The sequence below is a fragment of the Pseudomonas sp. GW821-FHT02A08 genome, assembly GCF_059422045.1.
In genome coordinates, this window is the sequence record NZ_JBWKWD010000030.1 from 1 (window position 1) to 55,705 (window position 55,705).

Consider the following 55,705-nt stretch of genomic DNA (forward strand, 5'->3'; position numbering starts at 1 on the left):
GCGCACGATCTGCCTGACACACCGCACAATCTGATTTTACGACGGCTGCGCCGCCGAACGCAGCCTCGCGGTGCTCGTCAGCTGCTACAAGGGTTGCGCACGCCAGAAGCAGAAACCCCGGCACTAGGCCGGGGCTTCTTTGCATCCTTACAACCTTAAACCAGCGCAGCAACTGCCGCGTTGAAGGTTGCGCTTGGGCGCATGGCCTTGCTGATCAGCTCGGCGTCGGCATGGTAGTAGCCGCCGATGTCCACTGGCTTGCCCTGGACGGCGTTGAGCTCGGCAACGATGGTCGCCTCGTTCTCGGTCAGGGTCTTGGCCAGGGTTGCGAACTGCGCTTGCAGTGCAGTGTCTTCGGTCTGGGCAGCCAGGGCCTGGGCCCAGTACAGCGCCAGGTAGAAGTGGCTGCCGCGGTTGTCGATGTTGCCGACTTTGCGCGATGGCGACTTGTTGTTGTCCAGGAACTGGCCGGTGGCCTGGTCCAGGGTCTTGGCCAGAACCAGCGCCTTGGGGTTGTTGTAGGTCACGCCCAGGTGTTCCAGGGACGCGGCCAAGGCCAGGAATTCACCCAGGGAATCCCAGCGCAGGAAGTTTTCTTCCAGCAGTTGCTGTACGTGCTTCGGTGCCGAACCGCCGGCGCCGGTTTCGAACAGGCCACCGCCGTTCATCAGCGGCACGATCGACAGCATCTTGGCGCTGGTGCCCAGTTCCATGATCGGGAACAGGTCGGTGAGGTAGTCGCGCAGTACGTTGCCGGTTACCGAGATGGTGTCTTTGCCTGCGCGGGTGCGCTGCAGGGTGTACTTCATCGCGTCGACCGGTGCCATGATCTGGATGTCCAGGCCGGCAGTGTCGTGATCCTTCAGGTAAGCCTGAACTTTCTCGATCACCACACCATCGTGGGCGCGCATCGGGTCCAGCCAGAAGATCGCCGGGGTCGCGCTTGCGCGAGCACGGTTGACGGCCAGTTTGACCCAGTCCTGGATCGGCGCGTCTTTGGTCTGGCACATGCGGAAGATGTCGCCGGCCTCGACAGCCTGTTCCATCAGCAGGTTGCCCTTGCTGTCGGTGACGCGAACAACGCCGTCAGCCTTGATCTGGAAAGTCTTGTCGTGGGAGCCGTACTCTTCGGCTTTCTTCGCCATCAGGCCAACGTTCGGCACGCTGCCCATGGTGGTCGGATCGAACGCACCGTTGGCTTTGCAATCTTCGATCACAGCCTGGTAGATGGTGGCGTAGCAGCGATCCGGGATCACGGCCTTGGTGTCGTGCAACTGGCCGTCGGTGCCCCACATCTTGCCGGAGTCACGGATCATCGCCGGCATCGAGGCGTCGACGATCACGTCGCTCGGCACGTGCAGGTTGGTGATGCCTTTGTCGGAGTTGACCATCGCCAGGGAAGGGCGAGCGGCGTAGACCGCCTGGATGTCGGCTTCGATGGCCGCTTGCTGTTCAGCAGGCAGGGCCTTGATGCGAGCGTACAGGTCGCCGATGCCGTTGTTCAGGTTGAAGCCGATCTGTGCCAGCACGTCAGCGTGCCTGGTCAGTGCGTCTTTATAGAACTCGGCAACGATCTGACCGAACATGATCGGGTCGGAGACCTTCATCATGGTGGCTTTCAAGTGAACCGACAGCAGCACGCCTTGTGCCTTGGCGTCTTCGATTTCGGCGGCGATGAAGCTGCGCAGGGCGTTTTTGCTCATGACCGCGCAATCGAGGATCTCACCGGCTTGTACGCTGGTCTTTTCTTTCAGGACGGTGGAGGTGCCGTCTTGAGCGATCAGTTCGATTTTCACGGCGTCAGCGGCGTCGATCAGGGCGGCTTTTTCGCTGCCGTAGAAATCGCCGGTGCTCATGTGCGCGACGTGGGACTTGGAGTCCTTGGCCCAGGCGCCCATTTTGTGCGGGTGCTTGCGCGCGTAGTTCTTGACCGACAGCGGAGCGCGACGGTCGGAGTTGCCTTCACGCAGAACCGGGTTCACGGCGCTGCCCTTGACCTTGTCGTAGCGGGCCTTGGCTTCTTTGTCGGCGTCGCTGGTAACGGTCTCAGGGTAGTCCGGCAGTGCGTAGCCTTGAGCTTGCAGCTCTTTGATCGCGGCTTGCAGTTGCGGAACCGAGGCGCTGATGTTCGGCAATTTGATGATGTTGGCTTCAGGCGTAACGGCCAGGGCGCCCAGTTCGGCGAGGTGGTCGGCTACGGCTTTGTCACCCAGTTGCTCGGGGAAGCTGGCCAGGATGCGCCCTGCAAGAGAGATATCGCGGGTTTCAACGGCGATATCAGCCGAGGCGGTGAACGCCTCTACGATAGGCAACAGTGAATAGGTGGCGAGGGCAGGAGCTTCGTCGGTGAAGGTATAGATGATCTTCGAGCGGGTGGGCATATTCGGATTAACTCTCTCTTCTTTGCTAAAGCGTGCGCAGAAACTCGAGGGCGCCGGGTAAGCGCGTTCGTTCAAAGTCATCCATGAGCCGAATATCGAGGTTTCGTTGCTGTGATGTTGGGTGCATCAGTAGGGCGTCAAGCAGTCGGGCTGCGGTAACAGACCGGCTTATCGGGCGTAAACACTCATCGTAGAGCTGTTTCGCCCGTCGTGACCCTTTAGTCAGCGGCGGCATTATACATAGGTAGCTGGCAATCTGCCGATGGTTCATACGCAACGAATGTCGTCCATTGGTCTAAAGGTCGCAGGGGCGAGCTGGGCGTAAGGTCATTCGTCGTGCTTGAGTTTGGCGCTTTTCCCTTTGCTTTCAGGCTTGTAGCTCGCGAGTTGCAAGGCTTTGCGGCAGATGGATGGAACATAGGGTTTGCGCGCCGATTCAACTGGGTTACGCTCGAACCAAGCCAGATGTTCAATCCAATCAATGGAGTTCAGCATGGGTTACAAGAAGATTCAGGTTCCAGCCGTCGGCGACAAAATCACCGTCAATGCAGACCATTCTCTCAATGTTCCTAATAACCCGATCATCCCCTTCATCGAAGGTGACGGCATTGGTGTCGACATCAGCCCGGTCATGATCAAGGTTGTCGATGCTGCTGTTAAGAAGGCTTATGGTGGCGAGCGCAAGATTTCCTGGATGGAAGTGTACGCCGGGGAGAAAGCGACTCAGGTTTACGATCAGGACACCTGGCTGCCTCAGGAAACCCTGGACGCGGTCAAGGATTACGTGGTTTCCATCAAGGGCCCGCTGACCACCCCGGTCGGTGGCGGCATCCGCTCCCTGAACGTGGCCCTGCGTCAGCAACTCGACCTGTACGTCTGCCTGCGTCCGGTGCGCTGGTTCGAAGGCGTGCCCAGCCCGGTCAAGAAGCCAGGCGATGTCGACATGACCATCTTCCGCGAGAACTCCGAAGACATCTACGCGGGCATCGAGTGGAAGGCCGGCACGCCGGAAGCCACCAAGGTCATCAAGTTCCTGAAAGAAGAAATGGGCGTCACCAAGATCCGTTTCGACGAGAACTGCGGTATCGGCGTCAAGCCGGTGTCCCTGCAAGGCACCAAACGTCTGGCGCGCAAGGCCCTGCAGTATGTGGTCGACAACGATCGCGATTCGCTGACCATCGTGCACAAAGGCAACATCATGAAGTTCACCGAAGGTGCCTTCAAGGAATGGGCCTACGAAGTGGCGGCTGAAGAGTTCGGCGCAACCCTGCTCGACGGCGGTCCGTGGATGCAGTTCAAGAACCCTAAAACCGGCAAGAACGTCATCGTCAAGGATGCCATCGCCGACGCCATGCTCCAGCAGATCCTGCTGCGCCCGGCCGAGTACGATGTGATCGCCACCCTGAACCTGAACGGCGACTACCTCTCCGATGCCCTCGCGGCGGAAGTGGGCGGTATCGGTATTGCGCCAGGCGCCAACCTGTCCGACACCGTGGCCATGTTCGAAGCCACCCACGGTACGGCACCGAAGTACGCCGGCAAGGACCAGGTCAACCCGGGGTCGCTGATCCTGTCCGCTGAAATGATGCTACGCCACATGGGCTGGACCGAAGCGGCCGACCTGATCATCAAGGGTACCAACGGCGCGATTTCCGCCAAGACCGTGACCTATGACTTCGAACGCCTGATGGAAGGCGCCAAACTGGTGTCGTCTTCCGGCTTCGGTGATGCGCTGATCTCGCACATGTAAGAAAACGCAGGTACACAAAAACCGCCTGATTCAAGTAGTTGAGTCAGGCGGTTTTTTTATGACTGGTTGATGCGGCAGTGTTAAACCGAAACAGTCTGCTCAGGTAACTGTGTCGCGGTTTTCGAGGCCTCCACCGGGTTGCCGATGTTGACCGCGTGAAGGCCTTTGGGGCCCTGGATGATGTCGAATACGACAGCTTGCCCGGCTTTCAGGGTTTTATAACCATCCATTTTAATGGCTGAGTAGTGGGCAAACAGATCTTCTGTCTTGCCTTCCTCGTTGATGAATCCGTAACCCTTGGCATTGTTGAACCACTTCACCTTGCCGACAGCCATACCCAACTCCCTCTGCAACAGACTCCATCACTGGAGTATCATCCAGTACATCCGCAGTCGAATCTGTAAATAAGATTGACTCCGCGGACCTTTTTTACCCACTGTGGGCTCTATTGGTTGTAACACCCTTTTGCCGATAGTCAAGCTGACCCGGCAGTCGGAGTTGAAAACGCTGATAGCCGCCCCCACCACTGTATTTGAACCACTGACGAACCTTTCTTTCCATGCATGCAATCAGCCAGATTCGACTAACATTCAATCAGGATCGCCCTGATTTACACGACGACGATTCCACAGGCATTGCTGTTCAGGAGGCAAAGCCTGCACTACAGGCGCCGCCGATGTACAAGGTGGTTTTGTTCAATGATGACTACACACCGATGGATTTCGTCGTCGAAGTGCTCGAGGTGTTTTTTAACCTGAATCGCGAGCTGGCGACCAAGGTCATGCTGGCCGTCCACACGGAAGGGCGGGCAGTATGTGGAGTGTTTACCCGCGACATCGCGGAGACCAAGGCCATGCAGGTCAACCAGTACGCCAGGGAAAGCCAGCATCCGCTACTCTGTGAAATCGAGAAGGACGGTTAATCGCCGACCACTTGGGTATGAGGTGAAGCTATGTTAAACCGCGAGCTCGAAGTCACCCTCAATCTTGCCTTCAAGGAGGCCCGTTCGAAGCGTCATGAGTTCATGACCGTCGAACACCTCTTGCTGGCCCTATTGGACAATGAGGCTGCCGCCACCGTTTTGCGTGCGTGCGGCGCAAACCTCGACAAACTCAAGCATGACCTGCAGGAGTTCATCGACTCCACCACGCCATTGATCCCGGTTCATGACGAGGATCGTGAAACCCAGCCAACCCTGGGCTTCCAGCGTGTACTGCAGCGTGCTGTGTTTCACGTACAGAGCTCGGGCAAACGCGAAGTGACTGGTGCCAACGTGCTGGTCGCGATCTTCAGTGAGCAAGAGAGTCAGGCGGTGTTCCTGCTGAAACAGCAGAGCGTTGCCCGTATAGATGTCGTCAACTACATCGCCCATGGCATTTCCAAGGTGCCGGGGCATGGCGATCACTCTGAAGGTGAGCAAGATATGCAGGACGACGAGGGTGGTGAGTCTTCTTCCTCGGGCAATCCCCTGGATGCGTATGCCAGCAACCTCAATGAACTGGCGCGCCAGGGTCGTATCGATCCGTTGGTGGGGCGTGAGCTGGAAGTCGAACGTGTCGCGCAGATCCTGGCGCGTCGGCGTAAAAACAATCCGCTGCTGGTGGGCGAGGCCGGCGTGGGTAAAACCGCGATTGCCGAAGGCCTGGCCAAGCGCATTGTCGACAACCAGGTGCCGGACCTGCTGGCCAACAGCGTGGTTTACTCACTCGACCTGGGTGCCTTGCTGGCCGGTACCAAATACCGTGGCGATTTCGAGAAGCGCTTCAAGGCGTTGCTCAATGAGCTGAAAAAGCGTCCGCAGGCGATCCTGTTCATCGACGAGATCCACACCATCATTGGTGCGGGTGCCGCGTCCGGTGGCGTCATGGATGCCTCGAACCTGCTCAAGCCGCTGCTGTCCTCGGGTGATATCCGTTGCATCGGTTCGACCACCTTCCAGGAATTCCGCGGCATCTTCGAGAAGGACCGTGCCTTGGCCCGGCGTTTCCAGAAGGTCGATGTGTCGGAGCCTTCGGTGGAAGACACCATCGGTATCCTGCGCGGTCTCAAAGGGCGCTTCGAACAGCATCACAATATCGAATACAGCGATGAAGCCTTGCGTGCCGCTGCCGAACTGGCTTCGCGCTATATCAATGACCGGCACATGCCGGACAAGGCGATCGATGTGATTGACGAGGCAGGTGCCTACCAGCGCCTGCAACCGATCGAAATGCGCGTTAAACGCATCGAAGTGCCTCAGGTCGAGGACATCGTCGCGAAAATCGCGCGGATTCCGCCTAAGCACGTCACCAGCTCCGACAAGGAATTGTTGCGTAACCTTGAGCGTGACCTGAAGTTGACCGTGTTCGGTCAGGACGCTGCGATAGATTCCCTGGCAACCGCGATCAAGTTGTCCCGTGCCGGCCTCAAGTCCCCTGACAAGCCTGTCGGTTCGTTCCTGTTCGCAGGGCCTACCGGTGTCGGTAAAACCGAAGCGGCGCGTCAGTTGGCCAAAGCGTTGGGTGTTGAGCTGATTCGTTTCGACATGTCCGAATACATGGAGCGCCACACCGTATCGCGTCTGATTGGTGCGCCTCCAGGCTATGTCGGATTCGATCAGGGTGGTCTGCTGACCGAAGCCATCACCAAGCAGCCACACTGCGTGCTGTTGCTCGATGAGATCGAGAAGGCGCATCCGGAAGTCTTCAACCTGCTGTTGCAGGTCATGGACCACGGTACGTTGACCGATAACAACGGGCGCAAGGCGGATTTCCGTAACGTGATCGTCATCATGACGACCAACGCCGGTGCCGAGACTGCAGCCCGTGCTTCGATCGGTTTCACCTATCAGGATCACTCGTCCGATGCGATGGAAGTGATCAAGAAGAGCTTCACGCCGGAATTCCGCAACCGTCTGGACACCATCATCCAGTTTGGTCGCCTCAGCCATGAGGTCATCAAGAGCGTGGTGGACAAGTTCCTTACCGAGCTTCAGGCGCAGCTGGAGGACAAACGCGTGTTGCTGGAGGTCACCGATGCGGCCCGCAACTGGCTGGCCGAAGGTGGCTACGACGCGGCGATGGGTGCTCGCCCGATGGCTCGCCTGATCCAGGACAAGATCAAGCGTCCGCTGGCGGAGGAGATTCTCTTTGGCGAACTGGCCGAGCATGGCGGTGTGGTACACATCGACATCAAGGACGGCGAGCTGACCTTCGAGTTCGAGACCACGGCCGAGATGGCCTGACGTTCTATCGCGATAAAGCAAAAAGGCGCCAAAAGGCGCCTTTTTGCTGTCTGTAGGTCATACACAAATCCAGTGTGGGAGCGGGCTTGCTCGCGAAGGCGTCGGCATATCCAGCATCCCTGTGTCAGACAGATCGCATTCGCGAGCAAGCCCGCTCCCACATTGTCTGAGTGCGGCAGCTAAATCGCGCACAAACAAAAACGCCCGGCATAAGCCGGGCGTCTTGTATTGACTTGATTAGCGAGCGCGGTAAGTGATGCGCCCTTTGCTCAAGTCATAGGGAGTCAGCTCTACGCGCACTTTGTCGCCGGTAAGAATACGGATGTAGTTCTTGCGCATCTTGCCGGAGATGTGCGCGGTTACGACGTGCCCATTTTCCAACTCCACGCGAAACATGGTGTTGGGCAGGGTGTCGACGACAGTGCCTTCCATTTCGAAGCTGTCTTCTTTCGACATGCAGTAAAGCCCTCGGTGTCCAATGAATGGCCCGGTGCAACTGCGCCAGGCAAAAGCGGCGTGCATTGTGCCCGAAAAGTGGGGTTTAAGCCAAGGGGTTTAGGGCCTGCTCTAGTTTAGAACCACCCAGCGCTGATTAATCAGCAACTCAATAGGGCGATATTGAGTCTTGTAGTTCATTTTTTTGCAGTTTTTGATCCAGTAGCCGAGGTAGACCGCTTCCAGTCCCAGTCGCCTGGCCTCGGCGATTTGCCAGAGGATCGCATAGCGCCCAAGGCTGCGGCGCTCTTCGGCCGGTTCGTAGAAGGTGTAGACCGCCGAAAGACCGTTCGGCAGTAAATCGGTCACGGCGACGGCCAGCAGTCGGCCGTTCAGGCGAAATTCATAAAATCTTGAAAACGGCAGGTCCCGCACCAGGAATGTCGAAAACTGGTCGCGACTCGGCGGATACATGTCCCCATCGGCGTGACGCTGTTCGATATAGCGCTGGTAAAGGTCGAAGTACTCTTCGTTGAAGCCGGGCCTGGCCGGGCGCACCTGCAAATCCATGTTGCGCTTGAAGATGCGTTTCTGTTGCCGGTTGGGCGTGAACTGCCCCACGGGAATGCGCGCCGGGACGCAGGCATTGCAATTCTGGCAATGCGGCCGATAGAGATGATCGCCACTGCGACGAAACCCCATCTCCGACAGGTCTGCGTAGACATGCACATCCATGGGCTGACTAGGGTCGAGAAACAGGGTTGTGGCCTGCTCCTCGGGCAGATAACTGCAAGAGTGCGGCTGAGTGGCATAGAACTTCAAACGCGCCAACTCGGTCATGATCAACCCTCGGGATAATGCTTTTGAATAAGTGTAAGCCACACGGGAGAAAGTCGCTCAGCAAACCCAGGTGGCGGTGTTGGGTTGGTCCAGGTGCCTGACCAGATAGCTCGCAAACTCGCGGCGGGGTATCGCTCGGGCGCCCAGGCTGTGCAGGTGGTCGGTGGGCATCTGGCAATCGATCAGCACGAAGCCTGAGTCTTTCAGATGGCGGACCAGTGTGGCAAAGCCGAATTTCGAGGCGTTGTCAGCGAGGCTGAACATGGACTCGCCGAAAAACAACTGGCCCATTGCCAGGCCATACAATCCGCCGACCAGTTCATCTGCGTCCCAGACTTCCACCGAGTGCGCATGCCCGCGCCTGTGCAACTCGATATAAGCGTCCTGCATGGCCTCGGTGATCCAGGTGCCGTCAGCGTATTCCCGGGGGGCTGCACAGGCGCGGATGACGGCGGCGAAGTCCTGGTCAAAGGTCACTTGGTAGCGTTGCTGGCGCAGCAGTTTGTTCAGGCTGCGCGAGACGTGCAATTCGTCGGGAAACAGAACCGTGCGTGGGTCCGGCGACCACCAGAGGATCGGCTGGCCTTCGGAAAACCACGGGAAGCAGCCGTGGCGATAAGCCGAGATCAGCCGATCGGCGGACAGGTCGCCACCGGCAGCCAGAAGCCCGTTGGGGTCGCGCATGGCCTTTTCCAGCGGTGGGAAATGCAAGGTGTTGCGTTGTAACCAAGTCAGCATGGCATCCGGGCTTGCAGAAGGGGAGGGCAGTGGCGGGCTTTGGCCCGCCATAAAGTTTGCCTTTAAACGGCAGGAATGTCGTCGAGGTATTTTTCAGCGTCCAGCGCCGCCATGCAACCAGCCCCGGCAGACGTAACCGCCTGGCGATAAACGTGGTCGGCCACGTCACCGGCGGCAAACACCCCGGCAATTGCGGTGGCGGTGGCATCGCCTTCGCTGCCACCCTTGACCAGCAGATACCCGTCGCGCATTTCCAGTTGGCCCGTGAACAGGTCGGTATTGGGTTTGTGGCCGATGGCGATAAATACCCCGGCCAGCGGCAGCTCCTTCGTTTCGCCGGTATGGCTGTCGCGCAGGCGGGCGCCGGTCACTCCGCTGGCATCGCCGAGCACTTCGTCCAGGTTCTGGTTCCAGTGCAGGCGGATATTGCCCTTGGCGGCTTTTTCGAAGAGTTTGTCCTGGAGGATCTTCTCCGAACGCAGCTTGTCGCGGCGGTGAATCAGGTGCACTTCCTTGGCGATGTTCGACAGGTACAAGGCTTCCTCGACCGCCGTATTACCGCCGCCGACCACCGCAACCACCTGATTGCGATAGAAAAACCCATCGCAGGTCGCGCATGCCGACACCCCTTTGCCGGCAAACGCTTCTTCCGACGGCAGGCCCAGATATTGCGCAGAGGCGCCGGTGGCAATGATCAAGGCGTCGCAGGTGTAGGTGCCGCCATCGCCAATCAGCTCGAACGGCCGTTGTTGCAACTTGGCGGTGTGGATGTGGTCGTAAACGATCTCGGTGGCAAAGCGTTCGGCGTGTTTTTGCATGCGATCCATCAGCACCGGCCCGGTCAGGCCTTCAACGTCCCCTGGCCAGTTGTCCACTTCGACGGTGGTGGTGAGTTGGCCGCCTGCCTGGATGCCGGTAATGACAACGGGCTTGAGGTTGGCGCGGGCGGCATAAACGGCCGCGCTGTAACCAGCGGGGCCCGAGCCCAGGATAATCAGGCGTGAATGCTTCGCTTCGCTCATAAAAACACCTCATAAGCCTTTGTCACAAAAGAGAATGCATGCTCAAATTGAACAGCATGTCATGTGCTGTTGACTATGCTACACCCAAGGGTCTCAAGCATGGCGTCGTGCGTACAAACCCGTACAATGCCCTGCGTGTTACATATATTCAGTGCGCACCATGTTTATAAAAGCCGGGGCGCAGTGTTAAAAGTAGTCCCGGTAACGCGTGTTAACTTTTTTACCTGCCTGGATTGGGCAGTTTTTTCGCGGTTTTTTGGCAGCTTTTATAGACATTCACCAGATGGACGCGCCACTGGCGCAGGAAAAGAAGCGTTTTGAAGAAATCCACCGCAGCACCTAAACCAGCCGTCGTACCGCTCTGGCGCCAGCACTTGCACTACCGACTCAAGGAAGGTGCGCTGATCGCCATCGGTGCCTTGTGCCTGTTCCTGATGATGGCCTTGTTGACCTACGGCAAGGACGATCCGGGCTGGAGTCATAACAGCAAGATCGACGACGTGCAGAACTTCGGCGGGCCAGCGGGCTCCTATAGCGCCGATATCCTGTTCATGGTGCTGGGTTACTTCGCCTACATCTTCCCGTTGCTGCTGGCCGTCAAGGCGTACCAGATCTTCCGCCAGCGTCACGAACCGTGGCAGTGGAGCGGCTGGTTGTTCTCCTGGCGCCTGATCGGCCTTGTGTTCCTGGTGCTGTCGGGCGCCGCGCTGGCCCATATCCATTTCCATGCCGCGACCGGTCTGCCGGCCGGTGCGGGCGGTGCGCTGGGGGAAAGCCTCGGCGAACTGGCCAGGAACGCCCTGAATATCCAGGGCAGCACGCTGTTGTTCATTGCCTTGTTCCTGTTCGGCCTGACCGTGTTTACCGACCTGTCGTGGTTCAAGGTGATGGACATCACCGGCAAGATCACCCTCGACTTGTTCGAACTGTTCCAGGGCGCCGCCAATCGCTGGTGGGCGGCCCGTACCGAGCGCAAACAACTGGTTGCCCAGTTGCGTGAAGTCGACGACCGCATGGATGAAGTGGTCGCGCCGACCGTCACCGACAAGCGCGAGCAGGCCAAGGTCAAGGAGCGCCTGATCGAACGTGAGCAAGCCCTGAGCAAGCACATGTCCGAGCGCGAGAAGCAGGTGCCGCCGGTGATTGCGCCCGCGCCGCCAAAGCTTGCCGCACCGAGCAAACGCGTCGAAAAAGAGAAGCAGGCGCCGCTGTTCGTCGACAGCGCCGTGGAAGGCACCTTGCCGCCGATCTCGATTCTCGACCCTGCGGAAAAGAAACAGCTCAACTACTCCCCTGAATCCCTGGCTGCGGTTGGCCACTTGCTGGAAATCAAGCTCAAGGAATTCGGCGTTGAAGTCGCGGTGGATTCGATTCACCCGGGCCCGGTGATCACCCGTTACGAAATCCAGCCGGCCGCTGGCGTCAAGGTCAGCCGCATCTCCAACCTGGCCAAAGACCTGGCCCGTTCCCTGGCCGTGACCAGCGTGCGCGTGGTGGAAGTGATTCCGGGCAAGACCACGGTCGGTATCGAGATTCCCAACGAAGACCGGCAGATCGTGCGTTTCTCCGAGGTGCTGTCGACCCCCGAGTACGACAACTTCAAGTCGCCGGTCACCCTGGCCCTGGGGCACGACATCGGCGGCAAGCCGGTCATCACCGACCTTGCGAAAATGCCGCACTTGCTGGTGGCCGGTACCACCGGTTCCGGTAAGTCGGTGGGTGTGAACGCGATGATCCTGTCGATCCTGTTCAAGTCCGGCCCGGAAGACGCCAAGCTGATCATGATCGACCCGAAAATGCTCGAACTGTCGATCTACGAAGGCATTCCGCACCTGCTGTGCCCGGTGGTCACCGACATGAAGGACGCCGCCAACGCCCTGCGCTGGAGCGTTGCCGAGATGGAGCGACGCTACAAGCTGATGGCCAAGATGGGTGTGCGAAACCTGTCGGGCTTCAACGCCAAGGTCAAGGAAGCCCAGGACGCCGGCGAGCCGTTGAGCGATCCGCTGTACAAGCGCGAAAGCATCCACGACGAAGCGCCGCTCCTGCAAAAGCTGCCGACCATCGTGGTGGTGGTCGACGAATTCGCCGACATGATGATGATCGTCGGCAAGAAGGTCGAAGAACTGATCGCCCGTATTGCGCAGAAAGCTCGTGCGGCCGGTATCCACTTGATCCTCGCGACCCAGCGTCCGTCGGTGGACGTGATCACCGGTCTGATCAAGGCCAACATCCCGACTCGCATGGCGTTCCAGGTGTCGAGCAAGATCGACTCGCGAACCATCATCGACCAGGGCGGTGCAGAACAACTGCTGGGCCACGGTGACATGCTCTACATGCCGCCGGGTACCAGTCTGCCGATTCGTGTTCACGGTGCTTTCGTGTCCGACGATGAGGTTCACCGCGTGGTGGAAGCCTGGAAGCTGCGGGGCGCGCCGGAATACAACGACGACATTCTCAATGGCGTCGAAGAGGCGGGCAGCGGCTTCGAAGGCAGCAGCGGTGGCGGCGACGGTGACGATCCCGAGGCCGACGCGCTGTACGACGAAGCGGTCCAGTTCGTGCTGGAAAGCCGTCGCGCCTCCATTTCCGCGGTTCAGCGCAAGCTGAAGATCGGCTATAACCGCGCCGCGCGCATGATCGAAGCCATGGAAATGGCCGGGGTCGTGACGTCCATGAACACCAACGGTTCGCGTGAAGTCCTGGCCCCTGGCCCGGTGCGCGACTGACCCGAGTATGAAAGGGGTGGTGCCTTTGGCGCCGCCCGCACTCCCACGAATGTTATGAGGACTCCCATGCGTCTGATCCGCATGCTGTTGCTGCCGGTACTGGCCTTGACCACGCTCCAGGCTAACGCCGATGACAAGGACGTGGCACGCCTGACCCAACTGCTGGAAAAATCCAGGACCCTGACGGCCAACTTTTCGCAGCTGACCCTCGACGGCACCGGCACCCAGTTGCAGGAAACCACTGGCGACATGACGCTGCAACGTCCGGGCCTGTTCTACTGGCACACCAATGCGCCGGCCGAGCAGACCATGGTTTCCGACGGCAAGAAAGTCACCCTGTGGGACCCGGACCTGGAGCAGGCGACGATCAAGAAGCTCGATGAGCGTCTGACCCAGACCCCGGCTCTGCTGTTGTCCGGTGATGTGTCGAAGATCAGCCAGAGTTTCGACATCAGCGCGAAAGAGGCGGGTGGCGTGATCGACTTCACCTTGAAGCCGAAAACCAAGGACACCTTGTTCGACAATCTGCGTCTGTCGTTCCGCAACGGTCTGCTCAACGACATGCAGTTGATCGACAGCGTCGGCCAGCGCACCAATATCCTGTTCACCGGGGTGAAGGCCAACGAGCCGATCCCGGCGTCCAAATTCAAGTTCGACATCCCCAAGGGTGCCGATGTAATCCAAGAGTAAAACACCGAACCTGTGGGAGCGGGCTTGCTCGCGAAGGCAGTGTGTCATTCAATCAAACTGTCGACTGACACGGCCTCTTCGAGAGCAAGCCCGCTCCCACAGGGATCTTTGTCCAATCTCTGGACGGTGTGGCATATAAGCCCAGTGAGGTTTTCCAGGTAGTCATGGATCTGTTTCGCAGCACCCCCATCGCCCAGCCATTGGCCGCCCGACTGCGTGCGGCCAATCTGGACGAGTACGTCGGTCAGGAACACGTGCTCGCTCGCGGCAAGCCCTTGCGTGAAGCGCTGGAGCAGGGTGCCCTGCACTCGATGATTTTCTGGGGCCCGCCCGGTGTCGGCAAAACCACCCTGGCGCGATTGCTCGCGGAAGTCTCGGATGCGCATTTCGAAACGGTCTCGGCGGTGCTGGCCGGGGTCAAGGAGATCCGCCAGGCGGTGGAAATCGCCAAGCAGCAGGCCGCGCAGTACGGCCGCCGCACCATTCTGTTCGTCGACGAAGTGCATCGATTCAACAAGTCCCAGCAGGATGCGTTCCTGCCTTATGTCGAGGACGGCACGCTGATTTTCATCGGCGCGACCACGGAAAACCCCTCGTTCGAACTCAACAACGCCTTGCTGTCGCGGGCGCGTGTCTATGTACTGAAAAGTCTCGACGAAGCGGCCCTGCGCAAATTGGTGCAGCGCGCGCTGACCGAAGAGCGGGGCCTGGGCAAGCGCAACCTGACCCTCAGCGATGAAGGCTTCCAGATGCTGCTGTCCGCCGCCGATGGCGATGGCCGGCGCCTGCTCAACCTGCTGGAGAACGCCTCTGACCTGGCCGAAGACAACAGCGAAATCGGCACCGAGCTCCTGCAAAGCCTGCTCGGCGACACCCGTCGACGCTTCGACAAGGGTGGCGAAGCGTTCTACGACCAGATTTCCGCGCTGCACAAATCGGTGCGCGGCTCCAACCCCGACGGCGCGCTGTACTGGTTCGCGCGCATGATCGACGGCGGTTGCGATCCGCTGTACCTGGCCCGGCGCGTGGTGCGCATGGCCAGCGAAGACATCGGCAATGCCGACCCGCGAGCCCTGAGCCTGTGCCTGGCGGCCTGGGAAGTGCAGGAGCGCCTCGGCAGCCCAGAGGGCGAGTTGGCTGTGGCCCAGGCCATCACCTATCTGGCCTGCGCGCCGAAAAGCAACGCGGTGTACATTGGCTTCAAGACCGCGCTGCGCGCCGCCGCCGAACACGGCTCGCTGGAAGTGCCGCTGCACCTGCGCAATGCGCCGACCAAGCTTATGAAACAGTTGGGTTACGGCGATGAATACCGTTATGCCCACGATGAGCCGGACGCCTATGCCGCTGGCGAAGACTATTTCCCGGAAGAACTCGACCCGATCCCGTTCTATCAGCCCGTGCCCCGTGGCCTGGAGTTGAAGATCGGCGAAAAACTCAATCACCTGGCGAAACTCGACCGTTTAAGCCCAAGGCAGCGGAGAAAATAGTGCTTCCCTTGATCGTTGCGGTTTCCGTCGGCGGGATGGCCGGCACGTTGTTGCGCTTCGCCACGGGCAACTGGATCAACGCGAATTGGCCGCGGCACTTCTATACCGCGACGCTGGCCGTTAATATCGTGGGCTGTTTGCTGATCGGCGTTCTATACGGTCTGTTTTTGATACGCCCGGAGGTGCCCATCGAGGTGCGCGCCGGGTTGATGGTCGGCTTCCTCGGGGGGCTGACGACTTTTTCATCCTTTTCACTGGATACGGTGCGCCTGCTGGAAAGCGGGCAAGTGCCGCTGGCCCTGGGCTATGCGGCACTCAGCGTATTCGGCGGGCTGCTTGCCACCTGGGCCGGCCTGTCCTTGACCAAACTTTGATAAACGAGAAACCGACATGCTCGATTCCAAACTGTTACGTAGCAACCTTCAGGACGTAGCGGACCGCCTGGCATCCCGTGGCTATACCCTGGATGTTGCGCGCATCGAAGCGCTGGAAGAACAGCGCAAGACCGTCCAGACCCGCACCGAAGCACTGCAGGCTGAACGTAATGCGCGCTCCAAATCCATCGGTCAGGCCAAGCAGCGCGGCGAAGACATCGCGCCGCTGATGGCGGACGTCGAGCGCATGGCGGGCGAATTGAGCGCCGGTAAAGTCGAACTGGACGCGATCCAGACCGATCTGGACTCTATCCTGCTGGGTATCCCCAACTTGCCGCATGAGTCGGTACCGGTCGGCGAAGACGAAGACGGCAACGTCGAAGTGCGCCGCTGGGGCACCCCGAAGGCCTTCGATTTCCCGGTTCAGGACCACGTCGCCCTGGGCGAGAAATTCGGCTGGCTGGACTTCGAAACCGCCGCCAAGCTGTCCGGTGCCCGTTTCGCCCTGCTGCGTGGCCCGATTGCCCGTCTGCATCGCGCCCTGGCGCAGTTCATGATCAACCTGCACGTCACCGAGCATGGCTACGAAGAGGCCTACACGCCTTACCTGGTTCAGGCTCCCGCGCTGCAAGGCACCGGCCAGTTGCCGAAGTTCGAAGAAGACCTGTTCAAGATCGCACGCGAAGGCGAAGCCGACCTGTACCTGATCCCGACCGCCGAAGTGTCGCTGACCAACATCGTCGCCGGCGAAATCGTTGATTCGAAACTGTTGCCGATCAAGTTCGTCGCCCACACGCCGTGCTTTCGCAGTGAAGCCGGTGCATCGGGCCGCGACACCCGCGGCATGATCCGTCAGCACCAGTTCGACAAGGTCGAGATGGTGCAGATCGTCGAGCCGTCGAAATCCATGGAAGCGCTGGAAGGCCTGACCGCCAACGCCGAGAAAGTCCTGCAACTGCTGGAACTGCCTTACCGCACCCTGGCGCTGTGCACCGGCGACATGGGCTTCAGCGCGGTCAAGACCTACGACCTGGAAGTTTGGATCCCGAGCCAGGACAAGTACCGCGAAATCTCGTCGTGCTCCAACTGTGGCGACTTCCAGGCCCGCCGCATGCAGGCGCGTTTCCGCAACCCGGAAACCGGCAAGCCGGAATTGGTGCACACCCTGAACGGTTCCGGTCTTGCAGTGGGTCGCACCCTGGTGGCGGTGCTCGAGAACTATCAGCAGGCCGACGGTTCGATCCGCGTGCCTGAAGTCCTCAAGCCGTACATGGGTGGCCTTGAGGTCATCGGCTAAATGAAATATCTGCCGCTGTTTCACAACCTTCGCGGCAGTCGTGTGTTGGTCGTCGGCGGGGGGGAGATTGCCTTGCGCAAATCCCGCCTGCTGGCCGATGCCGGTGCGCTGCTGCGGGTGGTTGCACCTGAAATCGAAGCGCAACTGCGCGAACTGGTTGCCGGCAGCGGTGGCGAGTGCCTGTTACGTGGCTATGCCGAGGCGGATCTGGACGGTTGCGGGCTGATCATTGCCGCCACCGACGACGAAACGCTGAACGCACAAGTCTCCGCCGATGCCCATCGGCGTTGCGTGCCGGTCAACGTGGTGGACGCGCCAGCCCTGTGCAGCGTGATCTTCCCGGCCATCGTCGACCGTTCTCCGTTGATCATTGCCGTGTCCAGCGGCGGCGATGCGCCGGTGCTGGCGCGTTTGATCCGCGCCAGGATCGAAACCTGGATTCCTTCCACCTACGGTCACCTGGCCGGGCTGGCTGCGCGTTTTCGCCATCAGGTCAAAGGCCTGTTTCCGGATGTGCAGCAGCGTCGGGCGTTCTGGGAAGATGTTTTCCAGGGACCGATTGCCGACCGCCAACTGGCCGGGCAGGGCGGTGAAGCCGAGCGGTTGCTCCAGGCGAAAATCGACGGTGAAGCGCCGGTGGCGACCGGTGAGGTCTATCTGGTGGGCGCAGGGCCAGGTGATCCGGACCTGCTGACGTTCAAGGCATTGCGTCTGATGCAGCAAGCCGACGTGGTGCTTTACGACCGTTTGGTGGCACCGGCGATTCTCGAACTGTGCCGTCGTGACGCCGAGCGGGTCTACGTCGGCAAGCGCCGAGCCGATCACGCGGTGCCGCAGGATCAGATCAACCAGCAGTTGGTGGACCTGGCCAAGCAAGGCAAGCGCGTGGTGCGATTGAAGGGCGGCGATCCGTTCATCTTCGGTCGAGGGGGTGAGGAGATCGAAGAACTGGCGGCCCATGGCATCCCGTTCCAGGTCGTGCCGGGGATCACGGCGGCCAGCGGGTGCGCGGCCTATGCCGGGATTCCGCTGACCCACCGCGATTATGCGCAGTCGGTACGCTTTGTCACCGGGCACCTGAAGGACGGCTCAACCGATTTGCCATGGGCCGATCTGGTGGCCCCGGCGCAAACTCTGGTGTTCTACATGGGGCTGGTGGGCTTGCCGATCATCTGCGAGCAGTTGATCAAGCATGGCCGCGCCGCCGATACCCCGGCGGCACTGATCCAGCAGGGCACCACGGTCAACCAGCGCGTGTTTACCGGCACCCTGGCGGACCTGCCACGCCTGGTGGCGGAGCATGAAGTGCATGCGCCGACACTGGTGATCGTCGGTGAAGTGGTGCAACTGCGCGAGAAACTGGCGTGGTTTGAAGGGGCTCAGGGGCAGGTCTAGAGACCGAGTCGACCCCATTCGCGAGCAAGCCCGCTCCCACATTCGATTTGTGTCGTTCACAAATCCCCTGTGGGAGCGGGCTTGCTCGCGAAGAGGCCCTCTCATTCACCGCAAAACTCAGATCATACTCAGGCCTTGCGCCAAACCCCTTTCCCGCTCAACCGCTCCCGATCATGGGCCACGGTAAAGTCCTGCGCCGGGCCTTTCGGCACCACACCTGTCGGGTTGATGGTGCGATGACTGGCGTAGTAGTGGTTCTTGATGTGTTCAAAATCCACCGTCTCGGCGATCCCCGGCCACTGATAAATCTCCCGCAGCCAGTTCGACAGGTTCGGATAATCCGCGATCCGCCGCAGGTTGCACTTGAAGTGCCCGTAGTACACCGCATCGAAGCGAATCAGCGTGGTGAACAGGCGAATGTCCGCTTCGGTCAGGTACTCGCCAGCCAGATAGCGGTTGGCGCCCAGCAGCAGTTCCAGGCGGTCCAGTTCGGCAAACACCTCATCGAAGGCTTGTTCATAAGCCTGTTGCGAGGTGGCAAATCCGGCGCGGTACACGCCATTGTTCACCGCCGGATAAATCCGCTCGTTCAACGCATCGATCTCACCGCGCAGCGGCGCCGGGTAGAAGTCCAGGTCGTTACCGGTCAGATCGTCGAAGGCGCCATTGAACATGCGGATGATTTCCGATGATTCATTGTTGACGATGCGCTTGTGCTGTTTGTCCCACAGCACCGGTACGGTGACGCGGCCGGTGTAGTCGGTGGTGTCGGCGGTGTAGCGCTGGTGCATGTAGTCGAAGTGATCGAGCTTGTCGCCGGTCGAACCGAGGGGCTGGTCGAAGGTCCAGCCGTTTTCCAGCATCAACCAGCTGACCACCGAAACGTCGATCAGATTTTCCAGGCCTTTGAGTTTACGCAGGATCAGCGTGCGATGGGCCCACGGACAGGCCAGGGACACGTACAGGTGATAGCGCCCGGGCTCGGCCGCAAAACCGCCGACGCCGGTCGGTCCCGGCTTGCCGTCAGCGGTCAACCAGTTGCGACGCTGCGCCTGTTCACGCTGGAACGCGCCGTCCTTGCTGCTTTCGTACCACTTGTCCTGCCAGCGGCCATCCACTAACAAACCCATGTTCAAGACTCCCGAAACCCGTAATCGATGGAGTCGAGTCTATTCCGATGAGTTCGAACAAAAAGCGCAAAGTTCGGGCGCAAATGATCGATTAAATCGATTTGTCCCGCGCGGCCCAGTATTTTTCAGCGGTTTCGAAGGCCTGTTCGCGGCTCTGTCCCAGGCCGCGCAGGGCCAGGGCCATGGTCGAGATCAGGGCCATTTGCGGGTAGCTGTCGACCACATCGCCACGCCAGACCGCTTTCAAATGTTCAGGCTCAAGCGAGGCCGGTTTGACGTGACGCTGCGCCGACAACTGCGGCCATTCCTCGTCCCAGCTCTCGCCCCCGGTGGTGCCGTACAGGTGGCTGTCGGCGTCCGGGTTGATCTCGATCTCGCCGCCATCGCCTTTGACGACAATGGTGGTGTCACCCAGCAGGCCGCTGGCATCGCGATGCACCGCCTGATAGCCCGGGTGGAAAATGCTCTGCAGGCCGCAACGGGCGCCCAGCGGATTGAGAATCCGCGCCAGGGAGTGGATCGGCGAACGCAGGCCCAGGGTGTTGCGCAGGTCGATCATGCGTTGCAGCTGTGGTGCCCAGTCCATCAATGGCATGAAGGCCAGGCCGCCGTTATCCAGCGCCGAACCCACCTGTTGCCAGTTGCGGCACAGCGGGATGTTCAAATCGCCCAGCAGTTGCTCGCTGTACAAGCGACCGGCCGTGTGGGCGCCGCCACCGTGCATGAAAATCCGCACGCCGTTTTGCGCCAGGCACTTGGCCGCCAGTAAATACCAAGGCAAGTGCCGCTTCTTGCCGGCATAGGTCGGCCAGTCCAGATCCACCGCCAGTGCCGGAGGATTCAGGCGTTCGCGCAAGGCTTCGGTGAAGCCCGCCATCTCTTGCGCGCTTTCTTCCTTGTGCCGCAACAGCATCAGGAATGCGCCGAGCTGGGTTTGCTCGACCTTTTCATCGAGCACCATGCCCATGGCTTCGCGGGCTTCGACCCGGGTCAGGTCACGGGCGCCGCGCTTGCCTTTGCCGAGTATCCGCACGAACTGGGCGAACGGATGCTCGGCGGGCGTTTCGAGTGTCAGTGCTGGGTAGTCGGTCATAAGCAATTCGTCGGTTTGGGCAGGCCCGCCAGTTTCGCGGCGAGTTTGGCGGGAGTGCCTTTGAACAGGCGGTTCAGGTGCAGGCTGTTGCCTTTTTCCGGGCCGAGTTTCAGGGCGGTGTACTTGATCAACGGGCGGGTGGCCGGTGACAGCTGGAATTCGGCGTAGAAACTGCGCAGCAGTTCGAGGACTTCCCAGTGTTCAGGCGTCAACTCGATGTCTTCGGCAGCCGCCAGGGCACTGGCCACATCGGCTGACCAGTCATTCAGTTCGACCAGGAAACCGTCCTTGTCCAGTTCGATGGCGCGTGCGCCGACCGTCAATGCTTTCATAGCCAGCTGTTGACCTTGTCGTAGTGGATCGACAGTTCGACGAAGGCCGGGTAATCGATGGCTTTGGCCCAGTCTGGAACCGCAAGCGCGCGGGCCTGGGCATCTTCGGCCAGCACGAACAGTTTCAGGCCGCGTGCGCTGAGCGTCGTGAATGGCGCGGTGCCTGGCTGCAACGCATAGGCGGCATCACCGGATAGCAGCAAACCGTCGTTGGCGCCGATCACGCGCAGGCAACTGGTCAGGCGTTCGTCGCCGAACGGGGAATGAGACAACACATGCAAAGTCGACATCAGAGGGTGATCACCTGGTCGTAACGGTCAATGAGAGCGGTGATTTCGTGGGCGGCCAACACCTGTGCTTCTTGCAGCGACAGGCCGCTGGGGTCCAGGCCTCGCTGGGCGATACTGTCGCCACAGGCGAACAGCTCCTCGACACCGAACATCGGCAGGGCTTGCAGGTTGGCGCTCAGGTCTTTCTGTTGCAGGGCCTTGGCGTTCTGACCGGCGGCCAACTGGAACACGCCGTCATCGAGAAACAACAGGCCGATCGGCAGATCGAAGGCGCCCCCGGCCAGCACGATATCCAGCGCTTCCCGTGCGCCAGGGCCGGACCATGGCGACTGGCGGCTGATGATCAATATGGATTTGGCCATGTCATGCGCCTCCGAAACAGATCAGACGGTCGGCACCCTGCGCGGCGTCATGCAATTGGCCGAGGCCGGACAACTCCCACGGCGCACCGACGGCTACCGCCTCGCGCTGATAGCGCCTGGCTTCTTCTTCGTTCAACACGCCACGACGCAGGGCGGCGGCAATGCACACCACGCCATCAAGTTGATGGTCGCTGACAAAGGTGCGCCATTGTTTGGGCAAATCCAGTTCATCCTGGGGCGTGACCACGCTGGCGGACGCGTTGTAGACACCGTCCTGATAGAAAAACAGCCGGACAATCTCGTGCCCGTCGGCGAGCGCGGCCTGGGCGAACAGCAGGGCGCGGCGCGAGGAGGGCGCGTGGGCGGCGCAAAACACGGCGATGGCGAACTTCATGGTGCACTCGATCAGCGAAACTGCGGCCATGATAAAGCTTTATCGGCGGGGCGGCTAAATGGATGTTGTCTGCTCTGGCCTCTTCGCGAGCAAGCCCGCTCCCACATTGATCGTGTGAACACTGGAGATCACTGTGGGAGCGGGCTTGCTCGCGAAGAGGCCCGCACAGCCAACACAAGACTCAGCGCGGCATATACCCCAACTGCCAACGCCGCGGGATCTTCAACGACAATACCCCGAGCCCGGTCGCCAGCAGGCCACTGGCATACAACGCCTTGAGCCCCAGGTGATGTTCCAGCACGGCACCGAGTACCGCGCCGGCGAACATGCCGGTCCAGGGAATCAGTTGCACGCGCCAGCCGCTGCGGCGTTCGCCGAGCATCCAGCGGCCCAGCCCGCGGCCGAAACGCGACAGGGCACCGGTGACGTAGGTCAGGCCAACCGGCAGGCCGTTCACTTCTTCCACCGCGGCGTTGAGCATGCCCATTGCGATGATCGCCGCCAGCAGGGCCGACAGTTGCGCGTCATAGGGCCAGGCCGCGGCGGCGCACAGCAGGGCGGCAATGCACAGCAACAAGGGCAGGGTCCGGCGCCTGCCCAGGCGGCTGACGATAATGCCCAGCGCGTTGCCGGCGATGAAGGTGACGACGAGGATCACCAGGCGCAGGGTCAACCCAAGGTCGCCGGCACTGATGGCGACCGCCATCCGGGTGGTATTGCCGCTCATGAACGAGACGAAGTCGCCGCTGGCCATGAAGCCGATGGCGTCGGTCATGCCGGCGAGTACCGAGAGCATGGCCACCAGGCTCAGGCCTATGCGCCCGCGCCATTTCTGTGTGTGCAAGTGACCGGGGCTGGCGTGGGTCCTGGCGGTGTTGGGTAGCATCGGCGACGGCATCCTTGAACAGTGCTTAGGGTTTTATCCCATTCAACTCGCAATATTCCAGCCAGTCCATGCCGGCCATTTCCGCCACTTCCCGGTGCACTTCCAGGCGCTGCGCTTCGTAGTCCCGGGGCGTGGCGGTGGTTAACTGCAACGTCAGTTCCCAGGCGAACAACTGCTGGCGTTCTGCTTCAGCTTCAAACGCTTCGTGCAGTCGCTCCTCGCGATACTGAGCCGCCGTTTCACCCTTGGCCTGGGCCAACAGCGGGTTGAGGTGGTCGAGTTCTTCGCGCAACTCGGGGCGCTCATCGAGAAACCTCTTGAGTGCTTGCTCATGCTGCAGTTCGGTTGCCGCCATGGTCGCTCCTTGAGAACGGATTACGAGGATTGCTTCTTGCCGGCCTTGGCCGCTGCCGCCAGGCATTCGAGGGCAAACTGTTCGGTGTAGGTCATCTGGATCGGCGTGGTTTCGCCTTTGACGGTTCTTTCGCCGTCGAGGATGTAGCGAATCCGCTTGTCGGTGACGCCGATTCGCTTGGCAATCCAGGAAGGGGTCTGACCGATCTGGCTGATCAGCTTGTCGGCATATTCAGTGCTCGGTTTGTAGAACTCGGCATTAGGTGTCATCAGATTTCCAGTCAGGGGTGCGATGGGGCGTTATTGGCGCGACAGGGTGCGCGAATCGATGTGCGCTGTCGCGGTATAAATGCAGTAAAGCAGAACGATACGGGCTGCCGGGGTGATAAAGTCCGCTTTTTCCCGATGAGTGAATGCAATGCGAATTCTGATGGCGGCGCTGGCCGTGACGTTGCTGGCCGGATGCGCCGGCTCGGTGATGAACGACGCCCGCACCAAGGCCCCGTACAAGACCCTGAACTCGGAAAAACCGGGAAAAGACGTCGCCCAGTGCGTGCAGTTTTCCTGGCAGGACGAGGCCGTGTTCGGCGTCGATGCCGCTGCCTATCTGCAACCAGGGGAGAAGGGCGGCACGACCGTTTACACCCGTTCGGCGGAGTCCTTCGTCGACGTGACCACCGATGCCTCGGGCACGGTGTTGAGCTACTACGCACAGAAGGACGATTTCGTGGCCAAACGCCGGTTGGCGGCGTTGGCGACTTGTCTGTAAGAAGTGATGAATTAACGCAGTACCCTTGTGGGAGCGGCGGTGCGGCGATCCGACTTGCTCGCGAAAGCGGTGGATCAGTCGACATCAATATTGACTGGCGGGCCACCTTCGCGAGCAAGTCGGATCGCCGCACCGCCGCTCCCACATTGGTTTTGTGTGCTGGTCAGTAGCTCAGGCGCTTCTGGAAGAAGAAGTGCCTGTGGCCCGGCGGGTAATCGGCAATGTGTCCGATCTCGCTGTAGCCGCATTTCTTGTAGAACTCCGGGGCCTGGAATTCAAAGGTGTCGAGCCACAATCCGACACAGCGCCGCTCCCGCGCCAGGTCTTCGGCCATCTGCATCAGTTTCGAACCCAGGCCCTGTCCCCGAGCCTGTTCCGGCACCACCAGCAAGTCGATGTACAACCACTGGTAAAACAATCGGCCATGCAGGCCGCCGAGGATCTCGTCGTTGTCGTCGCGCACCAGCAGGGCGATGTGCTCAGGCACGTTACCTTCGGCCTTCGAGCCGTTGTAGGCGCGCAAGGGTTTGAGGATGGCCTGGCGTTGTTCTTCCGTGGGGTTTTGCGACAGTTCGATACGCAGGTTCATGGCTATATCCATATGGCATTGAAGCCGCAGCCTATCCCGGTTGCAGCGATTGTTCCATCCCCCGGACAAGTTGAACCGTCGCCAACGCGCAACTTGCCTGAGGGGGGGCAAGGGCTGTCCGTTTTGACTTAACATGTGGACCCTCAGACAAATAACAGGACGCGTTGTCATGTCGAACACAGCCGAGCGAGTCAACATCCTTGAGTCTCAGGTGTTGTCCCACGACTGGTACCTGCTCAAGAAAATCACCTTCGATTACCAGCGCAACAACGGCGAGTGGCAACGCCAGGTCCGGGAGGTCTACGACCGTGGCAATGGCGCGGCGATTCTGTTGTACAACCGCGAAAAGAAAACCGTGGTACTGACCCGGCAATTTCGCCTGCCGGTGTTCGTCAACGGCCACGACGGGCTGTTGATCGAAGTGGCGGCGGGGCTGCTGGAAGGCGCGGCGCCAGAAGACCGTATCCGCGATGAAGCGGAGGAAGAGACGGGTTACCGCGTGCACCATGTGCAGAAGGTGTTCGAGGCGTACATGAGCCCCGGCTCGGTGACGGAAAAACTGCACTTCTTCATTGCCGAATACGACGCGAAGTCGAAAGTCAGCGACGGTGGCGGGCTGGAGGCGGAAACCGAAGAGCTGGAAGTGCTGGAGTGGGCGTTCGACGACGCGCTCGAAGCGTTCTATCGCGGCGAAATCTGCGACGCCAAGACCATCATGCTGTTGCAGTATGCGGCGATGAAAAACCTCTTCGCCCAAGCATGATCAAAAGCCTGGCAGGCGCGCGGTGCCGGGCCATTGCCCGCCCTCCAGCGTCAGCAACAACGCCTTCGCCTCAAGCCCACCGGCAAATCCGGTGAGCTTGCCCGACGCGCCAATCACCCGGTGACACGGCGCCACGATCGAAATCGGGTTTTTGCCATTCGCCGCACCCACCGCCCTGACCGCCGCCGGGTTGCCGATCTGTTCGGCGATCTGGCTGTAGCTGCGGGTCTCGCCGAACGGGATGGTCAGCAGCGCTGCCCAGACCTTCTTCTGAAATTCCGTGCCGGCAAAATCCAGATCCAGTTCGAAGCGATTGCGGGTGCCGGAAAAATATTCGCGCAATTGCGCTGCCGTGCGCACCAGAATCGGATTGTCCGGCGCTTCGCTCATCGGCCCCAGGCGCACCCGGCCGGGTTTGTCCTTTTCCCAGAGGATGGCCGCCAGTCGTGAACCGTTCGCGACCAGCTTCAACTGGCCCACGGGTGAAGCCACGGTGGTGCAGGTATAGGTCATGCCAGGGCTCGCGCAAAATTGCTGAACAGGCGTTAAGGATACTGTCTCGACGGGGAGGCGCAAACCGTAATCCCGACCATACTTGGCAACGGCTTTTGAAACGTTCCCCTGTTTAATGACAAGAAGAGACCGACTCATGAAGTACGAACCTTTTGCCAAATCGCTGATTGCGACCTCGTTGGCGCTCAGCTGCCTGACCGCCCATGCCGCCTCCGTGGCCCCGGCTACCGGGGAAAACGGCATGGTGGTCACGGCCCAGCACCTGGCCAGCCATGTGGGCGTGGATGTGCTCAAGAACGGCGGCAACGCCGTGGATGCGGCGGTCGCGGTCGGCTATGCGCTGGCGGTGGTGTACCCCGCGGCAGGCAATCTCGGCGGTGGTGGTTTCATGACCATTCAGCTGGCGGACGGGCGCAAGACCTTCCTCGACTTCCGTGAAAAAGCGCCGCTGGCCGCCACCGCCAACATGTACCTGGACAAGGAGGGCAACGTCGTTCCCGATCTGAGTACCCGTGGCCACCTGGCCGTGGGTGTGCCGGGCACCGTTTCGGGCATGGAACTGGCGCTGTCCAAGTACGGCACCAAACCGCGCAAGGAAATCATCGCCCCGGCCATCAAGCTGGCCGAAGACGGTTTCGTGCTGGAACAGGGTGATGTCGATCTGCTGGACTACGCCACTGACATGTTCAAGAAGGACATCAAGGATTCCGGCGCGATCTTCTTGAGCAACGGCGAGCCGATGCAAGTCGGCCAGAAACTGGTGCAAAAGGACCTGAGCAAGACCTTGCGGGAGATCTCCGAGAAAGGCACCGACGGTTTCTATAAAGGCTGGGTGGCCGACGCCATTGTCACCTCCAGCCAGGCCAACAAGGGCATCATCACCCAGGCTGACCTCGACAAATACAAGACCCGTGAACTGGCGCCCATCGAGTGCGACTACCGTGGCTACCACGTGGTTTCCGCACCGCCACCGAGCTCCGGCGGCGTGGTGATCTGCGAGATCATGAACATCCTCGAAGGTTATCCGATGAAGGACCTGGGCTATCACTCGGCCCAGGGCATGCACTATCAGATCGAGGCGATGCGCCACGCCTATGTGGACCGCAACAGCTACCTGGGCGACCCGGACTTCGTGAAGAACCCGATTGCCCACCTGCTGGATAAAAACTACGCGACCAAGCTGCGCGACGCGATCAAGCCACAAAAAGCCGCGGTATCCAGCGAGCTCAAACCCGGTGTAGCGCCCCATGAAGGCAACAACACCACCCATTACTCCATCGTCGACAAGTGGGGCAACGCGGTGTCGGTGACCTACACCCTCAACGACTGGTTCGGTGCCGGCGTGATGGCGAGCAAGACCGGGGTCATCCTCAACGATGAAATGGACGACTTCACTTCGAAGATCGGCGTACCGAACATGTACGGTCTGGTGCAGGGCGAGGCCAACGCCATCGCGCCCGGCAAGGCGCCGCTGTCGTCCATGAGCCCGACCATCGTCACCAAGGACGGCAAAGTGGTGATGGTGGTCGGTACGCCGGGCGGCAGCCGCATCATCACCGCGACCTTGCTGACCATGCTCAACGTGATCGACTACGGCATGAACATCCAGGAAGCGGTGGATGCACCGCGTTTCCACCAGCAGTGGTTGCCGGAGGAAACCAACCTGGAAGCCTTCACCACCAGCCCGGATACGGTGAAAATCCTCGAAAGCTGGGGCCACAAGTTCGCCGGTCCACAGGATGCCAACCACCTGGCGGCGATCCTGGTCGGCGCACCATCCCTGGGTGGCAAGCCGGTAGGCAAGAACCGATTCTACGGGGCGAACGACCCACGGCGTAACACCGGGTTGTCGCTGGGCTATTGAGGGTTGTGTCCGGAGGGGGACGGGCTTATGTTCGTCCCCTGAACCCTCGACAATTCAAGGAAGGAAATCATGGCCACTGCACTGTTAATCATCGACGTCCAACAGGCTTTGTGTTCCGGTGAGTATGAGTGCTTCGAGATTGGACGGGTCATCAACACCATCAATGACCTGTCTGCTCGGGCGCGCAAGACGGGAGTGCCGGTGGTGCTGATCCAGCACGAAGAGTCGGGCAGCCCGCTGGCCCATGGCGCTGCCGGCTGGCAACTGGCCGAAGGGCTGGAAACCTCACCCACGGACCACCGCGTGCGCAAGACCACCGGGGATTCGTTCTACCAGACCAACCTGCAAAAACTGTTGCCGAAAGAGGACTTCGAGCGCCTGGTCATCTGCGGCCTGCAGACTGACTATTGCGTCAACGCCACCGTGCGCCAGGCCCTGAAACTGGGCTACGACGTGGTGCTGGCGGGCGATGCGCATTCCACCGTCGACAACGGCAACCTGACCGCCGAAGACATCATCGCCGAGCACAACAAGGACCTGAAGCGCCTGACCGGTTCCGTGGCGCGGATCGATGTGATACCGGCCAAGGACATTCACTTCTGAACCCACCACATTTCCCTGTGGGAGCGGGCTTGCTCGCGAAAGCGTCGCTACAGTCAATATTGATGTTGACTGATACACCGCTTTCGCGAGCAAGCCCGCTCCCACAGTGATTTCGGTCGCTTGCAGGTTTTGCGTACACCCGCTCCCACGGGACCTACACCGCTTCGAAAATCTCGATCAGCTCATTCAGGAACGCACTCACCAGATCGCGCTGGCGAGACGAATGCCGCACCGCCGCATGAAAGCTGACCTCATAGCGCAACAGATCCGGATTCAGCGGGTGTAACTGGCCCAGCTGTTCATGGCGGGTCGCGTAGTGCTGCGGCAGAAACCCCAGGTGCTGGCCGGACAGGATCAGCAGGGCCGCGCCGTCCATGCTGTCGGTGAGCACGGTCAGGCGCTCGATGGACGTGGGGGCCGGCATTTCCGGCAGCGGATGGCTCGGCCAGACCCAGTCGTACCCGCTGACATCTTCCCGGGTCAGTGCGCCGACTTGCCCGAACAACGGATGCGAGGGCGCGCAGTAGGCGATCTGGGTTTCCGGGAACAGCGGGAAATAATCGATGCCGGGCAAGCGATGCCAGAAGTAACCGATGGCCAGGTCGATATGGCCGTTGATGATTTTTTCTTCCAGCAGCGACGACGACAGTTCGGTGAAGTGGAAGTACAGCCCCTCGTGCCGCGCGCGCAAACGGGCAATGGCCTGGCCGATTTTCTTGTTCGCCACCGGATCGATTTGCCCCAGCAGGCCGATGTTGATGCTGCCCGAGACTTTGCGGTTGATGTGCTGCACCTCGACCCGGAATCCTTCGGCCGCCGCGAGCAAGCGTCGGGCCGCCTCGATGAACTGCATGCCTTTGGGCGTTACGGAAAACCCGCTGCGCCCGCGTTCGCACAAGCGGAACCCGACCCGGGCTTCCAGCGTCGCCAACTGCGCGCTGATCGTCGGTTGTGTGGTGTTGAGGGCGGTTTGAGCCGCCGAAATGCCGCCCGCCTCGACGACGGTCAGAAATACCCGGATCAGGCGCAGATCCAGCTCCGTTACAGTTCCCAGCATGGGGGGCTCCCGATTCTCGCCTACATAGATGGTTATCTATGTAAACAGTGTGCCTGCGATATTTTACTGCCCGAACCCACGCCCTACATTGCCGTGAAACCAGCGTCATCGTCAGCTTTTTATGGAGTTTCACCTGAACTGGACGTCGTAGCGAGCGCTGTACCCACAAAAACAACAAACAACAGCATAGGAACAATCGTATGTCAGGTTCCCCAGTGTCTGCGCACGCCGCCGAGGCGAGCGGCGGATTGGCTATCGAAGGCCACTCCATCGACTACATCCCGGAAAACGAACGCCACGCCAAACTCGGCAGCCAGGGGCCTTTCTGGTTCCTGGGCAACTTCCACTTCTTCACCATCTCCATCGGCTTTGTCGGCCCGAGCCTGGGCTTGTCCGCACTGTGGACCATGCTCGCCGGTGCTCTGGGCATTATGTTCGGCACCATTTTCATGGCGTTCCACGGCTCCCAGGGCCCGGAAATGGGCCTGCCGCAGATGATCCAGTCCCGCGCCCAGTTCGGCTATCGCGGGGTGATCCTGGCATTGATGGCGACGATGTTCGTGTTCGTCGGATTCAACGTAGTGAATATCTCGCTGATCATGAACGGCCTTGAACATGTGTTCGGCATCGACCCGACCATCGTCGCCGTCACCGTGGTACTGATCGGTGCGCTGTTGTCGATCTACGGCCACGACCTGATGCACAAGGCGTTCAAGTGGGCCTTGCTGGCGACCTTGCCGCTGTACGCCCTGGTGACCATCGCCCTGATGTGCGGCGCGGGCCAGGAAGGCATCACGCCAGCGGCCGACTTGGGCTTCAACTGGGTGGCCTTCGCCACGCTGTTTGCCATCGGTGCCAGCTACAACATTTCCTATGCGCCCTACGTGTCCGACTATTCCCGTTACCTGCCGAAAAACACCAGCCGGGTGAAACTGATCGCAGCGGTGTTCATCGGTGCCTCGTTGTCCGGCAGCTGGATGATCGGCCTCGGCGCCTGGCTGGCACAGCAGTTGAAAGCAGCGGATGCACTGGTGGCGTTGAATCAGGTCGGTTCATCCATGGTGCCGGGGTTGGGCAATCTGCTGGTGATCGTCTCGGTGGCGGGCTTCCTGCCGATCATCGCGCTCAACACCTACAGCGCCATGCTGACACTGCTGACCGGTGTCGACTCGATCAAGAAAATCACCCCGACACCCCGTGCCCGCGTGCTGTCGATCAGTGTGATCAGCGTGATCCTGTTGACCTGCGTGCTGTCGATCAAAGGTGACGGCATCGCGCTGTTGAACACCTTCCTGGTGCTATTGCTGTACTTCCTCGTGCCGTGGACCGCCGTCAACCTGGTGGACTACTTCTTCGTGCGCAAGGGCCGCTATGCGATCCCGCATTTCTTCACGCCGAAGGGCATCTACGGCGCCTGGCAATTTCGCGGCATCGTTTCGTACCTGATCGGTTTCGCCGCGATGGTGCCGTTCTTCTACATCTTCGATGCCGCCGCCGGTAAAGAGGTGTTTGTCGGCCCGCTGGCGCGAGTGCTGGAAGGCGTGGACATCGCCTGGCTCGTGGGCCTGGTGGTGTCGGGGCTGACCTATTACCTGCTCAGTCGCTCGATTGATCTGGCCGCTGAACGCCGGGTTATCGACGCACTGAGCGAGAGCGACATCGTCGCCATGACCCATTCATCTGCGGAGGCAGGGCGTTGAACAGCGCAAAAAATACCGTGGTCGCTTGCTGCCAACTGGCACCGAAAATAGGTGACCTGGCCTACAACCGCACACTCACCGAGCGCGCGATTCGCCAGGCGGCCTTTCAGGGGGCGCAGGTCGTGGTGTTGCCCGAACTGGTGCAGAGCGGCTATCTGTTTGCCGACCGCGACGAAGCGCTGAGCCTGGCGGAAAGCATTGACGGTCCAACCTTGCAGCTGTGGCAGGTCCTGGCCCGTGAGCTGAACCTGGTGATCGTCGGCGGCTTCTGCGAACGCCTGCCCGGCGATGAGCTGGCCAACAGCGCGGCGATGATCGACGCCCAGGGTCTGCGCGCGGTGTACCGCAAGGCGCATCTGTGGGATGCCGAAAAGGACATCTTCACCGCCGGCGATGCGCCGCCGCCGGTAATCGAAACGGTACATGGACGGCTCGGCATGCTGATCTGCTACGACCTGGAATTCCCTGAGTGGGTGCGTCTTGCGGCGCTGGCCGGTGCCGATCTGTTGTGCGCGCCGGTCAACTGGCCCGACGGTCCGCGGCCGCAAACCGAGCGCCCGGCCGAAGTGCTGCGGGTGCAGGCCAATGCCTCGGTGAACCGCATGTTCATTGCAGCATGCGATCGCTATGGCCATGAGCGTGGCGTCGGCTGGGTGCAAGGGTCGGTCATCGTCGATGCTGACGGTTACCCCTTGGCCGGGCCGGCGGAGCAGGGCGGCGAGCAGATGTTGCTGGCCACCCTGAACCTCGCCGAAGCACGCAACAAGCGCATCAGCGCCCGCAACGACCTGCATCAGGACCGCAGGCCACAGCTGTACGGGTTGCACAGCGCTTTGTAACCGTTGATGTCATTGCGCGCTGGACGCCCGTCACGGGCCTATGGCATCGTCGAAACCAAAGGCCATGCAGTGAACGGGATCGCAATGATGGGGGAGGGAAATAAAGTCGACGGTGACGCAACGATGGTCACGCTCAAGGCGTTCAATCATTGCGTACTGCACCTTGGCCGGCTGGCGCGGGAGAGCGGGGCGTCGCGATTCATCGCCGATGGCCTGCAGGCATTCGGTCAACTGGTGCCCTTCGCCTCTGCCTGGTGGGGCGAAATGTCTGCGCCAGGTCCTGATGTGCCCATGCAAAGCTGGATGCATGGCAGCATCAATCTTCCTGAATCCTTTGCCTGTGAATGGCATCCGGTGGCGGCCAACGATCAGTTCTCCTACGCCACGCTCAATCGTCCCGGTGAGGTGGTGTGCGACAAGGGTTTCAACGACCCTTGCGAGGCAGTCAATGATTTCGCCCGGCGCTTCGATCTCTATCACTTGATGAGCATCACCTACGAATTGCCCGAAAGCGGCCTGATGTTTTTCGTCTGCCTCTACCGTGGTCAGGATGAACAGGCGTTCGAGGAGAACGAAGCCGAGCTGTTTTTGGCGTTCTGCGATCACCTGTTCCAGCTGTGGCGGTTTCAAGTGCAGGACATGATTCGCTTCGACAGCGAAAACGGCGCGAGTGATTTTGGCATCGCGCGTATGGACGGCAGTCTGCTCTATGTGGGGGCCAGGTTGTGTGTTGCCATCCAGCGCGAACTGCCCGGCTGGAGCGGTTCCACGCTGCCACCTGAGGTGATCGCGCAATTATCCAAAGCCCCCTGCGTGATCCGCCTGGGCCGCTGCGCCCTGACCCTCAGCCCCAACGCCGAACACGTCATTCTGTCCCTCGATGCGCCGTCAGGCGGTGATGGCCTGGCACCACGGGAACGCAGCGCAGCGATGCTGTTCGCCGCCGGCCATTCCTACAAAGAGATCGCCAAACTCCTCGCCCTGAGCCCCGCGACCGTGCGCACCTATTTGCGTAACTGCTACTTGCAGCTCGGTGTGAAAAGCAAGGTGGAGCTGGGTTCGGCCCTGCGTTCGCCGGGTGCGTTGGCGGAGTCCGTGCGCCGGGATTAATCCCAGTCGTTTCAATTATTTGCCTTACCCCTCCTCATTTGCAGAGGTCCATTCGAGCGCCGCGCCCTATAGGGTATGCCCTGTCTATCAGAGGCTTGTGCAGTCGCTTCGGGCCGCTTCAAAACAATAAAAACAGGGGTGAGGCATTTGAGACTTTCCAGGTTGTTCATCGCCGTTGCGTCGACAACGGCATTTTCCTGCATGGCATTGGGGGCGACGCCTGCCGACACGGTCATGCGCAATGGCTACGTCTACACCGTCGATGGCCAGAATTCCGTGCAGCAGGCCATTGCCATTTCGGGCGGCAAGATCGTCTATGTCGGCAGCAATGCCGGGGTCGACAGTTACATCGGCAAGCAAACACAACTCATCGACCTGGCCGGGCGCATGCTGATGCCGGGCTTCGTCGATGCGCATATGCACCCGGGGGATGGCGGTCGCGCCATGACGCTGTGCGACCTGAAATACCAGACCATGACCCGCGCGCAGTTTCAGACGAGCATCCAGGCCTGTCTCGATGCCGAGAAGGACAAGGGTCCGGATGTCTGGCTGGAAGTCGGCAGTTGGGATCGCATGGGCATGACCGGGCTCGACGGCGACGCCGACAAATCGACCCTGGACGCGCTCAAGACCAAGCGTCCGATCCAGGTGCGCTCCACCGACTTCCACACCGTGCTGACCAACTCTCGCGGCCTGGAACTGGCCGGGATCAACAAGAACACCGCCGACCCGGAAGACGGGAAGTACCGACGCGACAGCGCCGGCAACCCGAACGGCATCTGCGAGGACGGCGCCGCCGAGTCGTTGGCCGCCGTGGTGCCGCCCGCCACCGACGCAGAAAAGCTCAACCAGACCCGTGCGGCCCTCGACGCCATGCGCCAGCAGGGCATCACCAGCTTCTTCGATGCCCTGTCGGGGCCGGAAAGCGGCAAGGCCTTCACCCGCCTGCAAAAATCCGGCGAACTGACCGCCCGGGCCTTGCTGGCGATCAAGCTGGACCCGGCCGCCGCTGCCGTCGACCCGGTGAAAACCATCGCCGAGGCCAAGGCCCTGGCCAACACCTACGACCAGGGCGAAGTGCATGTCGCGCCGGGCGTGAACATGCGCCACGTCAAACTGTTCATGGACGGCATCATCAATGCCCCGGCGGACACCGGCGCCATGTTGACCCCGTATCTGCACAACAGCGGCACCGAACAGGCGCCGAAGTGGACGCCGGGCAAGAACCTGGGCGAACTGTACTTCCCGCCGCAAGTGCTCAATCCGCTGTTGCTGCAAGCGGTCAAGGCCGGTTTCGATCCGCACCTGCACGCCACCGGCGAGCGCGCGGTGCGGGACGCACTGGACAGTGTCGCCTACGTGCGCAAGGCACTGCCCGGTCAGGACTTCCGCCCGGCCATCGCCCACGCCGAGTCGGTCGACCCTGCCGACTACCCACGCTTCAAGGCTCTGGACGTCACGGCCACCATGTCGTTCCAGTGGGCGCAGCAGGCACCGTCCACGGTCGACGGTACCAGCGATCACCTTGGCGCCGAGCGATTCGAACGCATGGAACCTTCGGGCAGCATCGCCCATGCCGGCGGCCGAGTGGCGTTTGGCAGCGACTGGCCGGTCGATCCCCTCGATGAGTTCCTGGCGCTGAAAGTCGGCGTTACCCGTTCCGGCGACCCGACCAACCCCCACAGCTATGGACCGAAGTATGCCGGGCGACTCAACGCCGATCCGGCGCTGTCGCGAGCCGAAGTGCTGCGCAGCATCACCCTCAATGCCGCCCAACAGCTGAAGCTGGATGCGGTGCTGGGTTCGGTCGAAGTCGGCAAGTTCGCTGACCTGATCGTGCTCGACAAGAACTTCATGCAGGTGCCCGAGGAGGAACTGGGCCGCAATGACGTGCTGCTGACGCTGGTCGGCGGCAAGGTCGTGTGGGCCAAGGCGCCGTTCCTGGGGCTTGCGGCGCACGTGGTTTCCCAGGCTGTTACTTCCCGATCCGCCCAATAAAAATTAGAGAGCGTTCCGATGCGATTGATTCCAAACCTGTTGGCCGCCGCGCTGGCCTTGTCGTCGGTGCAGGCCATGGCCGCCGCTGACCTGGTGTTGTTCAACGGCAAAGTCTTTACCGCCGAACCCGGCCAGGCACTGGTGCAGGCAGTTGCGGTGCAAGACGGCAAGATTCTGAAAGTGGGCAGCGATGCCGAAATCAATGCCCTGGCCGATGCCAAGACCCAGCGCATCGACCTGGCGGGCAAAGTGTTGATGCCAGGCATGATCGACACCCACAGCCACCCGGTGGTGGGGGCGTTCGACAGCATGAAGGCCAACCTGCTGGACGAAGTCAAACCACTGCCCGAACTTGAGCAGTGGTTGATTGAAGAGGACAAGGCCGGGCGTGCCCGGGCTGGCGATGTGATCAGCGTCGCCGGGGTCAGTTCGGCCTATTGGGAAAAAAGCCGTGAACTGGGCAAGGTGTTCAATCAGGGGCGCTGGGCCGATCAGCCTATCGTCTTCAGCGGCATCGACGGTCACACCGGTTGGGCCAACAACGCGATGCTCAAGCGTCTGAACATCGACGCTGCACTGGTCAAGAGCTTGCCGGAGAAAGAGCGCGGTTACGTCGGCCATGAAGCGGACTTCACGCCTAATGGCTACTTTGCCGAATCACGCTGGGACGTGGTGCGCAGCGAAATTCCCGCGCCCAGCCAGGAGACCATGCTCAAGGCCGCGAAAGAGGCGGTGCGGGTCAACAACCAATTCGGCATCACTGCGTGGATGGACGCCGCGGCGAACGGCGGCAGTGAAGACTCACTGTTCGATTTCCACGCTACCGCAGATACCGTCGGCGTCCTGCCGCTGTACAAGGCGCTGGCGCAGAACGGCGAACTCAGTGCCCACGTCGCCGCGCTGATGGTCACCAACCCGAAAAGCAAACCCGCCGATCTGGAAGTGATCGCCACGGTGATGAAGCAGTTCGACGGCGTGCCTAACCTGACCTTCCCCGGCATCAAGGTGTTTGTCGACGGCATTCTCGAATTCCCGGGGCAAACCGCAGCGGTCATCGTGCCGTTCAAGAACAGCCATAAAAATGGTCAGTTGCTGACCGACCCGGCGCATTTCGGCGAACTGGTGGTGGCGGCGGAAAAACGCGGCTGGATCGTGCATATGCACGCCGTCGGCGACCGCGCGGTGCGCGAAGCGCTCAATGGCGTGGCGTATGCGCGCAAGCTCAGCCCGACGCCTGTACCCCACAGCGTCGCGCACCTGCAACTGGTCAATCCCAAGGAGTTTCCACGCTTCAAGGAACTGGGCGTGATCGCCTCGATGCAACTGCTGTGGGCCACCGGCGAGACCTACACCGTCGAACTGGTCAAGCCCTACATCAGCGCCTTTGCCTACGGTTACCAGTATCCCGCGCGGTCCCTGCATAACGCCGGCGCGACGATTGCCGGTGGCAGCGACTGGCCGGTGTCGAGCGCCAATCCGTTCAACGCCATTGCCCAGGCCAGCACGCGCAAAGGCCCGTTGGGCGTACTCAATGCCAAGGAAAGCATCGACCGCCAGACCATGTTCTACGCCTACACCATCAACGCGGCGAAAACCCTGCGCCTGGATCAGCAGATCGGTTCGCTGGCACCGGGCAAGCAGGCCGACCTGATCATCCTCGACCGGGATGTGTTCAAGGTCAGCGATGACGACCTGTTCGAAACCAAAGTCCTGAACACCTTCTTCGCCGGCAAGCAGGTCTACGCCCCCGCGTCCTGACCTGCGTACACCCGGCACCCGCAAAAAACCGCCAGCCCCTCGTAGCGCGAGGGGCCTGGCATCGCCATGCCTGAAATTCCCCGTACGCCATAACAACAAGAGAACTGTATGAACGCACTTTCAGCATTGACCCTCGCCGCACTGGCATTGGCCCCCCTGAGCAGCCACGCCCTGGCCCTCAACGATGACTTCAGCCTTGACATGACCCTGGGCGTGGTCAGCGACTACCGTACCCGTGGCATCTCGCAAACCCTGGGTGATCCGGCCGTGCAAGGCGGGGCAACGCTGCTGCACAGCAGTGGCCTGTACATTGGCGCCTGGACCTCCAACGTGGATTTCGGTGGCGGCTTCGACACTCGTCAGGAACTTGAGTACTACGCGGGTTACTACTGGCAGGCGACCGAGGCCATCAGCCTGGACCTGGGCTACATCAAGTACGACTACCCGAAAAACTCCGAATTCAACCTCAGCGAGGTCTACGCCATTGTCGATGTGTATGGCGTCAAGCTCGGTGTCTATTACTCAAAGGACACACCGAACTTCTTCGGCGAGGACCAGGACACCCTTTACACCTACCTGGGCTACAAAATCGATCTGCCGGCTGAAGTCGGCCTGGACCTGCGCTTTGGACGCAACGATGTGAAAGACCCCGCGTTCTGGTCCGCCAATGGCGATAGCCGTGAGTCTTACTACGAGTGGGAAGCCAAGCTGACACGCGACTTCGTCGGCGTGACCTGGGGCCTGAGCTACGTCGACACGGACTTGTCGAAAAGCGAGTGCAGCAGCTGGTATGGCTATGATGACCTGTGCTCGGCCACGGTCGTTGCAAGCGCCACCAAGACCTTTTAAGTACACCTCCGACAACAAAAACAGTTCCTCAAAGGAAACACCGTCATGAGTGCGCAACGCAGTCCCCTGATCGAGACCCGCTCGATCGATTTCATTCCCGAGGCCGAGCGTCACGGCAGTCTCTACAGCCAGTTCACCCTGTGGCTCGGCGCCAACCTGCAAATCACCGCCATCGTCACCGGCGCCCTGGCCGTGGTGCTGGGCGGCGATGTGTTCTGGTCGCTGATCGGCCTGCTGATCGGGCAAGTGCTCGGCGGTGCCGTGGTGGCGCTGCACGCGGCGCAGGGGCCAAAGCTTGGCTTACCGCAGATGATCTCCAGCCGCGTGCAGTTCGGGGTGTATGGCGCGGCGATCCCGATTGTCCTGGTGTGCCTGATGTACCTGGGTTTCAGCGCCACTGGCGCAGTGCTGTCGGGGCAGGCGATCGCGCAATTGATCAGTGTCAGCGACAGCACCGGCATCCTGATTTTCGCGGCGTGCATCGCGTTCCTGACGATCTTCGGTTATCGGGTGATTCACCTGGTCGGGCGGGTTGCCAGCGTGCTGGGCATCATCGCCTTCGCCTACCTGTTCACCCGGTTGATGACCCTCAACGACATCGGCCTGCTGCTCGACAATCGTCATTTTGCCTGGAGCACTTTCCTGCTGGCGGTTTCGCTTTCGGCGTCCTGGCAGATCGCCTTCGGCCCCTACGTGGCGGACTACTCGCGCTACCTGCCGAGCAAGACTTCGTCCTGGAAAACCTTCACCGCCGTGGGCCTCGGCACAGTGTTGGGGGCTCAGACTTCGATGGTGCTGGGGGTGTTCGCCGCTGCACTGGCAGGGGCCAATTTCCGCGGGCACGAAGTAGCGACCATTGTCGGCCTGGGCAGTAGCGGTGTGATCGCGTCCTTGCTGTACCTGAGCATTGTGTTCGGCAAGGTCACGGTGTCCACCCTCAACGCCTACGGCAGTTTCATGTGCATCGCCACCATCATCAGTGGCTTTCGTCGTCGCCTGGAAATCACCGCCCGCCAGCGCATGCTGTTTGTGCTGCTGATCGTCGCGGCGTCCACCGCGCTGGCATTGATGGGGCAGTACTCGTTCCTCAACTCGTTCAAGTACTTCATCCTGTTCTTGCTGACGTTCTTCACCCCGTGGAGCGCGATCAACCTGGTGGATTACTACTTCATCAACAAGGAGCGTTACGACATCCCGGCGCTGTCCGATCCGAACGGGCGCTATGGTCGCTGGAACATGCTGGGGATCAGTGTCTATGTGATCGGCGTGTTGATCCAGTTGCCCTTTGTCGACACCCATTTCTACTCCGGGCCGATGGTTGCGCAACTGGGTGGCGTGGACATTTCCTGGATCGTCGGGCTGCTGGTACCGGGGGTGATCTATTACGCGCTGGCCAAGCCTTCGATGAGTGGCGTGGTGGTTGAGCGGGGGTAACACGACCAGGAGAGACTAGCATTTGTGGCGAGGGAGCTTGCTCCCGCTGGACTGCGTAGCAGTCCCATCTTTTAGGGCCGCTTCGCGCCCCAGCGGGACGGTGCGGCGATCCGACAAGCTCCCTCGCCACAGGGTCCGGCGTTGACTAGCGCTTTGGGAGTTTCCAACGCTCACGCAACTGCTCGTACTGCGCTTCGGGCAGTTGCACCAGCACCGGAGATTTGCCCGGGTCCAGCCAGTCGAACAGTCGCGCGATGTTCGCCGGGTCCATGGCCGTACAGCCACGGGTCGGTGCACTGGGGCCGCGCCAGATGTGGAAGAAAATGCACGAGCCGGCAGCGGGAGTTGCCGGGGTGTTGTGCTGGATGACGATGCCTTGGCGGTACAGCTCATCCGAGCGGCGCATCCGTTCGGAGCTGTTCCAGTCCTTTTCGACGACCGCTCCGTCGACCAGTTCGTTGTAACGCGTGGACTGGCTGTCATCCACGCATTCGATGGTCGGCATCAACGGGAGATAAGGCAGGCGGGTGTCGGCCGAAGGCTCGTAACCAAACGCCGTGCCCAGCTTGAACATTCCAGCCGGCGCCTTGCCGTCGCCTTCATGTTTGACCGGCCCTTCAGGTTGCCCGATATCGAGCAGTCCCTTGCCCCAACCCATGCCGTTCTTGCCGAGCACCACTGCAAAGGGCGCTTCGAGTTTGCGGAAGGTCTGCCCGTGTCGTTCATAGCGCTGGGCAGTGCCCTGGATGTCATCCCAGCCGTTACTGGTGACCACGATCAGTTGGTCGCTGCCGTCGAGTCCCTGGGCCATTGCGGCCAGCGGAAACAGCGCCACCAACAAGGTCTTGAGCAGAATGTTCATGGTGCAAGCGGCGTGATGGGGAAGTCCATGACGTCCGGCTTCGGCGGATTCCCGCTGTACGTGAAGTGCCACCACTCGGCCGAATAACCCACGAAGCCTTCCTTGGCCATGGCACTGGTCAGGCGCTGGCGATTGGCTTTGGCCGTGGCGTTGATCAGCGCCGAGTCGGTGTGCGCCCGCTCATCGAAGCAATCGAAACCGGTGCCCATATCGAGCGCGCCGTCGTGCCAGCGCTGGCCATAAGGGGCGGTGCAATCCACTGGGGTGGCAGAAGGTGTCCAGATGTCGGCGGGCAGGGCGTCGGGGCCGGTCAGGGTCAGGTCGACGGTGTTGCCCCGGGAATGATTGGACACGCGCGCCACATAACCCAGGCGCCAGAAGTCCTGCTTGTCGACCCGTGGATAGAACTCGGTCTTCAGCGGGTCGCCAGGTTCGGTGGCGAAGCGTCCCATGTCCGCCACCGCGCGGGTCGGGCGATAGCAGTCGAACACTTTCAAGCCGTAGCCTTCGGCTTTCAGTGAGCTTTGCACCCGGGCCAGGGCCTTCGCAGCGTCCTGCGACAGCAGGCACTGCGCCGCCTGGTAACCGTCGAGCGGGTGCCCGGTGAAATTGTGCGCGCCGGCATAGCGGATGTCCTGCTCGATGCCCGGGTCGACGCTGCGCACATACACCATGTGCCCGGGCTTCGACGCGTCGGCCATGCACGGCGTGGCAAGGCTCAGGCACAGCAACAGCAGACAGGGTGAACGAAACATCGGAAACGGCTCCATGCATGACCAGTCATTCCATCATGGCTTGAAACCGTCCGTACCTCCATGAAGTTGTTGATCGGCGTGATAGGACGAACGCACCAGCGGGCCGGACGCCACGTTCTTGAAGCCCATGCGCGTGCCTTCTTCGGCGAACCAGGCAAAGGTGTCCGGGTGCACGAAGCGCTGCACCGGCAAGTGGCTGCGCGAAGGTTGCAGGTATTGGCCGAGGGTCAGCATGTCGATGTCGTGCTCGCGCATGCGCTGCATGACCTCGATGACTTCCTCGTCGGTTTCGCCAAGGCCCAGCATCAGGCCGGATTTGGTCGGTACGTGGGGCACGGCGAGTTTGAACTTCTGCAGCAGGTCCAGCGACCACTCGAAGTCCGAACCGGGGCGCGCGGCCTTGTACAGGCGCGGTACGGTTTCCAGGTTGTGGTTGAACACATCCGGCGGCTCAGTGGCGGTGATCGCCAGGGCCACGTCCATGCGTCCGCGATAATCCGGCACCAGGGTTTCCAGTTGAATGCCGGGGGACAGCTTGCGGATTTCCCGCAGGCAATCGACGAAGTGTCGGGCACCGCCGTCGCGCAAATCGTCGCGGTCCACCGAGGTGATCACCACGTACTTCAGGCGCAGCTCGGCGATGGCCACGGCCAGGTTCATTGGCTCATTGGCATCCAGCGGCTTGGGCCGGCCATGGCCGACATCACAGAACGGGCAGCGACGGGTGCAGATGTCGCCCATGATCATGAAAGTCGCCGTACCGCCGGAAAAACACTCGCCGAGGTTCGGGCAGGACGCTTCTTCGCAGACGCTGTGCAGCTTGTGCTTGCGCAGCAGTTGCTTGATCCGGTCGACCTCCGGCGAGATCGGCATGCGCACGCGAATCCAGTCGGGTTTGCGCGGGAATTCATCCGTGGGAATGATCTTCACCGGAATCCGCGCAACTTTGTCCGCGCCGCGCAGTTTGGTGCCGATTTCTATTTTCATCGGGCCTGCACCAGTCGGTTCCACAATAGTGCTCATGTACTTTGTCCTTTTGAGCAAAGGGAAAACGCACAACCTGTAGCAGCTGGCGCAGCCTGCGTCCGGCTGCGAAGCAGTCGTAAAACCGGAATTCGCGGTGAATCAGACAAACCACGTCACCCGAATTTACGACTGCTGCGCAGCCGGACGCAGGCTGCGCCAGCGGCTACAGGTTGTGCGGTGGAGGGTCAGTCGCGGTAGACCGGGAAGTCCGCACACAGGGCCGCTGCTTGCCGGGCGACATTGGCTTCGATATCGGCATCGCCCAGGTGATCGAGGATGTCGCAGATCCACCCGGCCAAGGCGATGCTCTGCGCTTCCTTGAAGCCACGGCTGGTGATCGCCGGGGTTCCGATGCGCAGGCCCGAAGTCACGAACGGCGATTGCGGATCGTTGGGCACGGCGTTCTTGTTCACGGTGATGCCGGCACGGCCGAGGGCGGCGTCGGCGTCCTTGCCGGTCAGGCCCTGGCGGATCAGGCTGACCAGGAACAGGTGGTTGTCGGTACCGCCGGACACCACGTCATAACCGCGCTCGATAAACACCTGCGCCATGGCCTGGGCGTTGCGGATCACCTGCGCCTGATAGGTCTTGAATGCCGGCTCCAGCGCTTCCTTGAAGCACACCGCCTTGGCGGCGATCACGTGCATCAGCGGGCCACCCTGGCCACCGGGGAACACCGCGGCATTGAGCTTCTTCTCCAGCTCCGGATTGGCCTTGGCCAGAATCAGACCGCCACGGGGGCCGCGCAGGGTCTTGTGCGTGGTGGTGGTGACCACGTCGGCGTAGGGCAGCGGGTTCGGGTACAGACCGGTGGCCACCAGGCCGGCGACGTGGGCCATGTCGACGAAGAAGTAGGCGCCGACCTTGTCGGCGATCTGCCGGAAGCGCGGGAAGTCCAGGGTCTTCGAATAAGCCGAGAACCCGGCGATGATCATTTTCGGCTTGTGCTCGACCGCCAGGCGCTCGACTTCGTCGTAGTCGATCAGGCCCGTGGATGTGTCGATGCCGTACTGTACGGCGTTGTACAGTTTGCCGGAAAAGCTCACCTTGGCGCCGTGGGTCAGGTGACCGCCGTGGGCCAGGCTCATGCCGAGCACGGTGTCGCCCGCTTGCAGCAACGCCAGATAAACCGCGGCGTTGGCCTGGCTGCCGGAGTGGGGCTGGACGTTGGCGTAGTCGGCGCCGAACAGCTGTTTGGCGCGGTCGATGGCCAGTTGCTCGACTACATCGACGTGCTCGCAGCCGCCGTAGTAACGCTTGCCCGGATACCCTTCGGCGTACTTGTTGGTCAGGCCGCTGCCTTGTGCCTCCATCACCCGCTGGCTGGTGTAGTTTTCCGAGGCAATCAGTTCGATGTGGTGTTCCTGCCGCGCATCCTCGGCGTTCATCGCCGCCAGCAGTTCGTCGTCGTAGCCTTTGATCTGGTCGTGCTTGCTGAACATGGTGTGGTCCTTTTGCGGATTCGGGAAATGCCTTGGGGGCTTCAAGCGTCGGCGTGTTCTGCGGTCAGGCGTTCGTAGGCGTCTTGATCCAGTAGATCTCCTAGCGCCTCGACATCGACCGGTTTGAAGCGAAAGAACCAGCCTTCGCCCAATGGGTCTTCGTTGACCAGTTCCGGGGTGCTCTCCAGCGTCGCGTTGATCTCGACCACTTCACCGTCCAGCGGCATGCCGATACTGCTGGCGGCCTTCACCGACTCCAGCACCGACACTTCAGCGCCTGCATCGAAGGCGCCCAGTTCAGGCACCTGAACGAACACCACATCCCCCAGCGCCTGCTGGGCAAACGCCGTGATGCCGACGGTGACCAGGCCATTGCTCTCAAGGCGCAACCATTCGTGATCGACGGTAAAACGCAATTGGCTCATCTCAACTCCTTATTGTTTTAAGGCTCGTGGCGGGGCGACGAGCGGGGTTGGAGGAGTGATAGCAAGGGCGGTGCCAAGGTTTCTTAGTTGTTTTAAATCAATGGCTTGAGGTGATTTTTTAAGGCGCGGAAGGTTTCAATTGTATTGAAATCAATACAGGTCAACCGGGCGTTGGACGCGGACGCCGTGATTGCGGCGCGAAGGGTTTTGTCTTGATTTCGCTACGCTGTATCGATTTGCAGACGGGGAGCCAGGTAACAACACTGATCCCCTGTGGGAGCGGGCTTGCTCGCGAATGCAGTGTGTCATTCACCATTGATGTCACCTGACACGACGCCTTCGCGAGCAAGTCGGATCGCCGCACCGCCGCTCCCACATTTTGCCGGCGTGAGGCTTACGGTTTGTTGGGAATGCCGTATTTGCGTAGGCGAATCGCGATGGCGCTATGGGACGTCTGCAACCGCGCCGCCAGCAACCGGCTGGACGGATAGCTGCGATAAAGCTGCTCCAGCAGGTTCTTCTCAAAGTCGCCAACCGCCTCTTCCAGGCTGCCCACTTCACCGTCGTTTTGCCGCTCGACGGCGGTGCGGGCGATGTCGAGGTCGTCGATGTCCACCAGCGGATTCTCGCAGATCGCCGCCGCGCGAAAGATCACGTTTTGCAGTTGCCGCACGTTGCCCGGCCAGCGGTTGCCGAGCAGGGCGCTGAAGGTGCTCGGTGCCAAACGACACGGCGGTCGCTGGATCTGCGCACAGGCCTGTTGCATGAAGTGATTGGCCATCAGCAGGATGTCGTGCCCGCGCTCGCGCAGCGGCGGCACTTGCAGGTTGAGCACGTTGAGGCGGTAGAACAGGTCTTCGCGAAAACGCCCTTCGGCGACCATTTTCTCCAGGTCGCGGTGGGTCGCGCTGAGCACCCGCACATTGACCCGGACCTCTTTGTCGCCACCGACCCGACGGAAGCAGCCATCGCTCAAAAAACGCAGCAACTTGGCTTGCAGATAGGGCGACATTTCCCCCACTTCATCGAGGAACACCGTGCCCTGATCGGCCAGTTCCAGCAGGCCGAGCTTGCCGCCCCGTTGCGCGCCGGTGAAGGCGCCGGGGGCGTAGCCGAACAGCTCGCTTTCGGCCAGGCTCTCCGGCAGTGCCGCGCAGTTCAGGGCCAGAAACGGCGCGTCATGCCGTGGGCTGATGGCATGGCAGGCGCGGGCTACCAGTTCCTTGCCGGTGCCGGTTTCACCCTGGATCAGCAGCGGCGCATCCAATGCTGCGACCCGTTGCGCGCGAGCCTTGAGCGCGCGGATCGGCGGCGATTCGCCAAGCAGCGCATCGAAGCCTTCGGCATGGTCATGGTGTAGCGCCGACAGACGTTCACCAATGCGATTGGGTTGATACAGGGTGAGCAGGGCGCCGGCGTCGGTGATCGGCATCGCGTCGAGCAGCAAGGTCTGGCCGCCGAGGCTGACCTCGTGCATCGGCAGACGGAAATGCTGAGCGATCAGGGTGCGTTGCAAATCGGCATCGTCGAACAGGGCGGTCAGCGATTCACCGGCCGGTTCGCGGCCGCACAGGGCGATCAGCGCCGGGTTGGCCAGCAGCACATGGCCGCGATCATCCACCGCCAGCACCGGGTCGGAACTAGCTGCCAGCAACGCGTCCAGTTGCAGGCGCCGGCGTTGCCCCGGGAGGATGTCGACCATGGTCACCGCTTGCACGCCGCGCACATCGAAAAGCGCTTCGCGCAGTTCTTCGAGCACCTCGGCGCCGAGGGTCGGGGCGTCGATGTAGACGTTCGGCGGCACCATCTCCACGGCGTCGAGGTTGAAACTGCGACCACCGAGCAGGGCCAGCACCTCCTGGGTGATGCCGACGCGGTCGATGAAGGTGACGTGGATGCGCATGACGGGCCTGCAAGGTTGGCGAACCGAATCAGTATGCCCGGCAAAATTTGAATTTGGCGAGTGTCACATCACGGCTGGCCGGTTTTACGGGCGCTGGCGGCCAGGTCCTCGAGGAACGCCTGGAGGATCGGTGGCGGTGCCGTGCCGCGTCGGGTGATCACGTCGAACGGCGATTTCAGGCGCAGGCTCGCGGGTGCCAGTTGATGCATCTCACCGCTCTTGACCCACTGGGCGGCGAAGTGCTCAGGCAGAAAACCCAGGTAGGCGCCGGAAATGATCAGGATCGCCGTGGCTTCGATGTTGTCCACGGTGGCGGCCGCCTTGCTCACGCCCAAGTGTTCGAGGTCGTATTGCTGCATGTAGCCACGCACGACGATCCGCCCGGCAGCGACTTCTTCGAGCAGCTCCTCACCTTCAGCCTGGCTGCCAAACAGCGGGTGGCGCCGCCCGCAATACAAACCCAGGGCTTCCTGGTACAGCGGCGATTGCAGCAGCCCCGGCACATGGATCGGGAAGTGCCCGATGGCGAGATGAAGTCGGCCGTCGAGCACCCGTTCTTCGAGCTCCGCCGGGGTGCCGACGTACACGTTCAGGTGCACATCATGCCCACGCGAAACAAAGCGTTGGGTGGTGCGGGGAATCGGCGAGTCGGGGTCGGTGATCGTGGTGTCTATGATCCCCAGGTTGAGTTTGCCGCTGATGTGCTGCTTGAGCACGTCGGCGTCCATGCAGAAGTTCTCGACCGCGGACAATAATCGCTGTGTAGCCTCGTGAATTGCGACACCTTGTTCGGTCAGTCGAAAACCGCTTCGACCTCGTTGACAAAGCTTCACTCCAAGACGGGTTTCGAGGTGCGTCATCTGCTCGCTGATTGTCGACTGGCCCGCGTTTAATGCGGCCTGCGCGGCAGAAAAGCCACCGCAACGGACAATTGTGGCGAACACTCTGAGCAACTTTAAATCGACATCGTGTAGCTGGATCACATGGAAACTCCCGCCTGAAATTGCATCAGAAACGCCGACATGGAACCAGAAAATGCAGGCCTGATTCCACATCAGTCGTGTACCCCGTGCGCAACAGATGCGCAACAGATGCGCAAAAGGATTGCTTAAAATTTCCCGGAAATCTCACTGATATCTAGGTCTGGATTTGCTTCTGACCAGATGATTTCGTCGTGGTCTTTCTGGTAGTTTTTGGTCATCCCTGATGAGGCGTGACCAGCGATCTTTTGACCATCCTTGCCAGCCTTCTTGTACAGGTGAAGGGAGAACGCTCGTATCTCATGGAAGCCCGGTAACTCGGCATCAGACCAGTCAGCATAACAACCTGCCTCCGTCCTAGCCGCTTGGAACGCCATAGAGAGAAATTGGCCTTCAACCTGGGTCCAGTGGTCCTTGGTTTGAGCCTGCTTCTTCGTCATGCGCGTTGGCATGCGATGGATCAAATATGGGGAAACGATGGCGTCCCTACATCTGCTGATAACGGCCTTCAATTCCGGCGTTACCACGAAGCGTATCCAAGCAGTGTCAGTAGTCTTTGATGTCTTTCCCTGAACTACGTACAGGTAGCCATCCTTAACAGAATCAAACTTCATATCGAGGATGTCATTGCGGCGCTGTGCGGTAATCAACGCAATGTCGATAGCGTTCTGAAGCCACACCGGTGACACAGCCCGTATAGCCCTCAACCCTTCGGCTGTGTGGCGCTTACGCTGCTTCTTCTCGATACGCTTAATCACAACCGTTGCTGGATTGTCAGGGCATAGGCCCTTTGACGCAGCGTGATTGAAGATATCAACCAAGATGTTTCTGCACTGGTTCGATGAACGAGGGGGCAGGGAGTCTAGAAGTTCGGCCACCATTCTGATGGTAATCTCATCAACACGCTTGCCTGTAAAAGCCTTGCGATAGCGTCGGAAGTGAACCCGATACATACACAGTGTGGCTTTGGCCAACCCCCTTGGCGGCAATAGCACATCCTCGTAAAGAGTAAGGAATGCGTCAAAGGTTTCGGATTCTTCGGGACTCTTAGCCATTACATTGCTAACAAGGTCTGCACCATGCATAAACGTAAGGTTTAGTTGCATAGCGGCGTCAATAGCCTTCAACCGATCCTTGCCGAACTGAAACCACTTGCCATCTGTGGGGCGTCGGTATCGGTAAGATAACCTACGCTTATCAAAGTACAGGTTCTGCGGTAACCCTTTGTTGATCTTTAAGCGTGGTCTGTTGGACATTACGCTGCTCCTTTAAGCACCATAGATACCAAATCATTTCCTGCGGCTTTTACGTATACACTCCAATCTACATACCAAAGCTTGCCGATTTGCTCGCCGGGTATGCGACCATTTTTAAGTTGATTGCGTATCGCTTGGCTGCACGGTGGAGTACCGTTAACACCCCAGCGGCGCTTTGCAAATTCGCTGATTTTGATCAGTTCGCGCTTCATAGTACTCAGAATACCTAACTTGAGGCCCAGATTAACAATAGGCGCTCTTTAGTAACCTAATCCATTTAAGGGTGTTGAGTTGATCAATAAGTTACTAAAGAGCAAGCTTTTCGCTTTTAAGGAAATCCGAGCTAATTTAACTGATGTACACAGAAGGGGGTAGCACCGTTATTTCTGCTAAATGGTTACATCAAAACCAATAAGCTCTTCATCGATGATTGTGCGCACTACATTCCAATCGCCACCGGCGTTATTGCAACCTAGCTTAGACAGACCTATGCGGCACTTGGCTTGCTTGGGTTGAAGCTTGACTGCCATCAGCTTTAAAGCACTGCGCAATGCATCATAGTCAGTCTGACATTTTTCACGACCAAACTTGAACTGACCATATAGGTTGAACACAATTCCATCGCCAATAACTGCATAAGAGAACGTACCTAGTTTACGGATGTTCCCTCGCAGCGTTTTGCAATCAGCTTGGTATGCTTCAGGTAACCTCTGCTTAATCTGAAGTGCAATCCCAGCACCCATAGTGTTGAAGCAGTTCGCTTGGTGACCTAGTACATTCACCTTGCCAGACAAAAATGCTTCTACAAGATCACCTTTAACTACGTTCATACATTACTCCGGGTCGCTTTTGATCTTCGGAAATCCGAGCTAAAACACCTGATGTACATGATGTTTGCCGCGCGCCAAAACCTTGCACATCTTGTACCTAGACGGCCAACTAATCCGCACTTACCATGCTCCGCTCTTGACTTTACCGAATCCGAGCTAATCTGGCTGATTAACTCCGCGCACATGGAATTGAACGTGAAAAAGTACTTTGCATTGTCACTGCTGATGGTATCCCTTGTAGGGTGTGCGAGTAACATTGTGTACACAGGTGATCTTGGAAAAGAGGAAACGTACAAGGAGAAAATCCTCTATGCAAAACACCCTCTCTCAGATAAATACGTGCCTGTACAAACAGGGTTTCGTATTGAAGATGAAGTTATATCAAAAAACAGGCAGTACGTAGCCTACATCGTCACGCCATATGAAGGTAGTAGGCCTGGCCTTCAGTTTCAAGACTTAACAAAGAGGCGGCATGAGCTAATCTGCGAGCTGGAAGATGAGAATATTAACTTGAGTCTAAACGACAGCAAGTTGCTCATCGGGTATAATGGTAAAGTTTACCCAGTCGAACTCTCATCTTTTGGAAGCCTTGATGAACCCCTTCCGTTTTGTGTAATGAGTCCAATGTTCAGGAAGGAGCTTCAAGAGAGGGAGCTTGCAGAAGCCGAGCAGAAGCGCAAGGAAGACTTTCTTAACTCACCTGAAGGCATGGTGCAGCGACAGGAGCAGGAGGCTCAAAAGGCTAAAGCAGTAGCAGAGTCAAAAGAAATAGAGGATGTGTGCAGGAACGTAGCACAACAGGTGGCAGACCAAGAAGTCCTGTTAGTCAGAAATCTCTTGCGGTGGTTTAAGCCCCAAGAAAACTTCTACACTTGTCAGGTTATGTTTTCAACCGGGGGCAGAGTATTCATGGCCGCAGTGAACTATAACGCTGTAACTGGGAAGTGGGCCATGAGTCCGATGTAGTTGAAGCGCGTGTGTTGTGAGTGGCTGGAAGACCGGCCTACCGCGCCCACTCTTAACCCTATGGAATTAGGATGATCATAATTTATGAAGAAGCTAGTGCTGATGGTATCCTTGCTTGCATCTATGAGTGCAATTGCGGATGAAACAAAAGGCATCTACGATTTTTGCGTAAATATCATGCCTGAAATGGCACGCACATCTGGCTTACAAAATATTACCCTGTTCCCCGATGGTTATAGATCTTCGAGTATCGAGGGAGAGCTTCACGTGTACTGCAAATATAATGCTGCACCAGTAGTTCCTGGCCCTAATTCAACAATCATATTTGCTGCTGTTAATGTAGAGACTGGAAAAATATCCTTTGAAGTGATCTAAGGAGATTATACGTCGTGCTTGGAGATAGTCCTGAAAAAGTTTATAGCATTACTGGCGCTACTCACTCCGCTCACCGTGACGGCTGCTGTTTGCGACACTACAGAGTTAAACAATATAAATCAAAAGTTTGTCCTTGCTGCCCCTGCATGTATCGCAAGTGGTAGCTATACGAGTGATGAGTGCGCAAGTGTCAGGCAAGTACCCGACGAATTTGCCTTGGCTTCAGCTAACTTGACTAAGAGTGGGTGCTATGGCGGTACTTACAACGAAGCCCCGCTTACGTCTGAATATAACAAGCTCATAACTGCACTTCCTGGGCATCCACCAATTGCCGCAACGGTAGATAATAGCTATGATGATGATATATGCGAAAGTCAAATACCTTTTATTCAGAAGCAACAGCCACTAAAATACATGAGGTTGGTTCGTAACGGTAATAAAGATAAATCCAAGCCATCTGTAACGTGCATGTATAAGGCTAACACCCTCAAGCATGGAGTGCTTGTTGATGTAAATGTTAAAGTGGTATTTGAGAAGTCTGATCTTACCTATGCCGCCACATGGTCACAGATTCCTAAAGCGGCTGTGAGTAAGGGTAGTTATGAAAGCGGTGTACGCATTTGCAACAATTTAATATCAGACATCACCAGCAAATACAACGTATCAAACTTGACGTTCATGCCTAGCGGCAACCCACATGTGTCGGATATGTTGGTGTCATGTAATTATAGGGCTACTATTCAAGAGTTGAATTTTGATCGGCCGGGAATGGTGGTAGTCCTGTTTAATAAAAATAACAAAAGATATACCACCCAAATCCGTTAATTTTTATAGGAGAGCGCAGCACCAATGCTCTCTCCAAATTCTAGGGCGAACACCCTTAATTATAGATGCCCAGGAACTCACGTTTTTCAACGGTCCTGTGAGTAATTTTGCGTGGCTTACGATTGTTCCGCCGGATTTGCTCTCGGCTCAATTTATCGTCTGCCATGCCAATGTAGGTATCTACCACGGCTGTTGCTTTGCCGCTATTGATGAGCTTGGCACGCGCTAGTCGCTTGTCAATCTTCTTTATATTGGCAACAACCGCCGTGATGTCGAATTCTTCAAGCTTCACATTCGCCAGATTAATGTTGTTTACTGCTACTGTCATTCGAACTCGCTATGGATTTAAATGTGGTGAGTTGGGAAGGTTTCTTCCAAGAGGTGTCGCGGATTACGATGCCTTTGTATTTCAAGTGAATAATCCCGAACGCTTTAAGCGCTGACAGGATTCTGTCGACAAGCATTGGAATCATCCCGCAAGACTCAAGCCAGGCTTTAAGCTCAACATCCGTCTCAAAGGTATCAACGAAGTCTCTTTCTTTGACTTCGTATCAATCTTTCCGCAGGTTCTCAAGTACCACGCCAATAAGCTTACTAGGCAGTGACCTGTACACTTCTATGGCCATGCACATCACTTCACCACTATTGCTATGCTAGCCGTAACTACAGCAGACAATGGGAAAAGCAGTACGGTGTAGATGCAAGCTCGAAAGAACTTAGGGTCGTTGAAGAAATAATATCGGTTCCTGTTAAAGCCTCATGAAGAAATTGAAACTGCCCACCAAGCACTGAGTCCACATCGCGGAAAGTGTCGGGCTAATGTTAATGGCGAATACATACAGCACAAAGATCAATGCATAGATAAAGAGGTTTGTCTCTAAGTCCTGCTTCAATACTTCGCGGAATACAAGCTCATCTAACGCTGATTTGTCATGCGAGTAACTGCAACCCCAATCAATCATCTTCTGATGGATCAGGTAGGCAATCACCAGAAGCAGAAATGCGCTAAACATAAATCTGTCCTTCCTGTTAACGGATGGGGAGAGTGTGTATTGGTAGTTCGATACCTTTGTTGAAAGTATCTGGCTGCCAACCGTGGCTGGACTGAGAATGGAACTGCCAGTTACAAACACCATCGACAGCCTCACGCTTAAGGAAGTAGGTTTCTCCCATCAGCTTTTGGATGTGAGTGGCGCCTTCCGCTACATATAAATGGGATGCTGAAGTGCATGACAGTCTCGAAGCGGATGACTTGATGTGCATTTACCAGGACTCCAAAGGTGGTACAGCAATCATTCCAACTATCGACAAAGATATGATGCAGTACCGCGGACATCATTACCGATGGGAAACTGTTCGCGCTGGTGAGAAATTCACTCATGTGACTGGCAACGGTGGTTTGGAGCTAATCAGGAAAGTCAACCCCACTTCACTCAAAGTTACGAAAGCCGTGAAAGGCAATGGTCCTTTGTTTTTGTGCTGGCAGTTACTTGTTGGCGACCCAGCAGATGGAATCTTAGGCTGTGGCGTTCGCGTCACGAAAATTCGCAAGAGTGGTAAGAATGCTGGGGACGAATACGAAACTCGTGTTGGTGTTGGCGCTGTCGAAGCCTACGAGCACTTGGCCCCTTGCCAGGATTATGCAGCTGGGATGCAGGTTGTGCGTAATGAATACCGGAAAGAGTTTGGTGATTCGTGGGAGGAAGAACTTCTTAAGCAAGGGCGTTGCTTGTATATGGTGACAAGGTTTGTGGGTGATTACCTGCAACTGTGGCATCACGATACTTCCCGCTTCAGTGAGTCGGTGTTTGATCCTGCTACAAAGACCTTCGTTACACCACCAGCCGCAATGGTTGCGTAGTTGTATGGCGACCTCAAGACCGAAGCTCAATTTAATAACTGGCTGATGTCTGCCCTCCGAAGATTGTGGTCCAAACATCCTGTCAAATTGACAATGATTCAAGGCAGACGATTCCTGGCGCCATCCACCAAGTCGAGAAGAATGGTGTTCAACATTAAGTGCGAACACTGCAAGAAAAACTTCTTTTTGGATGATGTGGAGGTTAACCATAAGAAAACTGTCGGCAAATTATCGCGGGAAACTGCTGGGGGGTTGTTGATAACCTGTTCTTTGTAACAGTTGATGATTTAGAAGTGTTATGTAGGCCCTGTCACTCCATTGTCACTCTTTCCGAGCGGCAAGGACTTTCGTTAGAGGATGCAAATATTGAAAAGAAGGTCATCGCCTTTATCAAGAATAGTGCAGTAATCCAGAAGGAGAAGTTGCGCAAGGTTGGATTTCAGCCGGGAGCCACTGTGGGTATTAGGCGTAACCAAGCTAGAGAGTATGTCGCCAGCAAAATCAAGGGAGTAACCTGATGTCGAAAATGAAGCAGCTTGAGGATGGCACAAGCTTTACTAAAGCCACGTATTACGAAGGCGAAACACTAAAGAAAGTCTATCGCAAGGTGGATGGTGTTCCTGTAATGCGTAACGCTTCCAATGATCCTGTTAGCCGCGCTGGCAAGCCCCTGTTCAACGTAGGGTACCTCAACTTTAAAGATGCTGAAGTCTACACCAAAGATTGGAACACTTTCGTTTCTATTGTTCGCTCTCAGTCTTATCAACTCGTAACTCAAGACATGATCTATGAATTGAACGACGGCGAGATTGATTCACGTCTGCTGATGGAGTTTGTTGATATCAACGACTACCAAGAAATTGGTCGTCGCCTGGAAGCCTCGGTTTACCGTTTGCATAACACGCTTAAATTGCCATGCTTTGCAGCTTCATTTTTGGTATAAATCTATTATAAAACAATAGGTTACTCTCGTAGAAAGTTGTGCTGTTTGAGTACGTCGGCATCCATGCAGAAATTTTCCACCGCCGACAGCAGGCGCTGGGTGGCCTCATGAATCGCCACCCCTTGTTCGGTCAGACGGAAGCCGCTGCGACCACGCTGGCAGAGTTTGACCCCGAGGCGGGTTTCCAGGTGGGTCATCTGTTCACTGATGGTCGACTGCCCGGCATTGAGCGCCGCCTGCGCGGCCGAGAAGCCGCCGCAGCGGACAATCGTGGCAAACACCCTGAGCAGTTTCAGGTCGACATCGTGCAGCTGGATCATCTTGGACCTCCGGCCTGTGGACGCATCGGGAATGCCGATATGAGTATCTGATGTTTAGCATTTTTTCCACGAAAACCTGCGCCCATAGTCTCTCCAACGGCGGTCGCCTTGCAGTCCGCCAGGCCGATAACAAGAAGTGGAGAGGCTAGAAATGTCGAACAACGGTTATGAATCCGGTCGCCTGAACCTGCCATTCGTGGGTCATTGCACCTTTGGCAAATCCCCGGTGTGCACCGATTGGGATGCACTGGATGCCGACGTCGCGGTGCTCGGCGTGCCCAACGACATGGGCACCCAGTGGCGCTCCGGCGCACGCTTCGGACCCCGCGGGATTCGTGAAGCATCGACGCTGTTTTCCTTCGGCCACGCCGGCGCCTACGATCATGAAGATGACGTGATGTACCTCACCGCATCGGATGTGCGCATGGTCGACGTCGGTGATGCCGACATCGTCCACACCGACATGGCCACCAGCAACAAGAACACCGAATACGCCGTGCGCAAGATTCTCGATGCCGGCGTGATGCCGGTGGTACTCGGCGGCGACCACTCGGTGCACGCTCCGGTGATCAAGGCCTTCGAAGGCCGCGGCCCGATCCACATCATCCACTTCGATGCGCACCTGGATTTCGTCGACGAGCGCCACGGTGTGCGCTACGGCCACGGCAACCCGTTGCGCCGCGCTTCGGAAATGAACCACATTGTCGGCATGACCCAGATGGGCATCCGCAACGTATCGTCGTCCAACCGCGACGACTACGAAGCGGCCCATGAAGCCGGCTCGAAAATCCTCTCGGTGCGTGACGTGCGTCGCCTTGGTGTAGAGGGCGTGCTGGCGCTGATCCCGCAGAACATCAACTACTACATCACCATCGACATCGACGGTTTCGACCCGTCCATCGCCCCCGGTACCGGCACCCCGAGCCACGGCGGCTTCCTCTACTACGAAGTGCTGGAAATCATCCAGGCCCTGGCCAAGCGCAGCAAAGGCAACATCGTCGGCATGGACCTGGTGGAAGTGGCGCCGGTGTACGACCCGACCGGCATGACTTCGATCCTCGCCGCGCAACTGCTGCTCAACAGCATCGGTTTCATCTTCCACGAGCGCGGCAAGGTACGTGCGGCCGCCGAGAGCGAAACCACTCCAGCCTGATATCGAAACCACAAAACCCGGCAGGACCTGACTGCCGGGCAGAGAGAATAAAAATGGACACGATCGTCAAGAGTTACCTGCAGAAATTCGGCGTCAGCGAAGCCACCCAGACCTTCCTCGGCAAGGTCCAGAAAATGTTCATCGGCGGCGCCTGGGTCGAAGCCAGCGACGGCCAGACTTCCGATGTGATCGAACCCTCGACCGAAGGCCTGATCACCCGCATTCCCATGGGCACCACCGATGACCTGGACCGCGCCGTGCAAGCTGCCCGCGCGCAGTTCGATGGCGGCGCCTGGCGTCAGGCCAAACCGGCCGAACGCGAGCGCATGATGCAGCGCCTGGCCGACCTGATCGAACAGAACGCTGCCGAACTGGCGGAAATCGAATCCATCGACATGGGCAAATCGGTTGCCTTCGCCAAGGACGTGGACATCCAGGGCACTGTCGATACCCTGCGTTACTTCGCCGGCTGGGCCACCAAGCTGCACGGCCGTACCGTCGAACCTTCGTTGCCGGGCAACTACCTGGCCTATACCCGCAAGGAAGCGGTGGGCGTAGTCGGCGCCATCGTGCCGTGGAACTTCCCGCTGCAAACCATGGCCTGGAAGCTCGGCGCGGCCCTGGCGACCGGTTGCACAGTGGTAGTCAAACCTGCCGAGCTGACCTCGTTGTCGGCCCTGCGTTTCGCTGAACTGGTGCAGGAAGCGGGCATTCCCGACGGCGTGATCAACATCG

At 59.1% G+C, this 55,705-nt stretch carries 58 protein-coding genes and 1 pseudogene (1 of these 59 cut by a window edge); 27 read left to right on the forward strand and 32 right to left on the reverse strand.

What is annotated here, in order from left to right; genetic code table 11:
- Window positions 1-155 precede the first annotated feature (155 nt).
- Both AC07W4_RS19920 and AC07W4_RS19925 read right to left on the reverse strand, forming a co-directional pair.
- Entirely contained in the window at window positions 156-2,381 is a 2,226-nt protein-coding gene (locus tag AC07W4_RS19920) for an NADP-dependent isocitrate dehydrogenase (RefSeq protein WP_495033662.1), read from the reverse strand.
- Window positions 2,382-2,708: 327 nt separating this feature from the next.
- Window positions 2,709-2,876: a hypothetical protein gene (locus tag AC07W4_RS19925; protein ID WP_177318805.1), complete on the reverse strand. Its 168-nt coding sequence runs from the start codon at window positions 2,874-2,876 to the stop codon at window positions 2,709-2,711.
- On the opposite strand from AC07W4_RS19925, the gene icd reads away from it, so the two are divergent.
- The gene (gene icd, locus AC07W4_RS19930; RefSeq protein ID WP_007972065.1) at window positions 2,875-4,131 is read left to right on the forward strand and encodes an NADP-dependent isocitrate dehydrogenase; all 1,257 of its coding nucleotides are present in this window, start codon (window positions 2,875-2,877) and stop codon (window positions 4,129-4,131) included. The genes AC07W4_RS19925 and icd overlap by 2 nt on opposite strands.
- Window positions 4,132-4,211: 80 nt before the next feature.
- Here the strand turns inward: icd and cspD are convergent, their stop codons facing one another.
- Window positions 4,212-4,466 (reverse strand): cold shock domain-containing protein CspD, encoded by a 255-nt coding sequence (cspD, locus tag AC07W4_RS19935; protein WP_495033663.1) that lies wholly within the window; start codon window positions 4,464-4,466, stop codon window positions 4,212-4,214.
- Between the two features lie 224 nt (window positions 4,467-4,690).
- On the opposite strand from cspD, the gene clpS reads away from it, so the two are divergent.
- Entirely contained in the window at window positions 4,691-5,053 is a 363-nt protein-coding gene (gene clpS / locus AC07W4_RS19940) for an ATP-dependent Clp protease adapter ClpS (protein ID WP_032829596.1), read from the forward strand.
- Window positions 5,054-5,083: 30 nt separating this feature from the next.
- Window positions 5,084-7,354, forward strand: coding sequence for an ATP-dependent Clp protease ATP-binding subunit ClpA (gene clpA / locus AC07W4_RS19945; protein WP_008000854.1), 2,271 nt, complete (start codon window positions 5,084-5,086; stop codon window positions 7,352-7,354).
- Between the two features lie 237 nt (window positions 7,355-7,591).
- Here clpA and infA read toward each other — a convergent pair whose 3' ends face one another.
- The 4 genes from infA to trxB all read right to left on the reverse strand — a co-directional run bounded on the left by infA (window position 7,592) and on the right by trxB (window position 10,389).
- Window positions 7,592-7,810 (reverse strand): translation initiation factor IF-1, encoded by a 219-nt coding sequence (gene infA, locus AC07W4_RS19950; protein ID WP_002553999.1) that lies wholly within the window; start codon window positions 7,808-7,810, stop codon window positions 7,592-7,594.
- A gap of 111 nt (window positions 7,811-7,921) precedes the next feature.
- Window positions 7,922-8,629 carry an arginyltransferase gene (locus tag AC07W4_RS19955; RefSeq protein WP_008049389.1) on the reverse strand — a complete coding sequence of 236 codons (708 nt, stop codon included), beginning with the start codon at window positions 8,627-8,629 and terminating at the stop codon, window positions 7,922-7,924.
- Window positions 8,630-8,686: 57 nt separating this feature from the next.
- Window positions 8,687-9,367, reverse strand: coding sequence for a leucyl/phenylalanyl-tRNA--protein transferase (aat, locus tag AC07W4_RS19960; protein WP_495033664.1), 681 nt, complete (start codon window positions 9,365-9,367; stop codon window positions 8,687-8,689).
- Between the two features lie 62 nt (window positions 9,368-9,429).
- Window positions 9,430-10,389: a thioredoxin-disulfide reductase gene (gene trxB / locus AC07W4_RS19965; protein ID WP_495033665.1), complete on the reverse strand. Its 960-nt coding sequence runs from the start codon at window positions 10,387-10,389 to the stop codon at window positions 9,430-9,432.
- A gap of 317 nt (window positions 10,390-10,706) precedes the next feature.
- On the opposite strand from trxB, the gene AC07W4_RS19970 reads away from it, so the two are divergent.
- The 6 genes from AC07W4_RS19970 (at window position 10,707) to cysG (ending at window position 18,361) form a co-directional block, all read left to right on the forward strand.
- Complete coding sequence (locus AC07W4_RS19970; protein ID WP_495033666.1) at window positions 10,707-13,118, forward strand: DNA translocase FtsK; 2,412 nt, start codon at window positions 10,707-10,709, stop codon at window positions 13,116-13,118.
- A gap of 66 nt (window positions 13,119-13,184) precedes the next feature.
- A complete protein-coding gene (gene lolA, locus AC07W4_RS19975; protein ID WP_495033667.1) occupies window positions 13,185-13,808 on the forward strand; it encodes an outer membrane lipoprotein periplasmic chaperone LolA in 624 nt (207 codons plus the stop codon).
- A gap of 164 nt (window positions 13,809-13,972) precedes the next feature.
- Entirely contained in the window at window positions 13,973-15,295 is a 1,323-nt protein-coding gene (locus tag AC07W4_RS19980; RefSeq protein ID WP_495033668.1) for a replication-associated recombination protein A, read from the forward strand.
- Window positions 15,295-15,669, forward strand: coding sequence for a fluoride efflux transporter CrcB (gene crcB / locus AC07W4_RS19985; RefSeq protein ID WP_008049383.1), 375 nt, complete (start codon window positions 15,295-15,297; stop codon window positions 15,667-15,669). The genes AC07W4_RS19980 and crcB overlap by 1 nt, the downstream gene beginning before the upstream one ends.
- A gap of 16 nt (window positions 15,670-15,685) precedes the next feature.
- Window positions 15,686-16,966 carry a serine--tRNA ligase gene (serS, locus tag AC07W4_RS19990; protein WP_008049382.1) on the forward strand — a complete coding sequence of 427 codons (1,281 nt, stop codon included), beginning with the start codon at window positions 15,686-15,688 and terminating at the stop codon, window positions 16,964-16,966.
- The gene (gene cysG, locus AC07W4_RS19995) at window positions 16,967-18,361 is read left to right on the forward strand and encodes a siroheme synthase CysG (RefSeq protein WP_495033669.1); all 1,395 of its coding nucleotides are present in this window, start codon (window positions 16,967-16,969) and stop codon (window positions 18,359-18,361) included. It abuts the gene before it with no gap.
- Window positions 18,362-18,489: 128 nt separating this feature from the next.
- Here the strand turns inward: cysG and AC07W4_RS20000 are convergent, their stop codons facing one another.
- The 9 genes from AC07W4_RS20000 to AC07W4_RS20040 form a co-directional block, all read right to left on the reverse strand.
- Window positions 18,490-19,491, reverse strand: a complete 1,002-nt coding sequence (locus AC07W4_RS20000; RefSeq protein WP_495033670.1) for a glutathione S-transferase family protein — start codon at window positions 19,489-19,491, stop codon at window positions 18,490-18,492.
- 91 nt (window positions 19,492-19,582) lie between these two features.
- Window positions 19,583-20,584 carry a glycosyl transferase family protein gene (locus AC07W4_RS20005; protein WP_495033671.1) on the reverse strand — a complete coding sequence of 334 codons (1,002 nt, stop codon included), beginning with the start codon at window positions 20,582-20,584 and terminating at the stop codon, window positions 19,583-19,585.
- A complete protein-coding gene (locus AC07W4_RS20010) occupies window positions 20,581-20,916 on the reverse strand; it encodes a TusE/DsrC/DsvC family sulfur relay protein (RefSeq protein WP_495033672.1) in 336 nt (111 codons plus the stop codon). The genes AC07W4_RS20005 and AC07W4_RS20010 overlap by 4 nt, the downstream gene beginning before the upstream one ends.
- Window positions 20,913-21,206, reverse strand: a complete 294-nt coding sequence (tusB, locus tag AC07W4_RS20015) for a sulfurtransferase complex subunit TusB (RefSeq protein WP_489304978.1) — start codon at window positions 21,204-21,206, stop codon at window positions 20,913-20,915. The genes AC07W4_RS20010 and tusB overlap by 4 nt, the downstream gene beginning before the upstream one ends.
- A complete protein-coding gene (gene tusC / locus AC07W4_RS20020; RefSeq protein WP_008049359.1) occupies window positions 21,206-21,568 on the reverse strand; it encodes a sulfurtransferase complex subunit TusC in 363 nt (120 codons plus the stop codon). The genes tusB and tusC overlap by 1 nt, the downstream gene beginning before the upstream one ends.
- A 1-nt stretch (window position 21,569) precedes the next feature.
- Window positions 21,570-21,962: a sulfurtransferase complex subunit TusD gene (gene tusD, locus AC07W4_RS20025; protein WP_008049358.1), complete on the reverse strand. Its 393-nt coding sequence runs from the start codon at window positions 21,960-21,962 to the stop codon at window positions 21,570-21,572.
- Between the two features lie 181 nt (window positions 21,963-22,143).
- Window positions 22,144-22,848 carry a YoaK family protein gene (locus tag AC07W4_RS20030; RefSeq protein WP_495033673.1) on the reverse strand — a complete coding sequence of 235 codons (705 nt, stop codon included), beginning with the start codon at window positions 22,846-22,848 and terminating at the stop codon, window positions 22,144-22,146.
- A gap of 25 nt (window positions 22,849-22,873) precedes the next feature.
- A complete protein-coding gene (locus tag AC07W4_RS20035; protein ID WP_495033674.1) occupies window positions 22,874-23,203 on the reverse strand; it encodes a DUF6388 family protein in 330 nt (109 codons plus the stop codon).
- Between the two features lie 20 nt (window positions 23,204-23,223).
- Complete coding sequence (locus AC07W4_RS20040; RefSeq protein WP_008049352.1) at window positions 23,224-23,472, reverse strand: hypothetical protein; 249 nt, start codon at window positions 23,470-23,472, stop codon at window positions 23,224-23,226.
- A gap of 148 nt (window positions 23,473-23,620) precedes the next feature.
- Between AC07W4_RS20040 and AC07W4_RS20045 the strand changes: the two genes are divergently transcribed.
- Complete coding sequence (locus AC07W4_RS20045; protein ID WP_495033675.1) at window positions 23,621-23,971, forward strand: hypothetical protein; 351 nt, start codon at window positions 23,621-23,623, stop codon at window positions 23,969-23,971.
- A 163-nt stretch (window positions 23,972-24,134) separates the two neighbouring features.
- Here AC07W4_RS20045 and AC07W4_RS20050 read toward each other — a convergent pair whose 3' ends face one another.
- A complete protein-coding gene (locus tag AC07W4_RS20050; RefSeq protein WP_495033676.1) occupies window positions 24,135-24,560 on the reverse strand; it encodes a GNAT family N-acetyltransferase in 426 nt (141 codons plus the stop codon).
- A gap of 169 nt (window positions 24,561-24,729) precedes the next feature.
- Here AC07W4_RS20050 and AC07W4_RS20055 point away from each other — a divergent pair, with 169 nt between their 5' ends.
- On the forward strand, window positions 24,730-25,323 hold the full coding sequence (locus tag AC07W4_RS20055; RefSeq protein ID WP_347911727.1) for an NUDIX domain-containing protein: 594 nt from the start codon (window positions 24,730-24,732) through the stop codon (window positions 25,321-25,323).
- Here the strand turns inward: AC07W4_RS20055 and AC07W4_RS20060 are convergent, their stop codons facing one another.
- Window positions 25,324-25,836, reverse strand: coding sequence for a methylated-DNA--[protein]-cysteine S-methyltransferase (locus AC07W4_RS20060; RefSeq protein WP_495033677.1), 513 nt, complete (start codon window positions 25,834-25,836; stop codon window positions 25,324-25,326).
- A 136-nt stretch (window positions 25,837-25,972) separates the two neighbouring features.
- Between AC07W4_RS20060 and ggt the strand changes: the two genes are divergently transcribed.
- Both ggt and AC07W4_RS20070 read left to right on the forward strand, forming a co-directional pair.
- Complete coding sequence (gene ggt, locus AC07W4_RS20065; RefSeq protein WP_495033678.1) at window positions 25,973-27,700, forward strand: gamma-glutamyltransferase; 1,728 nt, start codon at window positions 25,973-25,975, stop codon at window positions 27,698-27,700.
- Between the two features lie 69 nt (window positions 27,701-27,769).
- Window positions 27,770-28,303: a cysteine hydrolase family protein gene (locus AC07W4_RS20070; RefSeq protein ID WP_495033679.1), complete on the forward strand. Its 534-nt coding sequence runs from the start codon at window positions 27,770-27,772 to the stop codon at window positions 28,301-28,303.
- Between the two features lie 154 nt (window positions 28,304-28,457).
- On the opposite strand, the gene AC07W4_RS20075 is transcribed toward AC07W4_RS20070, so the two are convergent.
- Window positions 28,458-29,360, reverse strand: coding sequence for a LysR family transcriptional regulator (locus tag AC07W4_RS20075; RefSeq protein WP_495033680.1), 903 nt, complete (start codon window positions 29,358-29,360; stop codon window positions 28,458-28,460).
- Window positions 29,361-29,560: 200 nt separating this feature from the next.
- Here AC07W4_RS20075 and AC07W4_RS20080 point away from each other — a divergent pair, with 200 nt between their 5' ends.
- The 7 genes from AC07W4_RS20080 (at window position 29,561) to AC07W4_RS20110 (ending at window position 39,048) form a co-directional block, all read left to right on the forward strand.
- Window positions 29,561-31,060, forward strand: coding sequence for a purine-cytosine permease family protein (locus tag AC07W4_RS20080; protein ID WP_495033681.1), 1,500 nt, complete (start codon window positions 29,561-29,563; stop codon window positions 31,058-31,060).
- Entirely contained in the window at window positions 31,057-31,899 is an 843-nt protein-coding gene (locus tag AC07W4_RS20085) for a nitrilase-related carbon-nitrogen hydrolase (protein ID WP_495033682.1), read from the forward strand. The genes AC07W4_RS20080 and AC07W4_RS20085 overlap by 4 nt, the downstream gene beginning before the upstream one ends.
- 87 nt (window positions 31,900-31,986) lie before the next feature.
- Window positions 31,987-33,009 (forward strand): helix-turn-helix transcriptional regulator, encoded by a 1,023-nt coding sequence (locus AC07W4_RS20090; RefSeq protein WP_495033722.1) that lies wholly within the window; start codon window positions 31,987-31,989, stop codon window positions 33,007-33,009.
- 201 nt (window positions 33,010-33,210) lie between these two features.
- The gene (locus AC07W4_RS20095; protein WP_495033723.1) at window positions 33,211-35,007 is read left to right on the forward strand and encodes an amidohydrolase; all 1,797 of its coding nucleotides are present in this window, start codon (window positions 33,211-33,213) and stop codon (window positions 35,005-35,007) included.
- A gap of 18 nt (window positions 35,008-35,025) precedes the next feature.
- The gene (locus AC07W4_RS20100) at window positions 35,026-36,765 is read left to right on the forward strand and encodes an amidohydrolase (RefSeq protein ID WP_495033683.1); all 1,740 of its coding nucleotides are present in this window, start codon (window positions 35,026-35,028) and stop codon (window positions 36,763-36,765) included.
- A 108-nt stretch (window positions 36,766-36,873) separates the two neighbouring features.
- Window positions 36,874-37,614, forward strand: a complete 741-nt coding sequence (locus tag AC07W4_RS20105) for a TorF family putative porin (RefSeq protein ID WP_495033684.1) — start codon at window positions 36,874-36,876, stop codon at window positions 37,612-37,614.
- A gap of 45 nt (window positions 37,615-37,659) precedes the next feature.
- Complete coding sequence (locus AC07W4_RS20110; protein WP_495033685.1) at window positions 37,660-39,048, forward strand: purine-cytosine permease family protein; 1,389 nt, start codon at window positions 37,660-37,662, stop codon at window positions 39,046-39,048.
- A 145-nt stretch (window positions 39,049-39,193) separates the two neighbouring features.
- Here the strand turns inward: AC07W4_RS20110 and AC07W4_RS20115 are convergent, their stop codons facing one another.
- The 10 genes from AC07W4_RS20115 to AC07W4_RS20160 all read right to left on the reverse strand — a co-directional run bounded on the left by AC07W4_RS20115 (window position 39,194) and on the right by AC07W4_RS20160 (window position 48,527).
- Complete coding sequence (locus AC07W4_RS20115; RefSeq protein WP_495033686.1) at window positions 39,194-39,910, reverse strand: L,D-transpeptidase family protein; 717 nt, start codon at window positions 39,908-39,910, stop codon at window positions 39,194-39,196.
- Complete coding sequence (locus AC07W4_RS20120; protein WP_495033687.1) at window positions 39,907-40,665, reverse strand: M15 family metallopeptidase; 759 nt, start codon at window positions 40,663-40,665, stop codon at window positions 39,907-39,909. The genes AC07W4_RS20115 and AC07W4_RS20120 overlap by 4 nt, the downstream gene beginning before the upstream one ends.
- Before the next feature lie 33 nt (window positions 40,666-40,698).
- Window positions 40,699-41,688, reverse strand: coding sequence for a lipoyl synthase (gene lipA / locus AC07W4_RS20125; protein WP_495033688.1), 990 nt, complete (start codon window positions 41,686-41,688; stop codon window positions 40,699-40,701).
- 188 nt (window positions 41,689-41,876) lie between these two features.
- Window positions 41,877-43,133, reverse strand: a complete 1,257-nt coding sequence (gene glyA / locus AC07W4_RS20130) for a serine hydroxymethyltransferase (RefSeq protein WP_495033689.1) — start codon at window positions 43,131-43,133, stop codon at window positions 41,877-41,879.
- Between the two features lie 41 nt (window positions 43,134-43,174).
- A complete protein-coding gene (gene gcvH / locus AC07W4_RS20135) occupies window positions 43,175-43,558 on the reverse strand; it encodes a glycine cleavage system protein GcvH (RefSeq protein WP_008049323.1) in 384 nt (127 codons plus the stop codon).
- Window positions 43,559-43,952: 394 nt separating this feature from the next.
- A complete protein-coding gene (gcsR, locus tag AC07W4_RS20140; RefSeq protein WP_008049322.1) occupies window positions 43,953-45,461 on the reverse strand; it encodes a transcriptional regulator GcsR in 1,509 nt (502 codons plus the stop codon).
- Window positions 45,462-45,529: 68 nt separating this feature from the next.
- Window positions 45,530-46,444 (reverse strand): LysR family transcriptional regulator, encoded by a 915-nt coding sequence (locus AC07W4_RS20145; protein WP_495033690.1) that lies wholly within the window; start codon window positions 46,442-46,444, stop codon window positions 45,530-45,532.
- Window positions 46,445-46,569: 125 nt separating this feature from the next.
- Window positions 46,570-47,697 carry a tyrosine-type recombinase/integrase gene (locus AC07W4_RS20150; RefSeq protein ID WP_495033691.1) on the reverse strand — a complete coding sequence of 376 codons (1,128 nt, stop codon included), beginning with the start codon at window positions 47,695-47,697 and terminating at the stop codon, window positions 46,570-46,572.
- Window positions 47,697-47,909 carry a hypothetical protein gene (locus AC07W4_RS20155; RefSeq protein WP_495033692.1) on the reverse strand — a complete coding sequence of 71 codons (213 nt, stop codon included), beginning with the start codon at window positions 47,907-47,909 and terminating at the stop codon, window positions 47,697-47,699. The genes AC07W4_RS20150 and AC07W4_RS20155 overlap by 1 nt, the downstream gene beginning before the upstream one ends.
- Before the next feature lie 177 nt (window positions 47,910-48,086).
- Window positions 48,087-48,527 (reverse strand): macro domain-containing protein, encoded by a 441-nt coding sequence (locus tag AC07W4_RS20160; RefSeq protein ID WP_495033693.1) that lies wholly within the window; start codon window positions 48,525-48,527, stop codon window positions 48,087-48,089.
- 195 nt (window positions 48,528-48,722) lie between these two features.
- Here AC07W4_RS20160 and AC07W4_RS20165 point away from each other — a divergent pair, with 195 nt between their 5' ends.
- From AC07W4_RS20165 to AC07W4_RS20175, 3 genes are all read left to right on the forward strand, one after another.
- Window positions 48,723-49,493, forward strand: coding sequence for a hypothetical protein (locus AC07W4_RS20165; RefSeq protein ID WP_495033694.1), 771 nt, complete (start codon window positions 48,723-48,725; stop codon window positions 49,491-49,493).
- Between the two features lie 84 nt (window positions 49,494-49,577).
- The gene (locus AC07W4_RS20170) at window positions 49,578-49,868 is read left to right on the forward strand and encodes a hypothetical protein (RefSeq protein ID WP_495033695.1); all 291 of its coding nucleotides are present in this window, start codon (window positions 49,578-49,580) and stop codon (window positions 49,866-49,868) included.
- A gap of 18 nt (window positions 49,869-49,886) precedes the next feature.
- A complete protein-coding gene (locus AC07W4_RS20175) occupies window positions 49,887-50,693 on the forward strand; it encodes a hypothetical protein (protein WP_495033696.1) in 807 nt (268 codons plus the stop codon).
- Between the two features lie 55 nt (window positions 50,694-50,748).
- Here AC07W4_RS20175 and AC07W4_RS20180 read toward each other — a convergent pair whose 3' ends face one another.
- Window positions 50,749-51,021 (reverse strand): hypothetical protein, encoded by a 273-nt coding sequence (locus tag AC07W4_RS20180; RefSeq protein ID WP_495033697.1) that lies wholly within the window; start codon window positions 51,019-51,021, stop codon window positions 50,749-50,751.
- 421 nt (window positions 51,022-51,442) lie between these two features.
- On the reverse strand, window positions 51,443-51,706 hold the full coding sequence (locus tag AC07W4_RS20185; protein ID WP_495033698.1) for a hypothetical protein: 264 nt from the start codon (window positions 51,704-51,706) through the stop codon (window positions 51,443-51,445).
- Window positions 51,707-51,918: 212 nt separating this feature from the next.
- Between AC07W4_RS20185 and AC07W4_RS20190 the strand changes: the two genes are divergently transcribed.
- Together AC07W4_RS20190 and AC07W4_RS20195 are read left to right on the forward strand one after the other, a co-directional pair.
- Entirely contained in the window at window positions 51,919-52,554 is a 636-nt protein-coding gene (locus tag AC07W4_RS20190) for a hypothetical protein (RefSeq protein ID WP_495033699.1), read from the forward strand.
- Window positions 52,555-53,071: 517 nt separating this feature from the next.
- On the forward strand, window positions 53,072-53,497 hold the full coding sequence (locus tag AC07W4_RS20195) for a hypothetical protein (RefSeq protein ID WP_495033700.1): 426 nt from the start codon (window positions 53,072-53,074) through the stop codon (window positions 53,495-53,497).
- A 38-nt stretch (window positions 53,498-53,535) separates the two neighbouring features.
- Here the strand turns inward: AC07W4_RS20195 and AC07W4_RS20200 are convergent.
- A pseudogene (locus AC07W4_RS20200) lies at window positions 53,536-53,817 on the reverse strand (LysR family transcriptional regulator); the annotation flags it as partial.
- Window positions 53,818-53,968: 151 nt separating this feature from the next.
- On the opposite strand from AC07W4_RS20200, the gene speB reads away from it, so the two are divergent.
- Window positions 53,969-54,970, forward strand: coding sequence for an agmatinase (gene speB / locus AC07W4_RS20205; RefSeq protein ID WP_008049320.1), 1,002 nt, complete (start codon window positions 53,969-53,971; stop codon window positions 54,968-54,970).
- A gap of 53 nt (window positions 54,971-55,023) precedes the next feature.
- A protein-coding gene (locus tag AC07W4_RS20210; RefSeq protein WP_495033701.1) for an aldehyde dehydrogenase family protein crosses the window boundary here: on the forward strand, window positions 55,024-55,705 show its 5' portion. 827 nt of this gene lie beyond the right edge of the window; the window shows 682 of its 1,509 coding nt (coding positions 1-682); its start codon is at window positions 55,024-55,026; its stop codon lies off the right edge, out of view.

Bases quoted from the DNA above. Each gene is read 5' to 3' on its own strand.
- AC07W4_RS19920 (WP_495033662.1), bottom strand. From the start codon at position 2,381: ATGCCCACCCGCTCGAAGATCATCTATACCTTCACCGACGAAGCTCCT.
- icd (WP_007972065.1), top strand. From the start codon at position 2,875: ATGGGTTACAAGAAGATTCAGGTTCCAGCCGTCGGCGACAAAATCACC.
- AC07W4_RS19925 (WP_177318805.1), bottom strand. From the start codon at position 2,876: ATGCTGAACTCCATTGATTGGATTGAACATCTGGCTTGGTTCGAGCGT.
- cspD (WP_495033663.1), bottom strand. From the start codon at position 4,466: ATGGCTGTCGGCAAGGTGAAGTGGTTCAACAATGCCAAGGGTTACGGA.
- clpS (WP_032829596.1), top strand. From the start codon at position 4,691: ATGCATGCAATCAGCCAGATTCGACTAACATTCAATCAGGATCGCCCT.
- clpA (WP_008000854.1), top strand. From the start codon at position 5,084: ATGTTAAACCGCGAGCTCGAAGTCACCCTCAATCTTGCCTTCAAGGAG.
- infA (WP_002553999.1), bottom strand. From the start codon at position 7,810: ATGTCGAAAGAAGACAGCTTCGAAATGGAAGGCACTGTCGTCGACACC.
- AC07W4_RS19955 (WP_008049389.1), bottom strand. From the start codon at position 8,629: ATGACCGAGTTGGCGCGTTTGAAGTTCTATGCCACTCAGCCGCACTCT.
- aat (WP_495033664.1), bottom strand. From the start codon at position 9,367: ATGCTGACTTGGTTACAACGCAACACCTTGCATTTCCCACCGCTGGAA.
- trxB (WP_495033665.1), bottom strand. From the start codon at position 10,389: ATGAGCGAAGCGAAGCATTCACGCCTGATTATCCTGGGCTCGGGCCCC.
- lolA (WP_495033667.1), top strand. From the start codon at position 13,185: ATGCGTCTGATCCGCATGCTGTTGCTGCCGGTACTGGCCTTGACCACG.
- AC07W4_RS19980 (WP_495033668.1), top strand. From the start codon at position 13,973: ATGGATCTGTTTCGCAGCACCCCCATCGCCCAGCCATTGGCCGCCCGA.
- serS (WP_008049382.1), top strand. From the start codon at position 15,686: ATGCTCGATTCCAAACTGTTACGTAGCAACCTTCAGGACGTAGCGGAC.
- cysG (WP_495033669.1), top strand. From the start codon at position 16,967: ATGAAATATCTGCCGCTGTTTCACAACCTTCGCGGCAGTCGTGTGTTG.
- AC07W4_RS20000 (WP_495033670.1), bottom strand. From the start codon at position 19,491: ATGGGTTTGTTAGTGGATGGCCGCTGGCAGGACAAGTGGTACGAAAGC.
- AC07W4_RS20005 (WP_495033671.1), bottom strand. From the start codon at position 20,584: ATGACCGACTACCCAGCACTGACACTCGAAACGCCCGCCGAGCATCCG.
- AC07W4_RS20010 (WP_495033672.1), bottom strand. From the start codon at position 20,916: ATGAAAGCATTGACGGTCGGCGCACGCGCCATCGAACTGGACAAGGAC.
- tusB (WP_489304978.1), bottom strand. From the start codon at position 21,206: ATGTCGACTTTGCATGTGTTGTCTCATTCCCCGTTCGGCGACGAACGC.
- tusC (WP_008049359.1), bottom strand. From the start codon at position 21,568: ATGGCCAAATCCATATTGATCATCAGCCGCCAGTCGCCATGGTCCGGC.
- tusD (WP_008049358.1), bottom strand. From the start codon at position 21,962: ATGAAGTTCGCCATCGCCGTGTTTTGCGCCGCCCACGCGCCCTCCTCG.
- AC07W4_RS20030 (WP_495033673.1), bottom strand. From the start codon at position 22,848: ATGCTACCCAACACCGCCAGGACCCACGCCAGCCCCGGTCACTTGCAC.
- AC07W4_RS20035 (WP_495033674.1), bottom strand. From the start codon at position 23,203: ATGGCGGCAACCGAACTGCAGCATGAGCAAGCACTCAAGAGGTTTCTC.
- AC07W4_RS20040 (WP_008049352.1), bottom strand. From the start codon at position 23,472: ATGACACCTAATGCCGAGTTCTACAAACCGAGCACTGAATATGCCGAC.
- AC07W4_RS20045 (WP_495033675.1), top strand. From the start codon at position 23,621: ATGCGAATTCTGATGGCGGCGCTGGCCGTGACGTTGCTGGCCGGATGC.
- AC07W4_RS20050 (WP_495033676.1), bottom strand. From the start codon at position 24,560: ATGAACCTGCGTATCGAACTGTCGCAAAACCCCACGGAAGAACAACGC.
- AC07W4_RS20055 (WP_347911727.1), top strand. From the start codon at position 24,730: ATGTCGAACACAGCCGAGCGAGTCAACATCCTTGAGTCTCAGGTGTTG.
- AC07W4_RS20060 (WP_495033677.1), bottom strand. From the start codon at position 25,836: ATGACCTATACCTGCACCACCGTGGCTTCACCCGTGGGCCAGTTGAAG.
- ggt (WP_495033678.1), top strand. From the start codon at position 25,973: ATGAAGTACGAACCTTTTGCCAAATCGCTGATTGCGACCTCGTTGGCG.
- AC07W4_RS20070 (WP_495033679.1), top strand. From the start codon at position 27,770: ATGGCCACTGCACTGTTAATCATCGACGTCCAACAGGCTTTGTGTTCC.
- AC07W4_RS20075 (WP_495033680.1), bottom strand. From the start codon at position 29,360: ATGCTGGGAACTGTAACGGAGCTGGATCTGCGCCTGATCCGGGTATTT.
- AC07W4_RS20080 (WP_495033681.1), top strand. From the start codon at position 29,561: ATGTCAGGTTCCCCAGTGTCTGCGCACGCCGCCGAGGCGAGCGGCGGA.
- AC07W4_RS20090 (WP_495033722.1), top strand. From the start codon at position 31,987: ATGGGGGAGGGAAATAAAGTCGACGGTGACGCAACGATGGTCACGCTC.
- AC07W4_RS20095 (WP_495033723.1), top strand. From the start codon at position 33,211: ATGGCATTGGGGGCGACGCCTGCCGACACGGTCATGCGCAATGGCTAC.
- AC07W4_RS20100 (WP_495033683.1), top strand. From the start codon at position 35,026: ATGCGATTGATTCCAAACCTGTTGGCCGCCGCGCTGGCCTTGTCGTCG.
- AC07W4_RS20105 (WP_495033684.1), top strand. From the start codon at position 36,874: ATGAACGCACTTTCAGCATTGACCCTCGCCGCACTGGCATTGGCCCCC.
- AC07W4_RS20110 (WP_495033685.1), top strand. From the start codon at position 37,660: ATGAGTGCGCAACGCAGTCCCCTGATCGAGACCCGCTCGATCGATTTC.
- AC07W4_RS20115 (WP_495033686.1), bottom strand. From the start codon at position 39,910: ATGAACATTCTGCTCAAGACCTTGTTGGTGGCGCTGTTTCCGCTGGCC.
- AC07W4_RS20120 (WP_495033687.1), bottom strand. From the start codon at position 40,665: ATGTTTCGTTCACCCTGTCTGCTGTTGCTGTGCCTGAGCCTTGCCACG.
- lipA (WP_495033688.1), bottom strand. From the start codon at position 41,688: ATGAGCACTATTGTGGAACCGACTGGTGCAGGCCCGATGAAAATAGAA.
- glyA (WP_495033689.1), bottom strand. From the start codon at position 43,133: ATGTTCAGCAAGCACGACCAGATCAAAGGCTACGACGACGAACTGCTG.
- gcvH (WP_008049323.1), bottom strand. From the start codon at position 43,558: ATGAGCCAATTGCGTTTTACCGTCGATCACGAATGGTTGCGCCTTGAG.
- gcsR (WP_008049322.1), bottom strand. From the start codon at position 45,461: ATGCGCATCCACGTCACCTTCATCGACCGCGTCGGCATCACCCAGGAG.
- AC07W4_RS20150 (WP_495033691.1), bottom strand. From the start codon at position 47,697: ATGTCCAACAGACCACGCTTAAAGATCAACAAAGGGTTACCGCAGAAC.
- AC07W4_RS20155 (WP_495033692.1), bottom strand. From the start codon at position 47,909: ATGAAGCGCGAACTGATCAAAATCAGCGAATTTGCAAAGCGCCGCTGG.
- AC07W4_RS20160 (WP_495033693.1), bottom strand. From the start codon at position 48,527: ATGAACGTAGTTAAAGGTGATCTTGTAGAAGCATTTTTGTCTGGCAAG.
- AC07W4_RS20170 (WP_495033695.1), top strand. From the start codon at position 49,578: ATGAAGAAGCTAGTGCTGATGGTATCCTTGCTTGCATCTATGAGTGCA.
- AC07W4_RS20180 (WP_495033697.1), bottom strand. From the start codon at position 51,021: ATGACAGTAGCAGTAAACAACATTAATCTGGCGAATGTGAAGCTTGAA.
- AC07W4_RS20185 (WP_495033698.1), bottom strand. From the start codon at position 51,706: ATGTTTAGCGCATTTCTGCTTCTGGTGATTGCCTACCTGATCCATCAG.
- AC07W4_RS20195 (WP_495033700.1), top strand. From the start codon at position 53,072: ATGTCGAAAATGAAGCAGCTTGAGGATGGCACAAGCTTTACTAAAGCC.
- speB (WP_008049320.1), top strand. From the start codon at position 53,969: ATGTCGAACAACGGTTATGAATCCGGTCGCCTGAACCTGCCATTCGTG.